This is a genomic window from Micromonospora marincola, from assembly GCF_056150385.1.
This window is the reverse complement of the sequence record NZ_JAXCFT010000028.1, coordinates 1-53,147: the sequence shown is the minus strand read 5'-3', so window position 1 is coordinate 53,147 and position 53,147 is coordinate 1. Positions and strand designations below refer to the sequence as shown.

Annotated in this window: 47 protein-coding genes and 2 pseudogenes; 17 read left to right on the top strand and 32 right to left on the bottom strand. The window is 73.6% G+C overall.

Annotation, left to right across the window (positions count from 1 at the left end):
• Window positions 1-249: 249 nt before the first annotated feature.
• Window positions 250-978: an ATP-binding protein gene (locus tag SM450_RS29945; RefSeq protein ID WP_474623138.1), complete on the top strand. Its 729-nt coding sequence runs from the start codon at window positions 250-252 to the stop codon at window positions 976-978.
• 88 nt (window positions 979-1,066) lie between these two features.
• Complete coding sequence (gene ctaD, locus SM450_RS29940; RefSeq protein ID WP_474623137.1) at window positions 1,067-3,034, top strand: aa3-type cytochrome oxidase subunit I; 1,968 nt, start codon at window positions 1,067-1,069, stop codon at window positions 3,032-3,034.
• An 87-nt stretch (window positions 3,035-3,121) separates the two neighbouring features.
• Here the strand turns inward: ctaD and SM450_RS29935 are convergent, their stop codons facing one another.
• The 4 genes from SM450_RS29935 to SM450_RS29920 all read right to left on the bottom strand — a co-directional run bounded on the left by SM450_RS29935 (window position 3,122) and on the right by SM450_RS29920 (window position 9,154).
• Window positions 3,122-4,255 carry a SigB/SigF/SigG family RNA polymerase sigma factor gene (locus tag SM450_RS29935; protein ID WP_474623136.1) on the bottom strand — a complete coding sequence of 378 codons (1,134 nt, stop codon included), beginning with the start codon at window positions 4,253-4,255 and terminating at the stop codon, window positions 3,122-3,124.
• Between the two features lie 233 nt (window positions 4,256-4,488).
• Entirely contained in the window at window positions 4,489-5,904 is a 1,416-nt protein-coding gene (locus SM450_RS29930) for a hypothetical protein (RefSeq protein ID WP_474623135.1), read from the bottom strand.
• A gap of 375 nt (window positions 5,905-6,279) precedes the next feature.
• Window positions 6,280-8,037, bottom strand: a complete 1,758-nt coding sequence (locus SM450_RS29925; protein ID WP_474623134.1) for a thiamine pyrophosphate-binding protein — start codon at window positions 8,035-8,037, stop codon at window positions 6,280-6,282.
• On the bottom strand, window positions 8,030-9,154 hold the full coding sequence (locus SM450_RS29920) for a baeRF2 domain-containing protein (RefSeq protein ID WP_474623133.1): 1,125 nt from the start codon (window positions 9,152-9,154) through the stop codon (window positions 8,030-8,032). The genes SM450_RS29925 and SM450_RS29920 overlap by 8 nt, the downstream gene beginning before the upstream one ends.
• A gap of 142 nt (window positions 9,155-9,296) precedes the next feature.
• On the opposite strand from SM450_RS29920, the gene SM450_RS29915 reads away from it, so the two are divergent.
• Window positions 9,297-9,845 carry a hypothetical protein gene (locus tag SM450_RS29915; protein WP_474623139.1) on the top strand — a complete coding sequence of 183 codons (549 nt, stop codon included), beginning with the start codon at window positions 9,297-9,299 and terminating at the stop codon, window positions 9,843-9,845.
• A 47-nt stretch (window positions 9,846-9,892) separates the two neighbouring features.
• Here the strand turns inward: SM450_RS29915 and SM450_RS29910 are convergent, their stop codons facing one another.
• Complete coding sequence (locus SM450_RS29910) at window positions 9,893-10,243, bottom strand: DUF3817 domain-containing protein (RefSeq protein ID WP_474623132.1); 351 nt, start codon at window positions 10,241-10,243, stop codon at window positions 9,893-9,895.
• Between the two features lie 223 nt (window positions 10,244-10,466).
• On the opposite strand from SM450_RS29910, the gene SM450_RS29905 reads away from it, so the two are divergent.
• Window positions 10,467-11,945 (top strand): glutamate-cysteine ligase family protein, encoded by a 1,479-nt coding sequence (locus tag SM450_RS29905; RefSeq protein WP_474623131.1) that lies wholly within the window; start codon window positions 10,467-10,469, stop codon window positions 11,943-11,945.
• Between the two features lie 55 nt (window positions 11,946-12,000).
• Here the strand turns inward: SM450_RS29905 and SM450_RS29900 are convergent, their stop codons facing one another.
• The 4 genes from SM450_RS29900 to SM450_RS29885 form a co-directional block, all read right to left on the bottom strand.
• Window positions 12,001-12,612: a DUF6518 family protein gene (locus tag SM450_RS29900; protein WP_474623130.1), complete on the bottom strand. Its 612-nt coding sequence runs from the start codon at window positions 12,610-12,612 to the stop codon at window positions 12,001-12,003.
• Window positions 12,613-12,668: 56 nt separating this feature from the next.
• A complete protein-coding gene (locus SM450_RS29895) occupies window positions 12,669-13,301 on the bottom strand; it encodes a maleylpyruvate isomerase family mycothiol-dependent enzyme (protein WP_474623129.1) in 633 nt (210 codons plus the stop codon).
• A gap of 133 nt (window positions 13,302-13,434) precedes the next feature.
• Window positions 13,435-14,553: a helix-turn-helix domain-containing protein gene (locus tag SM450_RS29890; RefSeq protein ID WP_474623128.1), complete on the bottom strand. Its 1,119-nt coding sequence runs from the start codon at window positions 14,551-14,553 to the stop codon at window positions 13,435-13,437.
• Complete coding sequence (locus SM450_RS29885; protein WP_474623127.1) at window positions 14,543-14,707, bottom strand: hypothetical protein; 165 nt, start codon at window positions 14,705-14,707, stop codon at window positions 14,543-14,545. Before SM450_RS29885 ends, SM450_RS29890 begins: the two co-directional genes overlap by 11 nt.
• 223 nt (window positions 14,708-14,930) lie before the next feature.
• Here SM450_RS29885 and SM450_RS29880 point away from each other — a divergent pair, with 223 nt between their 5' ends.
• The 3 genes from SM450_RS29880 (at window position 14,931) to SM450_RS29870 (ending at window position 16,833) form a co-directional block, all read left to right on the top strand.
• Window positions 14,931-15,257, top strand: coding sequence for a hypothetical protein (locus tag SM450_RS29880; RefSeq protein WP_474623126.1), 327 nt, complete (start codon window positions 14,931-14,933; stop codon window positions 15,255-15,257).
• Window positions 15,258-15,407: 150 nt separating this feature from the next.
• Window positions 15,408-16,286, top strand: a complete 879-nt coding sequence (locus SM450_RS29875) for a hypothetical protein (protein WP_474623125.1) — start codon at window positions 15,408-15,410, stop codon at window positions 16,284-16,286.
• Between the two features lie 40 nt (window positions 16,287-16,326).
• Window positions 16,327-16,833 (top strand): NUDIX domain-containing protein, encoded by a 507-nt coding sequence (locus SM450_RS29870; protein WP_474623124.1) that lies wholly within the window; start codon window positions 16,327-16,329, stop codon window positions 16,831-16,833.
• An 86-nt stretch (window positions 16,834-16,919) separates the two neighbouring features.
• Here the strand turns inward: SM450_RS29870 and SM450_RS29865 are convergent, their stop codons facing one another.
• From SM450_RS29865 to glgX, 6 genes are all read right to left on the bottom strand, one after another.
• A complete protein-coding gene (locus SM450_RS29865) occupies window positions 16,920-17,723 on the bottom strand; it encodes a metallophosphoesterase (protein WP_474623123.1) in 804 nt (267 codons plus the stop codon).
• An 83-nt stretch (window positions 17,724-17,806) separates the two neighbouring features.
• Entirely contained in the window at window positions 17,807-18,754 is a 948-nt protein-coding gene (locus SM450_RS29860) for a TIGR03619 family F420-dependent LLM class oxidoreductase (RefSeq protein ID WP_474623122.1), read from the bottom strand.
• Window positions 18,751-19,008, bottom strand: a complete 258-nt coding sequence (locus tag SM450_RS29855; protein ID WP_474623121.1) for a MerR family DNA-binding transcriptional regulator — start codon at window positions 19,006-19,008, stop codon at window positions 18,751-18,753. The genes SM450_RS29860 and SM450_RS29855 overlap by 4 nt, the downstream gene beginning before the upstream one ends.
• Before the next feature lie 53 nt (window positions 19,009-19,061).
• Window positions 19,062-20,795: a malto-oligosyltrehalose trehalohydrolase gene (gene treZ, locus SM450_RS29850; protein ID WP_474623120.1), complete on the bottom strand. Its 1,734-nt coding sequence runs from the start codon at window positions 20,793-20,795 to the stop codon at window positions 19,062-19,064.
• Window positions 20,792-23,092, bottom strand: a complete 2,301-nt coding sequence (treY, locus tag SM450_RS29845) for a malto-oligosyltrehalose synthase (RefSeq protein WP_474623119.1) — start codon at window positions 23,090-23,092, stop codon at window positions 20,792-20,794. Before treY ends, treZ begins: the two co-directional genes overlap by 4 nt.
• A 2-nt stretch (window positions 23,093-23,094) precedes the next feature.
• Window positions 23,095-25,215 (bottom strand): glycogen debranching protein GlgX, encoded by a 2,121-nt coding sequence (gene glgX, locus SM450_RS29840; RefSeq protein ID WP_474623118.1) that lies wholly within the window; start codon window positions 25,213-25,215, stop codon window positions 23,095-23,097.
• A 293-nt stretch (window positions 25,216-25,508) separates the two neighbouring features.
• On the opposite strand from glgX, the gene SM450_RS29835 reads away from it, so the two are divergent.
• Entirely contained in the window at window positions 25,509-26,846 is a 1,338-nt protein-coding gene (locus tag SM450_RS29835) for a glycosyltransferase family 4 protein (protein ID WP_474623117.1), read from the top strand.
• Window positions 26,847-27,028: 182 nt separating this feature from the next.
• Here SM450_RS29835 and SM450_RS29830 read toward each other — a convergent pair whose 3' ends face one another.
• From SM450_RS29830 to SM450_RS29815, 4 genes are all read right to left on the bottom strand, one after another.
• Window positions 27,029-28,312, bottom strand: a complete 1,284-nt coding sequence (locus SM450_RS29830; RefSeq protein ID WP_474623116.1) for a citrate synthase — start codon at window positions 28,310-28,312, stop codon at window positions 27,029-27,031.
• 195 nt (window positions 28,313-28,507) lie between these two features.
• The gene (locus SM450_RS29825; RefSeq protein ID WP_474623115.1) at window positions 28,508-30,550 is read right to left on the bottom strand and encodes a sulfatase-like hydrolase/transferase; all 2,043 of its coding nucleotides are present in this window, start codon (window positions 30,548-30,550) and stop codon (window positions 28,508-28,510) included.
• A complete protein-coding gene (locus SM450_RS29820) occupies window positions 30,543-31,958 on the bottom strand; it encodes a methyltransferase domain-containing protein (RefSeq protein ID WP_474623114.1) in 1,416 nt (471 codons plus the stop codon). The genes SM450_RS29825 and SM450_RS29820 overlap by 8 nt, the downstream gene beginning before the upstream one ends.
• A gap of 4 nt (window positions 31,959-31,962) precedes the next feature.
• Window positions 31,963-32,112, bottom strand: a complete 150-nt coding sequence (locus SM450_RS29815) for a hypothetical protein (RefSeq protein ID WP_343441732.1) — start codon at window positions 32,110-32,112, stop codon at window positions 31,963-31,965.
• A 182-nt stretch (window positions 32,113-32,294) separates the two neighbouring features.
• On the opposite strand from SM450_RS29815, the pseudogene SM450_RS29810 reads away from it, so the two are divergent.
• Window positions 32,295-32,684: pseudogene (locus tag SM450_RS29810) on the top strand (VOC family protein); the annotation flags it as partial.
• Between the two features lie 35 nt (window positions 32,685-32,719).
• On the opposite strand, the gene SM450_RS29805 reads toward SM450_RS29810, so the two are convergent.
• The 5 genes from SM450_RS29805 to SM450_RS29785 form a co-directional block, all read right to left on the bottom strand.
• Window positions 32,720-33,406, bottom strand: coding sequence for a helix-turn-helix domain-containing protein (locus tag SM450_RS29805; protein ID WP_474623113.1), 687 nt, complete (start codon window positions 33,404-33,406; stop codon window positions 32,720-32,722).
• A gap of 156 nt (window positions 33,407-33,562) precedes the next feature.
• Entirely contained in the window at window positions 33,563-34,786 is a 1,224-nt protein-coding gene (locus tag SM450_RS29800) for a bifunctional glycosyltransferase family 2/GtrA family protein (RefSeq protein ID WP_474623112.1), read from the bottom strand.
• Window positions 34,787-34,789: 3 nt separating this feature from the next.
• Window positions 34,790-37,183, bottom strand: coding sequence for a mannosyltransferase YkcB-related protein (locus tag SM450_RS29795; RefSeq protein ID WP_474623111.1), 2,394 nt, complete (start codon window positions 37,181-37,183; stop codon window positions 34,790-34,792).
• Window positions 37,184-37,228: 45 nt separating this feature from the next.
• Window positions 37,229-38,764, bottom strand: coding sequence for a sensor histidine kinase (locus SM450_RS29790; RefSeq protein ID WP_474623110.1), 1,536 nt, complete (start codon window positions 38,762-38,764; stop codon window positions 37,229-37,231).
• Window positions 38,742-39,482, bottom strand: a complete 741-nt coding sequence (locus SM450_RS29785) for a response regulator transcription factor (protein WP_474623109.1) — start codon at window positions 39,480-39,482, stop codon at window positions 38,742-38,744. The genes SM450_RS29790 and SM450_RS29785 overlap by 23 nt, the downstream gene beginning before the upstream one ends.
• Before the next feature lie 182 nt (window positions 39,483-39,664).
• Here SM450_RS29785 and SM450_RS29780 point away from each other — a divergent pair, with 182 nt between their 5' ends.
• Together SM450_RS29780 and SM450_RS29775 are read left to right on the top strand one after the other, a co-directional pair.
• Entirely contained in the window at window positions 39,665-40,612 is a 948-nt protein-coding gene (locus tag SM450_RS29780) for a serine/threonine-protein kinase (RefSeq protein WP_474623108.1), read from the top strand.
• Between the two features lie 76 nt (window positions 40,613-40,688).
• Complete coding sequence (locus tag SM450_RS29775; RefSeq protein ID WP_474623107.1) at window positions 40,689-41,117, top strand: OsmC family protein; 429 nt, start codon at window positions 40,689-40,691, stop codon at window positions 41,115-41,117.
• 9 nt (window positions 41,118-41,126) lie between these two features.
• Here the strand turns inward: SM450_RS29775 and SM450_RS29770 are convergent, their stop codons facing one another.
• On the bottom strand, window positions 41,127-42,077 hold the full coding sequence (locus SM450_RS29770; RefSeq protein ID WP_474623106.1) for an endonuclease/exonuclease/phosphatase family protein: 951 nt from the start codon (window positions 42,075-42,077) through the stop codon (window positions 41,127-41,129).
• Window positions 42,078-42,362: 285 nt separating this feature from the next.
• On the opposite strand from SM450_RS29770, the pseudogene SM450_RS29765 reads away from it, so the two are divergent.
• Window positions 42,363-42,698 (top strand): annotated as a pseudogene (locus tag SM450_RS29765) (hypothetical protein); the annotation flags it as partial.
• 13 nt (window positions 42,699-42,711) lie between these two features.
• Here the strand turns inward: SM450_RS29765 and SM450_RS29760 are convergent.
• From SM450_RS29760 to SM450_RS29745, 4 genes are all read right to left on the bottom strand, one after another.
• The gene (locus tag SM450_RS29760; protein ID WP_474623105.1) at window positions 42,712-43,158 is read right to left on the bottom strand and encodes a response regulator; all 447 of its coding nucleotides are present in this window, start codon (window positions 43,156-43,158) and stop codon (window positions 42,712-42,714) included.
• A 70-nt stretch (window positions 43,159-43,228) separates the two neighbouring features.
• Window positions 43,229-43,576, bottom strand: coding sequence for an STAS domain-containing protein (locus SM450_RS29755; RefSeq protein WP_474623104.1), 348 nt, complete (start codon window positions 43,574-43,576; stop codon window positions 43,229-43,231).
• Between the two features lie 76 nt (window positions 43,577-43,652).
• Entirely contained in the window at window positions 43,653-44,705 is a 1,053-nt protein-coding gene (locus SM450_RS29750) for a cobalamin B12-binding domain-containing protein (protein ID WP_474623103.1), read from the bottom strand.
• The gene (locus tag SM450_RS29745) at window positions 44,702-46,462 is read right to left on the bottom strand and encodes a PP2C family protein-serine/threonine phosphatase (RefSeq protein ID WP_474623102.1); all 1,761 of its coding nucleotides are present in this window, start codon (window positions 46,460-46,462) and stop codon (window positions 44,702-44,704) included. The genes SM450_RS29750 and SM450_RS29745 overlap by 4 nt, the downstream gene beginning before the upstream one ends.
• Before the next feature lie 199 nt (window positions 46,463-46,661).
• Between SM450_RS29745 and SM450_RS29740 the strand changes: the two genes are divergently transcribed.
• Window positions 46,662-47,042 carry an STAS domain-containing protein gene (locus SM450_RS29740; protein ID WP_474623101.1) on the top strand — a complete coding sequence of 127 codons (381 nt, stop codon included), beginning with the start codon at window positions 46,662-46,664 and terminating at the stop codon, window positions 47,040-47,042.
• Between the two features lie 44 nt (window positions 47,043-47,086).
• Window positions 47,087-47,464 carry an STAS domain-containing protein gene (locus tag SM450_RS29735; RefSeq protein ID WP_474623100.1) on the top strand — a complete coding sequence of 126 codons (378 nt, stop codon included), beginning with the start codon at window positions 47,087-47,089 and terminating at the stop codon, window positions 47,462-47,464.
• A 66-nt stretch (window positions 47,465-47,530) separates the two neighbouring features.
• On the opposite strand, the gene SM450_RS29730 is transcribed toward SM450_RS29735, so the two are convergent.
• Window positions 47,531-47,842, bottom strand: a complete 312-nt coding sequence (locus SM450_RS29730; protein ID WP_474623099.1) for a hypothetical protein — start codon at window positions 47,840-47,842, stop codon at window positions 47,531-47,533.
• Between the two features lie 183 nt (window positions 47,843-48,025).
• On the opposite strand from SM450_RS29730, the gene SM450_RS29725 reads away from it, so the two are divergent.
• The 3 genes from SM450_RS29725 (at window position 48,026) to SM450_RS29715 (ending at window position 50,984) form a co-directional block, all read left to right on the top strand.
• Window positions 48,026-48,979 (top strand): DUF2267 domain-containing protein, encoded by a 954-nt coding sequence (locus SM450_RS29725; RefSeq protein WP_474623098.1) that lies wholly within the window; start codon window positions 48,026-48,028, stop codon window positions 48,977-48,979.
• 85 nt (window positions 48,980-49,064) lie between these two features.
• Window positions 49,065-49,850: a spermidine synthase gene (locus SM450_RS29720; protein WP_474623097.1), complete on the top strand. Its 786-nt coding sequence runs from the start codon at window positions 49,065-49,067 to the stop codon at window positions 49,848-49,850.
• A 39-nt stretch (window positions 49,851-49,889) separates the two neighbouring features.
• Complete coding sequence (locus tag SM450_RS29715) at window positions 49,890-50,984, top strand: AI-2E family transporter (RefSeq protein ID WP_474623096.1); 1,095 nt, start codon at window positions 49,890-49,892, stop codon at window positions 50,982-50,984.
• A gap of 7 nt (window positions 50,985-50,991) precedes the next feature.
• On the opposite strand, the gene SM450_RS29710 is transcribed toward SM450_RS29715, so the two are convergent.
• Entirely contained in the window at window positions 50,992-52,293 is a 1,302-nt protein-coding gene (locus SM450_RS29710; RefSeq protein ID WP_474623095.1) for an NAD(P)/FAD-dependent oxidoreductase, read from the bottom strand.
• 117 nt (window positions 52,294-52,410) lie between these two features.
• Complete coding sequence (locus SM450_RS29705) at window positions 52,411-52,941, bottom strand: GNAT family N-acetyltransferase (protein ID WP_474623094.1); 531 nt, start codon at window positions 52,939-52,941, stop codon at window positions 52,411-52,413.
• Between the last annotated feature and the right edge of the window lie 206 nt (window positions 52,942-53,147).

Here is a 53,147-nt window from a genome sequence, read left to right as displayed (position 1 = left end):
CATCCGCTGCCTCAAGCGCTACATCATCCGCGAGGTCCACACCGCCCTCCTCGCCGACTACACCGCCCTCACCACCCCTTGACATCCATAGGAGCATCCCGCGCACCGCAGCCGTCGGCCCGGTCGCCCTCGCGCGGCCGGGCCGGCGCTGCTGCTGACCTGCGGCGGAGGACTCCGAGGTGCCCTGTTTCGGTGGTCCGGGGCGCGGGTACGTCCGTAGTCCTCCGACGAGTTGGAAACGAGGGCCCGATGTCGACCCGGATCAGGTGCGAGGTCCGCGACGAGTCCCCGGTCACGGTCGTGCGGCTGGCCGGTGCGCTCGACCTGGGCACGACGCGTTCCGTGCACGAGGTGCTGGACCGCTGCCTCTCCGCGCAGCCGGACGCGCTCGTGGTCGACCTGGAGAGACTCGACGTCCTCGACCCGCTGGCGTTGTCCGTCTTCGCCGCGGCCTGCCGGCGGGCCGCCGACTGGCCGGCCGTACCGCTGGTGCTCTCCGCCCCGCCGTCGGCGGCGGCCCGGTTGAACGAGACGATCGCCTGCCGGGTGGTGCCGGTCCGCCGGGACTGCACCGAGGCGACCGCGCTGGCCGGCACGACCGCGTCGCCGCGGCTGCGGGCCCGGTTCGAGCCGGTCGCCGGGGCCTGCCGGCGGGCCCGGGAGCTGGTCACCGAGGCGTGCGGCAGATGGAACGTGCCGGAGCTGGCCGGGCCGACCTCGCTTGTGCTCAGCGAACTGGTCGGCAACGTGGTCCGGCACGCCGGCACGCCCATGCGGGTCACGCTCACGCTGCGCCGGCCGTACCTGCGGGTGGCGGTGATGGACGGCAGCCCGGCCGCCGCGCGGGCGGCGACCGGCCACGACCTGGCGGCCGAGGGGGGCCGCGGATTGATGCTGGTGCGGGAGCTGACCCAGCGGTGGGGCAGCACGCCTGTCGGCACCGGCAAGGTCGTCTGGGCCATGCTCCCGGCGAACTGACCGAATTCTCCGCTCTCGCCTGGTTTCATGGGCAGAGGGGTCGGGTACGCGCGCCCGTCCTGTCTGTCGTCACACGGGGTGAGATGCCATGCCCAAGCGGGTAGTCACGGATCCGGTACGAGACTCAGGGCCCGCGATCCTCGCGCCGGCCCGGTTCGGGGGGTATCCCGGCCCGGTCCGGGAGGCGACGAGGGGCAACTCGCTGTGGCGGTTGCTGCGGACCACTGACGCCAAGCTGATCGGCCTGCTCTACCTGGGCACGTCGTTCCTGTTCTTCCTGGTCGGCGGCGTGCTGGCGCTTGTGCTCCGGGCCGAGCTGGCGCGGCCCGGAATGCAGTTCCTCTCGCCGGAGCAGTACAACCAGATGTTCACCATGCACGGCACGATCATGCTGCTGCTGTTCGCCACCCCCCTGGTCTTCGCGTTCGGCAACTACATCGTGCCGTTGCAGATCGGGGCGCCGGACGTGGCGTTCCCCCGGCTCAACGCGTTCGCCTACTGGCTCTACCTGTTCGGCGGCACGATGGTGGTGGCCGCCTTCGTCACCCCCCAGGGCGCGGCGGACTTCGGCTGGACGGCCTACACCCCGTTGAGCACCGCCCAGCACAGTCCGGGCGTCGGCGCCAACATGTGGGTGGTCGGCCTGGCCCTCTCCGGGCTGGGCACCATCCTCGGCGCGGTCAACCTGATCACCACGGTCCTGACCCTGCGCGCGCCCGGCATGACACTGTTCCGGATGCCGATCTTCACGTGGAACCTGCTGCTCACCAGCCTCCTGGTGATCTTCGTGTTCCCGCTGCTGGCCGCCGCGCTGTTCGCGCTCGCCTCGGACCGGATCCTGCACTCGCACGTCTACGACCCGACGACCGGCGGGCCGATGCTGTGGCAGCACCTGTTCTGGTTCTTCGGGCACCCCGAGGTCTACATCGTGGCGCTGCCGTTCTTCGGCATCATCACCGAGATCATCCCGGTCTTCTCCCGCAAGCCGATCTTCGGCTACACCGGGCTGGTGCTTGCCACGCTCGCCATCACGGTGCTGTCGATGGCCGTCTGGGCGCACCACATGTTCGCCACCGGCCAGGTGCTGCTGCCGTTCTTCAGCATCCTCAGCTATCTGATCGCGGTGCCGACCGGCGTCAAGTTCTTCAACTGGATCGGCACCATGTGGAAGGGGCAGCTCACGTTCGAGACGCCGATGCTGTTCGCGGTCGGTTTCCTGGTCACGTTCCTGCTCGGCGGCCTGACCGGGGTGCTGCTGGCCAGCCCGCCTGTCGACTTCCACGTCACCGACTCGTACTTCGTGGTCGCGCACTTCCACTACGTGCTCTTCGGCACCATCGTGTTCGCGGCGTTCGGCGGGGTGTACTTCTGGTTCCCGAAGATGACCGGCCGGCTGCTCGACGAGCGGCTGGGCAAGATGCACTTCTGGACCATGTTCGTCGGCTTCCACGCCACCTTCCTGGTGCAGCACTGGCTCGGCGCCGAGGGCATGCCCCGCCGGTACGCGGACTACCTGCCAAGCGACGGTTTCACCGGGCTGAACGAGATCTCCAGCATCGGCTCGTTCGTGCTCGGCGCGTCCACGCTGTTCTTCATCTACAACGTGTGGCGGTCGTGGCGCTACGGCGCGCTTGTCACCGTGGACGACCCCTGGGGCTTCGGCAACTCGCTGGAATGGGCCACCACCTGCCCGCCGCCGCTGCGCAACTTCGACCGGATGCCACGGATCCGGTCCGAGCGCCCGGCGTTCGATGCCAAGTACGGCCCGCTCGTCGCCGATCTCGGCCGCGACCTGCCGCAACGCACCACCAAGCCGCCGCAGCGCCTCAGCGAGGAGTTCCACCACGTCACGCAGGAGCCGGAGTCGCCGGCCGCCGAGGGCGCGCACGGCGCCCGCGAGGCGGTCGACTACCAGCCCGCGCCGCAGTCCGGCGCCCGGCCGGTGGAGGTGCCGGAACCGGAGGAGGTGCGCCGCGCCAGCTTCGAGGAGACCGACGAGCCCGAGGAGCGACCCAACGACCGCTGGCGCCACCCGCGCGGACACGGCGACACCTGAAAGGAGGGGCCCCCGGTTAACGCCTCCGGTAGAGGAGGGGGCCCCGCTTAACACCGACGCCGAGGCGGCGGAAGCGCGGCGGACCGCTCAGTCGGCGGCCGGCAGGCCCGCTGCGGTGAGCGAGCGGCGCACCGCCGGCTGCACCCGGGTCAGCCGCAGCGGCACCCCGGTCCGGGCGGCGGCGTCCCGGCCGGCCATCAGCGCGGCGATCCCGCCGGCGTCGAAGCCGCCGGCGCCCACCAGGTCGACCACCACCTCGCGGGGCTGGCCGGTGACCGCCTCCAGCATCGCCCGGCGCAACTGGTCCGCTCCGGCCCGGTCGACCTCCCCGCCGACCTCGACGACCACCCGGTCGCCGTTCTGCTTCACCGAGATCCGGGCCTTGGCCGGCTCGGTCTCGGCGGCGCCGTTCTGCCACGGCGGCGGCGCGTCGGCGAGCATCGCCTGGCGCAGCCAGGTCAGCGCCCGGGACAGCAGGCGGGAGACGTGCATCTGCGAGATGCCGAACCGGGCCGCGATCTCCGCTTGGGTCTGGTTGCCGTAGAAGCGCATGGCGAGGATCCGCCGCTCCCGCCACGGCAGCCGGTGCAGCAGGCCGCTGATCGTCACCCGGTCGTCGACGGACTCCAGCGCGTTGTCGGACTCGCCCACCAGGTCACCGAACTCGGCCGAGCTCTCCCCGCCCACCGGCGCGTTCAGCGAGGCCGGGCTGTAGCCGGCGGCCGACTCCAGCGCGGCGAGGATCTCCTCCTCCGGTGTCTCCAGCCGCGCGGCCAGCTCGGCGACCGAGGGGGCCCGGGACAGCTCGCTGGTGAGCGTCGCCGTCGCCTGGCCCACCTCGAGGATCAGGTCGCGCAGCCGGCGCGGCACGTGCACGCCCCAGGTGCGGTCGCGGAAGTGCCGCTTGATCTCGCCGACGATGGTGATCGCCGCGTACGCGGTGAACGAGCCGCGCTCCGGGTCGTACCTGTCGACGGCGTTGACCAGGCCGAGGCGGGCCACCTGCTCCAGGTCCTCAAGCGGTTCCCCGCGGCCCCGGTAGCGGCGGGCCAGCCGGCCGGCGAACGGCAACGCGAAGCGGACCAGGTCGTCCCGCGCCTCCTGCCGCCGCTCGGGTGGCAGGCCCGCGATCCGGGCCGCGTACGCGAGCGCCGCCGCGTCCAGGTCCTCCAGTCCCCGCTCGGTGGTCGGTGGGGTGGGTGTGGTGGTCTGGCCGAACATCCGCGCCTCCCTCGCCGAAGTCCCCCGCCCGGTCGGAACCGGTGACGCGCGTGGTCGGACCACGCACCGGGTGAGGAAGTTGGGTTACGTGACGGAATACGTCGGAAGCGGTGGCTGCCCGCCGCGCGGCGTCGTGGGCCGTTTCGCGGCGAGCGGTCTTCCCGCTCCGTAGGTACTCAATCACGGTCCGGCGGATCGCGAGGATGTTTCGCCAGGTTGCCCGGCCGTCCGGGTCAGCAGACCAGCAGCCCCTGGTGGGCGCCCGCGTCGCGGAGCGCGGCCAGCGCCTCGGCCATCCGCAGCGGGGGCGGTACGGGCAGGTCGCAGGGCTGGTTGCGCAACACCTCCGTGACACGTCGGGTCGGTACCGAGGTGACCGGGTAACCGCGTGCCGCGCCCCGGTCCAGCGCCCGCCGCCGGCGCCCGAATCCGGCCACGGCCAGCCACTGGGGCAGGCCGGCGAGCGCCGGCGAGCGCAGCCCGGGCGGTTCGGGCAGCACGTCCACCGAACTGAACGGCTCGCTGCCGGCCAGCCACCACTCGGCCCCCTCCACCCGGCGGCGGGTGGCGTTCTCGCACCAGTAGGGCACCAGGCCGGCGCGAAGCACCTGCCCCGGGTCGAGTAGCCGGCCGCACTCCACCACCAGCCGGTTTCCGGTTTTGCCGGCCCGGCGCAGCCAACGCCGGTAGAGGTCGGCGGTGGCCGCGCTCAGCGCGTCCGGCTGCGGGACGACCACCCGGTGCAGGGGATGCCCGTGCTCGTCACCCCACTCCCGCGCGCCGTGCTCGAAACCGGACTCCACGCCGTGCTCGGCGAACGCCGCCGACACCGTGACCTCGGGCGACGTCCAGCGCGTCTCGTCGCCGCCGGCCGCGCGCAGCACGTGGCGCAGCGCGCGGGCGTCCGGGTGGAAGTCGACCGGGTCGAGGCCGCTGGCCGGGCAGCCGGCCTGGAAGCTGTGCCCGGCGCCGTCGTCCCGCACCGGCCACGTGCGCGCGTCGTGCAGCAGCAGCACCGGCGCCGCCGGCTCCAGCCGGTCGGCCAGGAACCGCGCGTACGCCCCGGGCAGAGCCCGCCAGCGCGCCGCGAGGGTCACCGTGGCGCCTGCCGCCACGCCCCGGCTGGCCGGGCAGTGCACCTGCCGTACGTGCACCCGGGGGTTGCCGGCGAGCAGCCGGCCGGCGAGCGCCGCCCCGTGGTCGAGCGCGGCGTCCGGGCGGTCCACCGCGCCCCGGCCCCACTGCGCGGTGAGTTCGAAGGCCGCGGGCAGCCAGGGCATGCCGAGCGCCACCGCGAGGTGGGCCGCCGCGCCGTGCGGAGAGCCGAGCACCGCTCCGGGCCAGTGGCGCTCCGGATACTGGCCGACGAACCATTCGGCCACCCGCTCGGCGTCGACGCGGGCGACCTGGGCGGCGGTGAGCGCGGCCCGGCCGGCGGCGCGGGCGGTGGCGGCGCGGCGCACCGGCTCGGGCGTACCGGCGAGGCGGGCCAACGGGCCCGGGTGGCCGAGGTCTCCGCAGTCGTCACCGCGCAGCGCCCGGGCGGTCGCGGCGACCAGGATCCGGGCGGCGCTGCCCGCCGTCACCACCCGTTCGCCGGGCAGTCCGGCGTCGACCGCCGGCGCTCGCTTGCCTCGTTCGCTCACCACGCGGCCCGGCTTCCCGTCCCTCTGGGGTCTAAACGGGGCATCTCCCCACGGCGCGGACCAATGCCTGGTCGGGTGTTGTCGCGCCGCTGAACCGCCGTCGCGGGCGCAACGGCACGGCGGTGCGGGTTCGGGTCGGGGCGGGACGGGCCGCTGTGCCGGTGCGCGCAGTTAAGGAGGGGCCCCCGCTTAACGCTCTCGGTAGAGGAAGGGGCCCCGCTTAACACCTCAGGCGGCGAGGATGCGCTCGGGCGGGCGCAGCGAGGACCCGCCGGCGGACCAGGCGGACAGCACGTGGGTGGCGAAGCGGCGATCGGTGGTGGACAAATCGGGACCCCCGGGACGGACGCCTGGTCGCAGTGCCCCGTCCGGGTCCGGCTAGACGAGGTCCTCCGCCGCGATGGCCTCGGTCTGACTCACCCGCTCCCGCACCCGGCGGGCCGCCTCCCCGTCGACCATCAGGCCGCGCAGGTCGGCCAGGGCCGGCTCGGGCACCTCAAGCGGCACGGTCGGATCCACCACCGCCTCCAGCACGCTGGGCCGGTCGGCCGCGAGCGCCTCGTCCCAGGCCGCGCCGATGAGGTCCGGCCGGTCCACCCGGACGCCGTGCAGCCCGAGCAGCCGGGCCCACCCGGCGTACGGCACATCGGGCCGCCGGTCGACAGGCAGGCCGGGCGGGCGCCCGTCGCCCACGCCGGACTGGTCCCGGTTGTTCAGCACCAGCACGACCAGCCGGGGATCGGGCCACCTGGTCCAGTGGTGCGCCACGGTGATCAGCTCGGTCAGGCCGTTGAGCTGCATCGCCCCGTCGCCGAGCAGCGCGAGCACCGGCTGGTCCGGCTCGGCCAGCTTGGCGGCCACCGCGTACGGCAGGGCGCAGCCCATCGAGCCGAGCGTGCCGCAGAGCCGGGCCTGCACGCCGGGCGGCAGCTCCAGGTGCCGGGCGTACCAGTAGACGACCGAGCCGATGTCGACGGCGACCGCGGCGCGCGCGGGCAGCCGGGCGGACAACTCGCGGAGCACCAGTTGCGGGTTGAGTGGCTCGGCCGGCGCGGCGACGCGGTCGGCGGCGACGGTCCGCCACCTGTCCACCGCGTCCTCCACCACGCGGCGCCACCTGGCGTTGGGCCGGTCCGGCACCCGGGCCAGCAGCGCCCGCAGCGTCTCGGCGGCGTCGCCGACAAGCGGCACGTCCACCGGGTAGCGGGCGCCGATCCGCCGGCCGTCGACGTCGATCTGGATGGTGCGCACCTGCCCCGGCATCGGGAACCAGTCCGTCCAGGGGTCGTTGGTGCCGACCAGCAGCAGGGTGTCGCAGCCGCCCATGAGCTGCGCGGCGGCCGGGGTGCCGACCTCGCCGAGCACGCCGGTGTGGAACGGCAGCCGCTCGTCAAGCACCGGCTTGCCGAGCAGCGACGTGGCGACGCCCGCGCCGAGCCGGTCGGCGAGCGCCACGATCTCCCCGGCCGCGCCGTGCGCGCCCTGCCCGACAAGCATGGCCACCCGCTGTCCGCCGCCGAGCAACGAGGCGGCGGCGTCCAGGTCGGCGTCGTGCGGCAGCACCCGGGCCAGCGGCTCGCCGGGCGTGGCGGTGACCACGCCCGCGGTCTGCGGCAGCAGGTCGGGCACGGGCATCACCTGCAACGCCCGCGGCAGCACCACACAGGTCGGGCTGCGGGTCGCCACCGCGGTGCGGAACGCCTGGTCCAGCAGCGCCGGCACCTGGTCCGGGCGGCGACCGTAGCGGAGGAACTGGTTGCACACGTCGCCGAAGAGCCGGCTCAGCCCGATCTCCTCGTGCGCCCCGCCGAGCGGCCCGTCGATGTCCTCGCCGATGATCGCCACCACCGGCTTGCTGTCCAGCTTGGCGTCGTAGAGGCCGTTGAGCAGGTGCACCGCGCTGGGACCCTGCGTGGCCAGGCACACCCCGACGCCGCCGGTGAACTTGGCGTGCCCGGTGGCCATGAAGGCGGCGGTCTCCTCGTGCCGGGCCGGCACGAACGCCGGATCGCCGCCCGCGTCGACGAGCGCGGACACAAGCGGGGCGAGCGCCGCGCCGGGGTAGCCGAAGGCCCGCGGCACCCGCCAGGCCCGCAGCCGCTCGACCACCAGGTCGGCGACGGTACGGTCAGCCATCGTCCCGCCCCGGGGTGCCGGCGTCGACGTAGCGCAGCACCGCGCCCACCCCGTCGGTCAGCTCCGGCGCCTCCTCCGGCGCGAGCACGGTCAGGTCCGCGTCGGTGCCGATCAGCGCGCGCAGCAGCGCCGCGTCGGCGCGTACCCGCTGGGGGTCGGCCACCGACATGTCCGCCAGTTGCGTCCGGTCGGTGGCGATCTCGGTCGGCTCGGGGCCGACCCACAGCTCGCCGTCGGCGGACGGGGCGTCGACGAGCAGCATGGTGTCGACCTGGTTGCGTTGCAGCGCGGCGACCACCGCGTCGAGCCCGGCGCCGACGTCCTCCTGCACGCCGAACCGGTCCAGCGCGGCGGCGACGCGCCGGTCGGCGACCTCGGCCACGGTCTGCACGGTGAGGTCGTCCATCAGGGTGTCCTCCGCGCCGCCGGCCCGGGAGCCGGCGTCGGTGCGGACCAGCACGTCCTGCCAGCGTTCCGGCAACTGGGCGGCGATCATGCCGGTGGCCCGGATGTCGCCGGCCACCACGACCACGTCGGCGCCGACCCGCTCGGCCAGGTCGGCGGTGGCCGCGGCGGCGTCGCCGGCGTTCTGGTGCCACGCCTCCATGGCGGCGCGCTGGTAGCGCGACTGGGACCAGCCGCCAGGCTGCACCCGGCGCAGCCGGCGGCTCTGCCGGCCCTTCACCGTGGCCCGCCGGGGCACCCCGCCGGCGCTGACCGCCATCGCGTCCGCGCCGGCCCGGTCGGCAAGCACCCGCACCCAGGCCACCTGCTCACCGCGCTGGGCGACGAGCGGCATGGTGTGCGGCAGCGCCGCCCAGGTGCCCAGGTCACGCAGCGGCGGCGCGGAGAGGTACTCGGTCAGCACCACCCGGCCCCGGCTGGCGAAGACCGCGATGCCGTAGTCGCCGGGCATCGGCTCGTGCCGGCGGACCACCTCCTCCACCGCCTCCACGGTGACCTGGTCGGCGCCCTGGGCCAGCAGGTCACCCTTCAGTGCCCGCCAACGCAGGTCGACCTGCGGTCGGGAGTCGTGGGTGTCACGGGAGGCGTCCAGGTAGACCGAGCACCAGGGCCCGGGACGGTCGTAGAGCGGGCGCAGGAAGGACAGCTGCATGCTCGACCCCTTTCCAGCTCGGCCGCACGCATACCCGCGCCCCGGCCGATGTCACCTTCCGCGCGCCGGGGCGTGACCGCCGTTCATTCACGTCGTTCAACCCGAAGGATCGATACCATCTGTGCACGGAACGGAACTCTCGGTGGTGAACATGGACACGGAGCTACAGGCCCGGCGCGTCGCCCGTCCGACGGAACGCATCGTCACCGGGCGCCTGGTCCGGCTGATGGAGGGCTACGCCCGGGAGGTACGCGTGGGCCAGCCCGTGCTGGTCGCGGTGCTGACCGCCGCCGGTGTGGTGGGGCTGCTGCTGCGGGTGGTCCGCGCGTTGCTCAGCAGCGGCGGCGGGGGCGCGAAGCGCAGCTTCAAGGAGTTGAAGAAGGGGCCCGAGTTCCTGGTGACCCCGGTGCGGGTGCGCGACACCGTCGACCGGCTGGTCGAGGTGGAGCTGCACGGCCACCTGCCGCAGAGCGCCCTGCACCCGGGCGACCACGTCCAGCTCACGCTGCGGGCGCAGCGCGACCCGGACCTGCCGCCCCGGATCGAGCGGATCGTGAACCTGACCACCGGGCAGTTGCTCACCCCGCGCACCGCGACCCTCTGGTCGCACCTGGGCCCGGCGCTGCTGCTCCAGGCGATGCTGGGCGCCGTCCTGCTGCTCGCCGTCGCCGCCTGCTCCGCGTTGACGTGAAAGGCGGGGCCCCCTTTTAACGCTTTCGGTAGAGGCGGGGCCCCCGCTTAACAACCACCGACGCCGGTGAGCGCGCGCTCGGCGGGGGCGGCTACGGGGGTGGCGAGCAGGCCGCGGCGGCGGGCCCAGCGCTCGAAGACCACCGTGGCGAACGGCGGCACCGCGCTTACCAACGCCAGCCCGGTCTGCGCCAGCGACCACCGGCACCGCCGCGCCACCACGAGGACCAGCAGCCCGTACGCCACGAAGAGCGCGCCGTGGATCGGGCCGAACACCTGCACGCCGATCTCGTTGCGCGGCGGGCCGTACTTGACCGCCATGCCGGCAAGCAGCGCCGCCCAGGAGCATGCCTCGGCGATCGCCGCCGCCACGAACGCCCGAATCCACCCGTCGCGCATCAACCACTCCCCGTACGCCGTCGGCGGCCATGGTAGCCGGCCGGTCGCCGGCCAGGTGTTAAAAGGGGGCCCCGCCTATGCCGGAGGCGTTAAGCGGGGGCCCCTCCTTACGCCGCAGGCGTTGGCTGGGGTGGGACGGGGTACAGGAAAGGTCCTTCGGACCTTTTCCCGGCCGGCCGCTCCGTGCGAGGTTGGGGGAACCAACGGTGACAGGGCGGTGACCATGGGCGAGGACGTCGGCGTACGCACCTTCAGCCGGGAGGATCGGGTCCGCTACCGGGAGAAGGTACGGCGGTGCCTGGACGTCTTCGCCGAGATGCTGCGGGAGTCCCGGTTCGACGTGGAGCGGCCGATGACCGGCCTGGAGATCGAGCTGAACCTGGTCGACGACAGTTTCGACCCGGCCATGCGCAACGCCGACGCGCTTGAGGCGATCGCCGACGAGGCGTTCCAGACCGAGCTGGGCCGGTTCAACGTGGAGATCAACGTCGCGCCGCGCCGGCTGGCCGGCACCGGCACGGCCCAGTTCGAGGAGCACGTCCGGGCCAGTCTGAACGCGGCCGAGGCCAAGGCCCGTACGGTGGGCGCGCACATGGTGATGATCGGCATCCTGCCGACGTTGCGCCCGGAGCACCTGACCGCCGCCACGCTCTCCACCAACCCCCGGTACGCGCTGCTCAACGAGCAGATCCTCGCCGCCCGTGGTGAGGATCTGCCGATCTCGATCAGCGGGGTGGAGCGGCTGGCGACCACCGCCGACTCGATCACGCCGGAGGCCGCCTGCACCAGCACCCAGTTCCACCTCCAGGTCTCCCCGCCGCAGTTCGCCGACTACTGGAACGCGGCCCAGGCGGTCGCCGGGATCCAGGTGGCGCTCGGCGCGAACGCGCCGCTGTTCTTCGGCCGGGAGCTGTGGCGGGAGACCCGCGTGCCGCTGTTCCAGCAGGCCACCGACACCCGGGCGGAGGAGATCAAGGCCCAGGGGGTACGCCCGCGGGTGTGGTTCGGGGAGCGCTGGATCACGTCGGTGTTCGACCTCTTCGAGGAGAACGTCCGCTACTTCCCGGCGCTGCTGCCGGTGTGCGACCCGGAGGATCCGGCGGCGACGCTCGCGAGCGGCGGCGTGCCGAAGCTCGCTGAGTTGCGCCTGCACAACGGCACCATCTACCGCTGGAACCGGCCGGTCTACGACGTGCTGCGCGGCCGGCCGCACCTGCGGGTGGAGAACCGGGTGCTGCCGGCGGGTCCGACCGTGCTGGACACGGTGGCGAACGGCGCGTTCTATTTCGGCCTGGTCCGGGCGCTCGCCGAGTCGGACCGTCCGCTGTGGTCGCAGATGTCGTTCAGCGCCGCCGAGGAGAACTTCAACGTGTGCGCCAGGCACGGCATCGACGCCCAGGTGTTCTGGCCCGGGTTGGGCTACCTGCCGGTGACCGAGCTGGTGCTGCGCCGGTTGCTGCCGATGGCCCATCAGGGGCTGGACCGGTGGGGCGTGGACCCGGCCGAGCGGGACCGGCTGCTCGGCGTCATCGAGCAGCGCTGCCTGACCGGCCGCAACGGCGCGACCTGGCAGGTGGAGACGCTGCACCGGTTGGAATCCGCCGACCACCTGGACCGGCCGGCCGCGCTGCGCGAGGTGGTCCACCACTACGTCGATCTGATGCACAGCAACCGCCCGGTGCACGAGTGGCCGATTCCCTGAGCGGGCCGCCCTTCCGTATCCGAAATAACCGGCATATCACCCGCACCGCGGAGGGTCAACCGCCGACAGCGCCGAACACCACAACGCCCAGGGCGGCAAGCGGGAGCGCCACCGCCGCCGCCTGCACCCGCACCCGGGCGGAGCGGCCGACCAGCACCAGCAGCAGCGCGGCGAGCCCAAGGTCGATGGCGACGTTCCACCACGCCCCGGGGTAGTAGCCGGTGCGGGCCCGGTCGGCGAAGCGCAGCGCCTCCTCGACGAACACCGCCGCCGGCAACGCGATCGCCACCACCCGCCGCCACCCGGTTGACCGCGCCCAGACGCCGGCGACGCCGAACACCACGCCCGCGAGCACGCCGAACGCCATCCAGACAAGCGAACTGGGCGCCCAGATCACGGCCAGGTCGTCGCCCTGGAGGAGCGTCGCGGCCAGGTAGTAGCTGGGCACGGCGACGACCAGCAGGACCACGCCCGCCACGGCCGCCCGCAGCGCGCCCGCCCGGACCCACAAGCCGAGCGCGAACGCGGCGACCGCCCAGGTGGCGGTGGAGTTGCCGAGTTCGGCGAACGGGTACGGCACCCGCGTGATCCAGACGAAGTCGAGGAAGCCGAGCAGGAAACCGGCGACGGGGGCGACGAGCGCCAGGACGCGACGTGCGGGCGGCATGACGGCGAGCATACTCAGTATGCGGTCCCGCGCGTCAACGGACCCCGACGGCACGGTCAAGCCGGCGCGCAGCGCTCCCGCAGGATGGACACGCCGGGCCCGGTGAGGTCGTCGCAGTACGCGGCCCGCCCGGCCATCGCCATGGTCAACGCCAGCGTGGTGCCGCTGACAAGCGGGCCGGTCCCGGCGTGGAACGGCCCGTCGGTCGCCTCCACCCGCAGTCCCGCCACGGCGGTGCGCCCGGCCACCGTGAAGTCCCGCGCCGCGAAGAGGCGGGCGACAGGCGTGACGGCCTCGACCGGCGGCGTACGGTCGAGGCCGAGTGGCCGCCGGATGTCCTGCGCGTGCACGACCACCTCACCGAGCCACGCCTCGGTCGGGCCGAACGTCGACGTGGTGCTGCGCACGATCCGGCGGAACCGGGCCAGGGTCTCCCCCGGGTCGGCGCCCCGGTGCTCGGCCAGGCGGCGGTCGTTGTGCCTGTCGAAGTCGAACCGTGCGCCCAGCACGCTTGCGAGCCAGCGGGCCCGGCCGAGGCTCGCCGCCGCCGTCAGGTGCGCGACCACGTCCTCCACCGTCCACCGGCCGCACAGCGAGCGCCGCGCCCACTGGGCCGCGTCGAGTCCGGCCAGGTCGTCGGCGAGGGCGGCCCGCTCAGCGTGCGCGAACCCCCACAGTTCCTCGGACATGCACCCTCCAGATATTCGAGCCGTCCCCCCAAAGACCACCCCAACCCCACAAACTCATCGCCCCCGGCCCACACCCTCAATGCCGTGATCATGAAGTTGACGGCGATGTTGATCTCCGCCGTTGCCGCCAACTTCATGATCGGCGCCGGGGAGCGGGGTTGGGGGTGGGGGTGGGTGGGCCACGTCGGGGGGCGCGGGCGATCTCGGCGACGACGGTACGCGCCACCGGCCGTAGCCGAATCTCGGCCGGCGCGATCCCGTCCGCCTCCACCACCGCCCGGCCGGCCCCGCGCAGGTCACCCGCCTGGAGGTACGCCCGCGCGGCATCCAGCAGGTAGGCGGCCCGAAGTTCGGCCGGCAGCCGCCGCCACGCCTCCCGTCGGAGCATCCGCTCATGTCGGTACACCGCCTCCTCCACCTCGCCCGCCTGTGCCGCCGCCACCACCCGCGCCAGCTCGACGGCCATCGACCCGAAGCCCGCCCGCTGCGACTCGTCCCCGAACGTTCGCCGCGCGGCCACCTCGGCGGCCCGATCCAGCAACTCGCCCGCGCGACGGGACTCGCCACAACCGGCGGCGGCGAGCGCGGCCTGGATCAGCACCGGTCCGCACGTCCCATCCACCGACACGGCGGAGACCGTCACGGCGAGCGCCAGCCGATCCCGGCCGAGCGCCCGCAGCGCCTCCCCCACCGACGCGACGGCGGTCGCCACCAGCACCGGATCGCCGCCCGCCCCGGCCACCGCCCGGTCGGCGGCCAGCCAGCCCAGGTCCGCCTCCCCCAACTTGACCAGCACCGATGAGGCGGCCCGATACGCCTGCACCAGCAGCTCCGGCCCGGCGCCACGTAGACCCCGCGCGGCGTCGAGCAACCCCGGCAGCAGGAGCACCGCCTGCGCGTAGTGGGCGTGCTGGTAGGTGAGCCACGCGTACGTCACCTGCCGCCGCATCTCGGCGGGCGTCAGCACGTGCCGGCCGACGTCGTAGCGGGCGAGCGCCGCCCAGATCCCGTCCACCCCGACCGACGCACCCGCCGACGGAGGGGCGGCCTCGCCGAGCAGGACCGACGGCTCGACCCGCAGCACGTCGGCGATCTGCCGGATCATCGAGTACCGGTCCAGCCGACGTATTCCCCGCTCCACCTTGTCCACCCAGCTCTTCGACCTGCCCAGCCGGTCGGCAAGCATCTGCTGGGTCAACCGGCGGCGCACCCGCCACCGGGCGACCCGCCTGCCGATCGGTTCACCGGCCACGCCGCCACCGCCGGTCCGGCACCGCCCGCGTGGTGTCGTCGACGGGTACGCGCTCCGCCTCGGCCTGTTCCAGCAGCCGCCGCCGCGCCGCCTCCCGCTCGGCCGCCTCAATCTGCTCGCCCCGGCTCGCCGGTTCATCGACCCGATCCCGCATACTCACCTCCGTCGACAGGCGACGGAGACCTCACACGAATGGGTCGCCATCGCATCCGACCCCAGCGAAGTCGCCTACGGAAAGCCAGAACAGCCGGTGGCACAGGTGCGGCATTGCCTGCCCGACCACAAGGTTGCGCAGGGTTGCGCAGGACCAACGATGACGGTGCCATCTCATAGGCTTGCCGCTAACGGCATTGGTTCGATATCCGGAGGTAGAAACCATGGCGCGGCCTGTCACCAATGCAGCACTCGACAGGCTGCTGCATGCCGCGAACTACGGCCATGCTCACGCAGCCTTCGCGCGCCAACTCAATCACGCCGGCAGCCGGTACGGTGCCTGGCGTTACGACGCCGCGAGCGTCTACTGGTGGTTGCGTGGCCGACGTCCCGCCGACCACGTCCAAGTGACCATGGCCAGCGTGATCGCCCGGAAGGTCGGCCGTCCCGTGGCCTTGACGGAGTTGGGATTCAACGACGCCTCTCTCGCCGTGAGCACCACGTACCCCACGTCCGCTGAATCCGCGATCGATTCCGTCCAACGGCTGTAGGCAGTCCTCGCCATTCGATCCGAATCCCCATCCGGCGAAGGCTTCGAAGGTGGTGCCGCTCTCCAAGCGGCGCTCGCCTGGCGATACGACCTGCCGGACGAAATCGTCGTCGGCACCGGCCAACAGCCGGTCACCGCGGCCGATATCCAGATGCTGCACGTTCTTGCCGACCACTTTCTCGATCTCGACCGCCGTAACGGCGGCGGCTCCGGCCATGCCCGAGCGCTCATGGCCGATCTTCTCGTGCGCCAGGTCACCCCTATGTTGCGCGGTACGTACACCGACGCAGTCGGTCGCGACTTCATGCGTGCAGTGGCGACGCTCTCCGGGCAACTCGCATTCATGTGTTACGACGCGGGCGATCACGGCGTTGCCCAGCACCATCTGACCCTCGCTCTACGGCTCGCCAAGACCACCAACGATCGGCTGTTCGGTGCCCACCTGCTGGCCAACCTCGCCACTCAGGCCGTTTATCTCGGACACGCACGGGACGCGGCCCGGCTCGCCGAGGCGGCAATCGATGGCGCAGGCCGCGCCCCTGCCTCCGTCCGTGCCCGGCTCTACAGCACCGCTGCGAGCGCTTACGGCGGGTCGGGAGAGAAGCGTGCGTGTCAGAACGCGCTCGCCAAGGCTGCACGCGCCATCGATCGCTCGGGCTCAGCGGGGGAGCCTCGTTGGGTCGGTTACTTCACCCCGGCCCATTTCGCCGGCACCGCGCTCCGGTGCCTGAGCGACCTCCGCCTCTATCGCCAGGCGTTGCGGCATGCCCCGGACGCGATAGCCCTCGCCGCGCCAAACGCTCGCACCCGCGCCCTGCACGCCGCGCTCATCGCCACCACCCATGCCCGCGCAGGAGATCTGGACGCGGCCTGCGACTGGGGCCGAGAACTGGCCCAGCACGCCCAAGGCGTTCAGTCGGCACGTGTCGCGCGTCGCGTCAGTGAACTCACGCATGCGCTCAGCCAGCACCGGGCAAGCCACGAAGTCACACAGCTTCTACTGACTCTGAGGGCTTCCTCGCCCAACTAGCGCCCCGTCACATCGAGACACCTCCGCTACGGTCATTGGCGTGACCTGGACGGACCCCGCCACCTGGTACGCGACTCTGCCCGCATTTCACGCCGCCGCAGCCGCCCTCATCACCGATCCTGTGGGCAGAATTCTCCTCGTCAAGCCCACCTACCGCGACCACTGGGTCTTCCCGGGGGGCTACGTGGAGGAGGGCGAGTATCCGCACCACGCATGCGCACGCGAGGTGCGGGAAGAGCTGGGCCTCTCTGTCCTCGTGGGCGATCTGCTCGTCCTGGACTGGGCACCTCCCAGCGGAAGCCGGCCACGAGCGATCATCAGCTTCACCTTCGACTGCGGTGACATAACCGGCACGGACGACATCACCCTTGCCAGCCAGGAGTTGGAAGATGTCGCCTTCGTTTCTCCCGACGAGGCCGAGCAGCGCCTGCCCACCAACGTCGCTCCCCGAGTCGCAGCGGCCAGGACCGCCCGCACTCGGCACACCCTGGCCTACCTCGCCGACGGTGCCCCACCGCGGCAGCGGGAGAACTCCGCGGACGATTGACCACCCTCAGGGATTCGTCGCCGCACGGTCGGACTCGCGCGGAGCGCGCAGAAACCGCCGGACCTCACGCGGTTCGCGGGTGGGCGTCAGGCGAGCCGGGTGAGCAGGATGCGGCCTCCCTCGAACACCCCGCCGTCGATGGCGACGACCCGACCGTCGGCATAGCGCAGCGCCTCCCGGACATCCGACGGCGCCACCCCGAAATGCTTGGTGAGCGTGCTGTGCCCGTGCACGAGCACGTCGCCGCCGAGCGCGCGCAGCATCGCCGACACCGCGTCGTCCGGCCGCGCCGGCTCGGCCCCACGAAACGCGCCCCGATCGCTCATCCGCCCGCAGAACTCCCGCCACTCTGCGCTGTCGGAGGAGGTCATGGACACCGCCACGGCCGCGTTGATGGCCTCGACGTCCGACCCGAACTCCAGGTAGCGCGCGGTGTCGGAGTGGACGAGCACGTAGCCGTCGACGACCGCGACGGCGGGCAGGCTCATGATCCAGTCGACGTGCTGCGGGGTAAGCCTGGCGAGGTCGTCCTCGCGTCCGCCGAACCGCGCCCAGCCACCCCGGAAACCTCCGGGCTGGTCCCAGCCGCTGACCGGCGCGGCGCCGAACCGGTGCGCGGCGAGCAGTTGCGCCTCGTGGTTGCCCAACAGCGCCCGAACCTCGCCGCCGGCCGTTGCGGCGGCGGCGATCAGCCGCCGCACGTCGTCGATCACGCCGATGCCGTCCGGGCCGCGATCGACGTAGTCGCCCAGGAACCACAGTCGGGCCGGCCCCGCGGACCACTGCCCGGCACGGTCGACGAGCCCTTCGTCGCGGAGCGCGCTGCGCAGCTCGGACCGGTGCCCGTGGACGTCCGCGACCACGTACAGCGGAGTCTTCGATGGCGGCATCGGCCAACCCTATCCGCGGGGCTGCCCGCCCGGTGCCCCGTGAACTCGCCGCGCTCGCACGGTTTCTGGCCCGAGCCGCGCCGTCACTGACGGGCACGCCCTCCCGTTGCTGGCGGACCAGCCGACGGTAGGGCCGGACCGGCCGTGGCGCCCACCCGGGGCAGAACCTCGTGGGCCAGCCACTCCGACACCTCGCCCATCAGGCGACCGTCGACGGGAATCCACAGCGAGCACATCGACACGCCGGCCTCGGCCAGTTCGCACAGGTCGTCGACGATGGCGTCGGCGGTGGCGTCGGGTCCGCCGAGCAGCCGGCCCGGCGCGGGCCGGACCGCCGGCATTCCGGGTGGCACCAGGAACCCGACCGTGCTGATCTCGATCGTCGCCGGGTCACGACCCGCGCCGGCCGCCACTTCCTCGATCCGGCGCCGGACCCCACGCGCCTCGTCGTGGCTGATTCCGGAGCCGTGCCAGCCGTCGCCGAACCGCACCGCACGCCGCAGGGCCGCGTCGCTGTGTCCGCCGACCCAGACCCGGGGGCCGCCGGGTCGGTACGGCGAGACGCCAAGGGTCACGTCACGGAGAGCGGCGAACCTGTCGTCCAGCTCCGTGGAGGCACCGGACCAGAGTGCCTTCATGATCTCAAGGCTCTCGTCGGTCCGCCGGCCCCGCAGCCGGATCGGCACCCCCAGCGCGTCGAACTCCCGTGGGTTCCACCCGGTGCCGACAGCCACCGCCAGCCGACCCGCCGACAGGACGTCAAGCGTCGCGAGTTGGCTGGCCAGCACGACGGGCTGGTAGTACGGCAGGACCAGCACGCTCGTCGCGATGCCGATCCGGGTCGTCGCGCCGGCGACCGCCGCCAGCAGCACCACCGGATCGAAGCCGGCGCCGTTCGGGTTCGCCAGGACGTGGTTGGCCATGAGCACGTGGTCCAGGCCGATCCGTTCGGCGTCACGCGCCACGCTGAGCATGGCGGCGCCGGCGGCGCGCGGCCACGACTGCGGTTCGAGGGAGAGCCCGAATCTCATGACCCCGCACCGCCGTCCGCCATCGCCGTCCGGGTCGCCTCGACCTGTCGGACGAGCCGCCTCCGCAACTCCTGCAAGGCGGCGATCCGCCGGTCGAGGGGGACCGCCATCGACTCGTCGTACTCCCGATAGCCGTTGACGGCACGACGCGCGGCGATGAGGCCCCGCTGTTCGTAGTAGCGCACGGCGCGGGCGCTGACGCCGCACCTGCGAGCCAGTTCGCCGACGCGCATCTCGCTCATTCCTTCACGCACGGGGTGAGGCTAGAACGTTGACACCTACGTCAACGTCAACCCGGCGGGCTCGGTCAGAGTGAGACGATCGCCGCGCTCTCGGCCGGCAGTTGGAGGCCGTCGCGCATCACCGTGACCCCCTCGGAGGTGGCGAGCAGCACCCGGCGCACCACCCCGGGCAGGTTGACCCGTTGCGGCCGGTCGGCCAGGTTGGCCACCACGAGCGTGTCGCCGCGCCGCATCACCAGGAACTGGTCGCCGTGGCGCACCTCGACCCGGTGCAGCCGGGGGTCGGACAGGTCGGGTCGGGACTTGCGCAGCGCGATCAGCCGCCGGTGGAACTCGTACATCTCGCGGTGTTCGGGTTTGTCCAGCTCGGCCCAGTCGAGCCGGGACCGCGCGAACGTCTGCGGGTCCTGCGGGTCGGGCACGTCGTCGGTGGCCCACCCGTGCGCGGCGAACTCACGCCGGCGGCCGGTGGCCACCGCGACCGCCAGCTCCGGCTCGGGGTGGCTGGTGAAGAACTGCCACGGCGTGGTCGCGGCCCACTCCTCCCCCATGAACAGCATCGGGGTGAACGGCGCGGTCATCAGCAGCGTGGCGCCGACCCGCAGCATCCCGGCCGAGAGGGTGGCGGAGATCCGGTCGCCGGTGGCCCGGTTGCCGATCTGGTCGTGGTTCTGGAGGTAGGCGACGAACCGGTGGCCGGGCGTGCGCTGCCGGTCGACCGGGCGGCCGTGGCTGCGGTGGCGGAAGCTGGACCAGGTGCCGGCGTGGAAGAACGCGCCGGTCAGCACGTCGGTGAGGCATTCCAGCGAGCCGAAGTCGGCGTAGTAGCCCTGCCGCTCGCCGGTCAGCAGCGTGTGCAGCGCGTGGTGGGCGTCGTCGTTCCACTGGGCGTGCAGGCCGTAGCCGCCGGCCTCGCGCGGGGTGATGAGCGTCGGGTCGTTCAGGTCGGACTCGGCGATCAGCGACAGCGGCCGACCCAGGGCGGTGGACAGCGACTCGACCTCGGCGGCCACCTCCGCCAGCCAGTGGGTGGCGCGGCCGTCGGGCATCGCGTGCACGGCGTCCAGCCGCAGCCCGTCGATGTGGTAGTCGCGCAGCCACATGAGCACGCTGTCGACGATGTAGCGGCGCACGCCGTCGGAGTGCGGGCCGTCCAGGTTGACCGTGCGGCCCCAGGTGTTGCTCTGCTCGGCGAGGTAGGGCGCGAACCGTGGCGCGTAGGCCCCGGAGGGCCCGAAATGGTTGTAGACGACGTCGAGGATCACCCCCAGGCCCTTGGCGTGGGCGGCGTCCACGAACCGTTTCAGCCCGTCCGGCCCGCCGTAGGGCTCGTGCGGCGCATACCAGCAGACCCCGTCGTAGCCCCAGTTGTGCTCGCCGTTGAACGCGTTGACCGGCAGCAGCTCGACCAGGTCGACACCGAGGTCGACCAGGTGGTCGAGCTTGGCGACGGCGGCGTCGAACGTGCCCTCCTGAGTGAACGTGCCGACGTGCAGCTCGTAGAGGACACTGCCGGGCAGTTGCCGGCCGGTCCAGGCGCGGTCGGTCCAGGCGAACGCCGACTGGTCGTACACCCGGCTGGGGCCGTGCACGCCGGCCGGCTGCCAGGCCGACCGGGGGTCGGGCAGCGCCTGCTCGTCGTCGTCGAGCAGGAACGCGTAGTCGGTGCCCGGCCCGGCGTCCGGCGCCTCGACCCGCCACCAGCCGTCGCGCCCGGGACGCATGTCGTGGTCGGCGGCGCCGGGCCGGCGCAGCCGCACCCGGGCGGCCTCGGGCGCCCACACCGTGAATTCGGTCATGCGGCGACCTCCGCTGGGTCGGTGGGTGCGAGGAGGGCGACGGGACAGGTGCTCAGCAGATCATCCAGGAGCAGCTCAGCACCACTGTAGACCCGACCGGTGAACACGTCTGTCACACCGTGAACGGGAAGTGACAGGGCCGTGTCCCGCCAGCCGCCGGCGCGGGCCAGCCGCAGCGGCAGCCGGGTCGCCACCGCGATCGCGCCGCCCCGGTCGAAGGCCACCGCGTGCGCGGCGGCCGGGCCGCGCGCCGGCGCCGGCCGGTAGCCGGTGAACAGCTCCGGGTGGTCGCGGCGCAGCCGCAGCGTGCGGGAGACCACGAGCAGCTTGGCCGCGCCGTCGGCGGCCACCGCCGGCTGCCAGCCGGCGTCGAGCCGGGCCAGCATGTCCCGGCGTACGGCGAAGTCGACCGGGCGGCGGTTGTCCGGGTCGACGAGCGAGTTCTCCCACAGTTCGGTGCCCTGGTAGGTGTCCGGCACGCCGGGCATGGCGAGCTGCACAAGCTTCTGCCCGAGCGCGTTGGACCAGCCGGCCGGGGTGATCTCGGCGGCGAACGCGGTGATCTGGGCGTGCAGCTCCGGGTCGTCGTACATCCGGTCGACCAGGGCGTGCATCTCGTGCTCGAAGGCCGGGTCGGGGTCGGCCCAGCTCGTGCTCACCGACGCCTCCCGGGCGGCCTTCTCGGCGTACCCGTGCAGGCGGTCCCGCTCGATCGGCCAGGCCCCGACGGCGGTCTGCCAGAGCAGGTGGGCCAGCGCCGGGTCGGCAAGTGGCGCCCGGGACATCCAGTCGGCGACCCGCTCGGCCCAGCGGCCGGGCATCTCGCTCAGCACCGCCAGCCGGGCGCGGACGTCCTCGCCGCGTTTGGTGTCGTGGGTGGAGAGCGTGGTCATGCTCGCCGGCCAGCGCACCTGGCGGGCGGTGGCGAAGCGGTGCAGCTCGGCCGGGGGCACGCCGAAGTGGGCGGGGCTGCCGCCCACCTCGTTGAGCGCCACGAACCGGCTCCACCGGTAGTAGGCGGTGTCCTCCACCCCCTTGGCCATCACCGCACCGGTGAGCTGCGGGAACCGGGCGGCCAGCTCGTGGCCGGGGTCGCGGAGCCGGGCGGTGACCTGGTCCAGCACGCCGGTCAGGTCGGGGCGGCGGCGGCCGGCCTCGCTGCGGGCGGCGGCGAGATGCCGGGCGCCCTCGGGCGGATAGCCGCGGTAGACCGGGAAGCAGGCGGCCAGCTCGGCCAGGGCGGCGCGGACCTGCTCGGCGGGCAGCTCGGGCACGAGCGCGGCGAGGCGGGTCAGCTCGGCGGCGAGCAGCCGGGTGGCGGCTTCGAGCTTGGTGGCGTGGGTCAGGTCCTCCCAGGAGGTGTGCCGGCCGGTGAGCCGACCGTCGAGCGTGGTGAAGTCCGGTTCGGCGGCCGGGTCGACGAAGAGCCCGCTGACGGCGGCCAGCGCGTCGTAGCCGGTCGTGCCGTCGACCGGCCAGTCCGGCAGGTCCTCGCCGTACTCCAGGATCTTCTCCACCACAAGCCAGTGGTCCGGCGCGGCGGCGCGCACCCAGGCCAGGTAGCCGGCGGGGTCGCGCAACCCGTCCGGGTGGTCCACCCGGATGCCGTCGACGTCCCCGGCGTCGACCCAGCGCAGGATCTCCGCGTGGGTGGCGTCGAAGACGCCCCGGTCCTCCACCCGCAGCCCGGCCAGGTCGGAGACGGCGAAGAACCGGCGGTACGTCAGCTCGGTGTCGCCGCGCCGCCAGTTCACCAGCTCGTAGCGCTGCCGGTCGTGCACCTCGCGGGGCGTGCCGTCACCGGTGCCGTCGGCGACCGGGAAGCGGTGCTCGTGGTAGCGCAGTTCCCCGTCGACGAGTTTGAGGTCGTCCAGGGCGTCGGGTGCGTCGGCGAGGACCGGCAGCAGCAGCCGGCCCCGGTCCCAGTCGACGTCGAACCAGTCCGCGTACGCCGAGTCGCGCCCCCGCCGCAGCACGTCCCACCAGGCCGGGTTGGCCGCCGGCCGGGCCACCCCGGCGTGGTTGGGCACGATGTCCACGACCAGCCCCAGCCCGGCCGCGCGCAGCGCCCGGACAAGCCGCTGCCGGCCGGCCTCGCCGCCCAGCTCCGGGTTGACCGCGCGGTGGTCGACCACGTCGTAGCCGTGCGGCGAGCCGGGGGTGGCGGTGAGCAGGGGCGCGGTGTAGAGGTGGGTGACGCCGAGCGCGGCCAGGTAGTCGGACAGGTCGGCGGTGTCGTCCAGGTCGAAGCCGGGGCGCACCTGCACCCGGTAGGTCGAGCGGGGGGTTTCGGGCATGGTCAGGGCGTCCTCTCCAGGACCAGCAGCGAACGGTCCGGTACGCAGACCGTGCCGGCCGCCTCCACCACTGTCGTCTTCTCCGGATCCGGTTCCGCGGTGCTGATCACCAGCTCCCACCCGGGGCCGAACTCCGCGCCGGGCAGCGTGAAGTCCAGCGGCGCGTCGTGCGCGTTGAACAGCAGCAGGAAGGAGCTGTCCCGGTGGCGCTGGCCGTACTGGCCGCGCTCCGGGATGCCGTCGCCGTTGACGAACAGGGCCACCGAGCGGCCGAAGTCGTTGCCCCAGTCCTCGCCTGTCATCTCCCGGCCGTCCGGGGTGTACCAGGCCAGGTCGGGCAGGCCGGAGTCGGCGGCCCGACCGCCGACCGGCAGCCCGGTGAAGAACCGGCGGCGGCGGAACACCTGGTGCCGGTTGCGGAAGTCGGTGAGCCGCCGCACGAACCCGAGCAGTTCGTCGTCGGCCCGTTCCCAGTCCACCCAGGCCAGCTCGCTGTCCTGGCAGTAGGCGTTGTTGTTGCCGCCCTGGGTGCGGCCCAGCTCGTCGCCGTGCCCGAGCATCGGCACGCCCTGGGACAGGATCAGGGTGGCCAGGAAGTTGCGCCGCTGCCGGGCCCGCAACGCCCGCACGCCCGGGTCGTCGGTGTCGCCCTCGACGCCGCAGTTCCAGGAGCGGTTGTGGCTCTCCCCGTCCCGGTTCTCCTCGCCGTTGGCCTCGTTGTGCTTGTCGTTGTACGACACGAGGTCGGCGAGCGTGAAGCCGTCGTGGCAGGTGACGAAGTTGATGCTGTGGAACGGGCGGCGACCGTCGTCCTGGTAGAGGTCGGCGGAGCCGGAGATGCGGGACGCGAACTCGGCGAGCGTGGCCGGCTCGCCGCGCCAGAAGTCGCGTACAGTGTCGCGGTACTTGCCGTTCCACTCGGTCCACTGCGGCGGGAAGTTGCCCACCTGGTAGCCGCCGGGCCCGATGTCCCACGGTTCGGCGATCAGCTTCACCCGGCCGACCACCGGGTCCTGCTGCACCACCTCGAAGAAGGTGGAGAGGCGGTCCACCTCGTAGAACTCGCGCGCGAGGGTGGCCGCCAGGTCGAACCGGAAGCCGTCGACGTGCATCTCGGTGACCCAGTATCGCAACGAGTCCATGATCAGTTGGAGCGAGTGCGGGCTGCGCACGTTGAGGCTGTTGCCGGTGCCGGTGTAGTCGACGAAGTACCGCCGGTCCTCCTCCGACAACCGGTAGTAGCTCGGGGTGTCGATGCCCTTGAAACTCAGCGACGGCCCGAGGTGGTTGCCCTCGGCGGTGTGGTTGTAGACCACGTCGAGGATGACCTCGATGCCGGCGGCGTGCAGCGCCTTGACCATGCCGCGGAACTCCTGCACCTGCTGACCGAGCCGGCCCAGCGCCGAGTAGCCGTGGTGCGGGGCGAAGAAGCCGATCGTGTTGTAGCCCCAGTAGTTGCGCAGTCCCAGGTCGACGAGGCGGTGGTCGTGCACGAACTCGTGCACCGGCATCAACTCGACCGCGGTCACCCCGAGCCGCTGGAAGTGCTCGATCATCACCGGCGAGGCGATCGCCGCGTACGTGCCGCGCATCTCCTCCGGGATGTCCGGGTGCCGCATGGTCAGCCCGCGCACGTGCGCCTCGTAGATCACCGAGTGGTGGTATGGCGTGCGCGGCGGCTTGTCGTTGCCCCAGTCGAAGTACGGGTTCACCACCACCGACTTCGGCATGTGCGGCGCCGAGTCGGCGGTGTTCATCAGGTCCGGGTCGCCGCCCACCTCGTAGTCGTAGACCGCCGGGTCCCAGGAGACCTCACCGTCGACCGCCTTCGCGTACGGGTCGAGCAGCAGCTTGTGCGGGTTGCACCGCAGCCCGTTGGCGGGATCCCACGGCCCGTGCACCCGGTAGCCGTAGCGCTGGCCGGGCTCGATGCCCGGAATGTAGGCGTGCCACACGTACGCGTCGACCTCACGCAGCTCGACCCGACGCTCGGTGCCGATGTCCCACTCGTCGAACAGGCACAGCTCGACCTTCTGCGCCACCTCGGAGAAGATCGCGAAGTTGGTGCCCATCCCGTCGTAGGTGGCGCCGAGGGGGTAACTCTCGCCCGGCCAGACCTGCATGTCGCTCCTTCGGGCCATGATCATGAGCGCACCGGACGGGCGGCCGGCACGCACGCCGATGATGCCCCGCCGTACCCGCCACCAATCCACCCGTTCGGACGGTAAACCGAAACGCCCCGGCTGTCGTCCGTCACGATCGTCGGATTCGAGATGCGCCCGCGCGCCCGATGCACTTTCCTGAAGCGCGGACCCGCGCCCGCGCGGGACCGCCCCCGGCCGTTCGGCCACCCTCACCGCTGTCCCCCGCCGTCACCGACGCCGGCGTGTCCCCCCATGCATGGACGGAGATCGAAGTGACCTCTCTGCGGGCCGGCGCGCAGACCGCCACCGCGACGGACCGGCGCCACCGGCCCACCCTCACCTCCCGCCCGACCGCGCCGCCGCACCCCGGCGTCGCGCCCCGGGCCCGGCGCATCCTGATGCTGTCGTGGGAGTACCCGCCGGTGCTGGTCGGTGGCCTCGGCCGCCACGTGCACGCGCTCTCCGTCGCCCTGGCCGCCGCCGGGCACGAGGTCACCGTCGTCACCAGGCACGCCGAGGGCGCACCCCTGGAGGAGTACGCCGACGGCGTCCGGATCGTCCGCGCCGCCGAGGATCCGGTGCGCTTCCCCCTCGCCACCGACTCCCTGCTCGCCTGGACCATGGCGTTCAACCACAGCCTCACCCGCGCCGCCCTGCGCGCCGCCCAGTCCGGCGCGTACGACGTGATCCACGCCCACGACTGGCTCGTCGCGCACACCGCGATGACGCTGCGCGAGCACCTGGACGTGCCGCTCGTCACCACCATCCACGCCACCGAGGCCGGGCGGCACCAGGGCTGGCTGCCGGCGGAGATGAACCGCACCATCCACGGCGTCGAGCACTGGCTGACCGGCGAGTCCGGCCGGGTGATCGTCTGCTCCGGCCACATGCGCGACGAGGTCGGCGCGTTGTTCGGCGTGGACCCGTCCCGGGTCGACGTGGTCCCCAACGGCGTGGACGCGCACCGCTGGCGGGCGCCCGCCTCGGCCGTCGCCGCCGCCCGGGCCCGCTTCGCCGCCGACGGCCCACTTGTCACCTTCGCCGGCCGGCTCGTCTACGAGAAGGGCGTGCAGCACCTGCTGGCCGCGCTGCCCCGGCTGCGGGACCGGCACCCCGGGCTGCGCGCCGTGATCGTCGGCGACGGCCCGTACCGGGCGGAGCTGGAGGCCGAGGTGCGCCGGCTCGGGCTGGGCGACACGGTGAGCATGCCCGGGTTCCTCGGCGGCACCGACCTGCCCGCGGTGATGGCCGCCTCGGACTGCTTCGCGGTGCCCAGCATCTACGAGCCGTTCGGCATGGTCGCACTGGAGGGCGCCGCCGCGGGCGCTCCGCTTGCGGTGTCGCGCACCGGCGGGCTGGCCGAGATCGTCGAGCCGGGCGTCACCGGGATGACGTTCGACCCGCAGGACCCGGATGCGCTCGGCGAGGCGGTGCACGCGGTGCTCGCCGACACCGACCGGGCCCGCGCGCTGGCCCGTCGCGCCCGCGCCGTGGTGCACGAGCGCTACGGCTGGTCGGCCATCGCGTCCCGCACGGCCGCCGCGTACGCCGCCGCGGACCCGACCCGCACCGCCACCCGCGCCAAACAGCGCATCGCCGGCCTGAGGTGAAAGGCGGGGGCCCCGCTTAACGCATTCGGTAGAGGCGGGGGCCCCGCTTAACGCCCCGTACCCCGGAGCACGGGAAAGGCCGCCGACCCCTGCACAGGGTCGGCGGCCTCACTCGTCGGCGGTGGTTAAGAAGGGGCCCCGCCTATACCGAATGCGTTAAGCGGGGCCCCCGCCTTACACCCTCAGCGGTTGGCGGCGGGGAGGTACTGCCGCTCGGGGGCTCCGGTGTAGAGCTGCCGCGGACGGCCGATCTTGGTCTCCGGGTCGTTGATCATCTCGCGCCACTGCGCGATCCAGCCGGGGAGCCGGCCCAGGGCGAACAGCACCGTGAACATCTTCGTCGGGAAGCCCATGGCCTTGTAGATCAGGCCGGTGTAGAAGTCCACGTTCGGGTAGAGCCGCCGGGAGACGAAGAAGTCGTCGTCGAGCGCGATCTCCTCCAACTGCATCGCGAGGTCCAGCAGCGGGTCCGGCTTGGCCATCCGGTCGAGCACGTCCTGGGCGGCCTTCTTCACGATCGCGGCGCGCGGGTCGTAGTTCTTGTAGACCCGGTGCCCGAAGCCCATCAGCTTCACGCCGTCCTGCTTGTCCTTCACCTTCTGCACGAAGGAGCGGACGTCGCCGCCGTCGGCCTGGATCTTCTGGAGCATCTCCAGCACGGCCTGGTTGGCGCCGCCGTGCAGCGGGCCGAACAGCGCGTTCACGCCGGCCGAGACCGAGGCGAACAGGTTGGCGTTGCTGGAGCCGACCAGCCGCACGGTCGAGGTGGAGCAGTTCTGCTCGTGGTCGGCGTGCAGGATGAACAGCATGTCCAGCGCCCGGGCGACCACCGGGTCGACCTCGTACTCCTCGGCCGGCACGCCGAACGTCATCCGCAGGAAGTTCTCGACGTAGCCGAGGGAGTTGTCCGGGTAGAGCAGCGGCTGGCCGATCGCCTTCTTGTAGGCGTACGAGGCGATGGTGGGCACCTTCGCCATCAGCCGCACCGTCGACATCTCCACGTGCTCGGAGTCGAACGGGTCCAGGCTGTCCTGGTAGAAGGTCGAGATGGCGCTGACGGCCGAGGAGAGCACGGCCATCGGGTGCGCCTCGCGGGGGAAACCGTCGAAGAAGCGGCGCATCTCCTCGTGCAGCAGCGAGTGCCGCCGGATCCGCTCACTGAACTCGGTGAGCTGCGTCTGGGTCGGCAGTTCGCCGTAGATCAGCAGGTAGGAGACCTCCAGGAAGGAGGACTTCTCGGCCAGTTGGTCGATCGGGTAGCCGCGGTACCGCAGGATCCCCGCGTCACCGTCGATGTAGGTGATCGCGGACGAGCAGGACGCGGTGTTGACGAAACCGGGGTCGTACGTGGTCATCCCGGTTTCCTTGAGCAGCTTGCTCACCCCGATGCCGGCGGGGCCTTCGACCGCGGACTGCACCGGCATCGACAACTGCCCACCGGGGTGGTCGAGCTTGACTTCCGTCATCTGTTCCTCGCTTCGCCGGCAAGATCTTCGTTGAATTGCCTTCGCTTCTACCGTAATCACGGTGCGGGGGACAACGCCCGGCGTGGTTTCGGGGTGAGGTATGCGTCACCTCATTCCCGACTTGCCGGGTCGGAAACCGGTGCGGGCCGGGTCGGAAACCGGTGTGGGCCGGGTCGGGAACCGGTGGGGACGCGGTCAGGAGAGCGTGAGCCGGCGCAGCGCGCCCCCGGCGTCGACCCGGTAGAGGTCGAGGCGGTTGGCGCCGGCGGCGAAGAGCCGGTCGTCGGGGAGGAACGCGGCGAACCGCCGCCCGCCGACGTCAGGTGGCACCACCGGCACCACCGCGCCGACCGTCCCGTTGACCGCGACCGCGAGCCGGGTGCCGTCCGGCACCGAGTCGGGCACGGTGCCCCAGACCAGCGCGGGCAGCCCGCGCGACGGGTCGACCGTGTCGAACGCGGCGCGGTTCGCCACGGTGGCGGATCCGCCGGCCGGCGCGGTCCCGACCCGCCTGCCGACAAGCGGGTCGGCGGGGGGCAGCGGCACCGGCGCGGGCACGCCGCCGGTGATCGTCACCGGCTGCCCGGGGCGGTCGTAGAAGCGTTTGTCGGCCCGCTGGCGCGGGGCGGCCTTGGCCGAGACGCCGTCCATCCGCCAGGGCACCCGGATGTGGGTCTCGTCGGCGATGGTGGGCAGCAGGTCGACGTGCTCCCAGTTGCGGTCGTCCACCCGGCCGGCGCGCTGGCCGGGCTCCTTGACGAACATCGGCACCCAGGCCACCTCGTTCGCGGCGTGGTCGATGGCGCCCATCCCGCGTCCCTGCCAGTCCCGGCGGAAGCTGACCCCGTGGTCGGCGGTGACCATCACCAGCGCCTGGTCGTAGAGGCCGGTGGCGCGCAGCGTGCGCAGCGTCTCGCCGATCAGCCGGTCGGTGTAGCCGAGTTGGGCCAGGTGCCGGGCCCGGGCCAGGTCGTCCCAGCCGGCGCCGTCGTTGGGCAGGTCCTCCGGCGCGTCGTAGTGCGCCCCCGACGGCAGGTACGCCCACGGCGAGTGCGGCATCAGCAGGTGCAGGAAGTGCAGCGTGGGCTGGTCGGCGGGGCGCAGCCCGGCGAGGAACGAGGTGAACCGGGCGGGCTGGTTGTCGTCGAGGGTGTCCCAGCGGAACTTCGGGTCGTCGGGCACGGGCTCGGCGGCGTCCAGCCCGGCCTCGGCGGCGGTCTGTTCCCGGTAGGAGTCCTCCGGGTCGACCCGGCTGTCCACCGGCGCGGCGAGTTGGCGCAGCAGGTTGCCGCTCTCCCGGGCCAGCACCCCGAATCCCTGTGGCGGGCTGGTCGGCTGCTCGCATCGGCTGGGCGGGCAGAGCCGGGTGATGCTCTCCTCGGCCTTGATCCGGTAGAGGCCGCCGAGCGCGGTGAACAGGTTGTCCGGGTACTGCGAGTAGTGCGGTGCCACGCCCCGTTCCGGGTACCGGCCGCTGAGCATCGCCGGCAGCGCGTATGGCGTCCAGCCACTGACCCCGGTGGCGTTGCGGTACCAGGTCGATCCGCCGGCCAGCGCGGCGAAGTTCGGATAGCGGGTGGCGTCGATCCGGCCGTCCGGGCCGAGCAGCGACACCAGCGGCAGTTCGTCCAGCACGATCATGACCACCGGCGGGTGGGCGCCCGCTCCGGCCACGCCGGCCGCGCCGCCGTCGCCCCTCGGGAGGACGACCGCGGAGGCCGGCGACGCGAACAGGAACAGCCCGACGAAGACCGCCGGGCCGACCGCGGCCACCCGCAGCACCCGGCGCAGCGTCCGCCACCGCCGGTGTGCGACAGTCGCGGCGGCGCCCGCGCCGCCGGCCACGAGCAGCAGCGGTACGCCCCGGAGCGGCGTGAGGTGCCGGCCGACCTGGACCGCGAGCGCGGCGAGCAGCAGTCCGACGAGCACGGTGTGCGCCGCGGTCCGGGTGGCCCGGCCGCCGAGCAGGGACAGCGCGCCGAGCGCCGCGACCGGAAGCGTGGGCGCCACCGCGATCAGGGCGACCAGGAGCAGCACGTCGGCCCGGGAGGCCCGGTGGAACAGGAAGAAGTCGGGGCTGCGGCCAAGGACGTCCAGCAGCGGCTGGGTGACCACCAGGCCGATAAGCGCCGCCACCTCCGCCAGCCGCGCCGCCTCGGCCCGCCAGGCGGCCCGCCGCCGGGGCGCGTCGGTGCCGGCCGGGCGCTCCCGTGGCGGTGCGAGGGTGTCCTCAGCCACCCACCACCACCTGGTAGAGGGTGCGGGTGCCGGACGGCAGCCCGGCGCGGGCCACCACCCGTCCGTGCCGGGCCAGCAGCGCCTCGAACACCTCCCGCCGGTAGTCCGGGAAGAGTCCGTCCGGCTTGTTGGCTAGCAGCCGGCGGGCCATCGGGTCGTCGGGGTGGACGAACTCCACCACCAGACTGCCGCCGGTCTCGGTGAGCGCGGCGAGGTGATCCAGCACCTCGGGCAGCGGCACGTTCCGGCCGATCGCCAGGTGGTGCGTCACGGCCAGGGCGAGCACCATGTCCGCGCGGGCCCGGTCGGCGAACGCGGCCCGTTCGACGCCGCGCCAGCCGCCGCCCGGCGACGGGTCGGCCAGGTCCATCACCAGCGGCAGGATCCGCTGCTCCCCCTCGTCGCGCAGGGCGCGGTAGAGGGTGTCGACCACGGCCGGGTCCTGCTCGACGGCGACCACGTGCGCGGCGTGCCGGGCGGCGATCCGGGCGTACCGGCCGTCGTTGGCGCCCAGGTCCAGGGCCGAGCCGGGCGCGGTGGCGGCCACCGCCCGGTCGACGAACGCCTCCTTGACCTGCCGGTCCGGCACCGAGTACGCGCAGGTGCGCTGGTAGTCCGACCAGTGGCTGTCGCCGGGCCGGTGGTCGAGCCGGCGGATCAGCCGGATCAGCCCGCGTACCGTGGCCAGGGCCAACTCCCGGGAGAACCCGGCGGCGCGCAACTGGGCGCGGACGTCGCTGGTGCTGGCGCGCGAGTTGCGGGCCTGCATGGCGCCGTGCAGGTGCACGTGGGTGGGCACACCGGCGCGCCAGCGGCGGGCCCCGGCGAAGAGCCGGCGCATCTGGTCCGGCTCGACGCCGTCGATCCGGGCCCGCAGGAACGGCTGGAAGTCCAGCCCGAGGTGGGCCTGGATGAGCAGCGGGTAGAGCAGGCTCTGGCAGAACTGCCGGTAGCCGGCCCAGGGCTCGCCGTCGCGGTGCGCCTCGAACGAGCCGACGTCGATGAAGACCGGTCGGGCGCCGCGCCACTGCACGTTGTAGGCCGACCCGTCCTTGGTGGTGAAGCCGGCGTCCAGGGCGGCGCCCAGCACGTCCAGGTGCAGCAGCGCCGCGTCGCGCAGCATCGCGTACGACCATTCGTAGGGGTGCGAGACGAACGGGATCCGGTCGTGTCGCAGCACCGCGGCCCAGGGCGTGTCGACCGGGGTCGGCGTCAGCTCCTCGGTGCCGACGACGTGGCCGGCGGCGGTGAGGTCGCGGTAGAAGTCGGTGGCGGAGAGCGCCCGCCACTCGCGGGCGGACCGCTCGTCGAGCCCGCGCAGCACGTCCGCGCCCCGGTGGAAGACCTGGTTGCCGGGGTCGCGGAACGAGCCGGGGTCGACGCGGACGCCGGTGTCGGGGACCGTCACGCCGTCAGCCCTGGTCGGTGGGCTGGCGACGGAACCGGGTCACCAGGCGCCGCCAGTAGAGCTTGGCGGCCACGGCCACTCCGGCCACCCCGCCGACCACCGCCTGCACGATGAGACTGCCGGATCCCGCGTCCAGGTAGGCCAGGTGCGTCACGGCTACTTTCCCTTCCCTCGCCGGTTCATCGCTGTGCGCCCGGTATGCGAGCTTCATTCCTCAAAGCCGGACTCATCCCCTACCGTACGCGGTCGACCGAATACGCGCGGGCACACCGGGCACACCTCGCCCGTCCGATCCGTTCAAGACGGCCGGCGCCGTGTGGACCTAACGTGGCGGGCATGACACCGCAGTTCGATCTCGTCGGGACGGTCGTCACCGACATGGCCCGCTCTCTCGACTTCTATCGCCGACTGGGGCTGCCGGTGCCGGCCGGCGCCGAGGCGGACCCGCACGTGGAGATCACCCTTCCCAACGGCGTCCGGCTGGCCTGGGACACCGTCGAGACGATCCGGAGTTTCCATCCCGGCTTCACCGCGCCCGCCGGCAGCCCCCGGATGAGCCTCGCGTTCCGCTGCGCCGACCCGGCCGAGGTGGACCGCTGGTACGCCGACCTGACCGCCGCCGGCCACCACGGGGAGTTGCCGCCGTGGGACGCCGTCTGGGGACAGCGGTACGCGGTCCTGCACGACCCGGACGGCAACGGCGTCGACCTGTTCGCGCCACTCCCCACCGACATGAGCCGGGGGCCGGGAGGCCGCACCTGTCAGTCGACGGGCGGGGCGAGCAGGTGGGTCGGCGGCACCCCGGCCAACTCCCGCACCTCGCGGGCGAGGTGGGCCTGGTCGGCGTACCCGGCCCGCGCGGCGACCTCGGCGAGCGGCACGCCGGCACGGGCCAGGTCCAGCGCGCGGCCCATCCGCAGGATCCGGGCGAGCGTCTTCGGGCCGTACCCGAAGAGGATCTGGCTGCGCCGGTGCAGGGCGCGCGGGCCGAGGCCGACCTCGGCGGCGGTCGCGGCGACCGTCGCCCCGGCGGCCAGCCGGGCGGCCACCCGGGCGCCGAGCGGGTCCGGCCCACCGGCGGCCCGCAGCCGCGCGCCCGCCACCTCCTCCAGGATCGCGGCACCGGCCGCCGACCAACCCGCCACGGTCAGCGCGGCAGCCGGAGCACTCGGGTCAGCCGCCGCCTCGTCGACCCGTTCGGCCAGGTCGGAGGCGGCGCGGCCCCACAGGTCGGCAAGCGGGACGCGGCGATCCCGCAACTCCTCGGCGGGCAGCCCGAACACGGCCGGCCCGACCCCCGGGGGCAGGCGCAACCCGATCCACCGCTCCCCCGGCACCGAACAGCCCACCTGCGCGGTGCGGTCCGGTCCCGCCACGAGCAACCCCACCCGGCTGGACCAGAGCAGGTCCAGGCAGCCGTCCGGCAGCACCCGCACCGCCCCGCCCACGGACGCGACGCTCGCCCATCGCACGGCCCGTCGGACCCCTGCCGCCTCCCGTTCCCGGTACACCCCACCCACCCTGCCACTCACCGTCGATCATGAGGTTGGCGGCACGACACGCCGTGGCGCATGCCGCAAACCTCATGATCGACAAATGCGGTGTCAGCGGCGGTGGTGCATGGCCAGGCGGAGCAGGAGGAAGCGCAGGGCGGTGGCGGTCAGGTTGGCCGTCACCAGAACGGCCAGTTCGGCGGCCCGGGGTGGGGTCGTGGTCGCGTGCAGGACGGCCAGGGCGCCGGAGGTCAGGGCCAGGCCGAGTGCGAACGCGAGCATCCCCTGGAGGTGGTGCCGCCCGGCGTGCCGGCGACCGGTGACGCCGAATGTGAGCCGCCGGTTGGCCGCCGTGTTCGCCACCGCGGTCAGCAGCAGCGCCAGCAGGTTCGCCGGTTGCGCCCCGAGCGGGCCGCGGGCCGCCACGAAGAGCAGGAGGTACGCGAGCGTGCTCGCCACCCCCACGGCGGCGAAGCGGGCGAGCTGACCGGGCAGCCCGACCGGCACCTGCGCCGGTGGCGCCGGAAGCGGCGCACGGCCGAGCTGGGAGCGCAGCCGGGCCAGCGGCAACGCGCCGGTGAGCAGCGCCCGGCCCAGCCGTCCGATGCCGCGCAGGTCGGCCAGGGCGGTGGCGACGATGTCGACCCGGCTGTCCGGGTCGTCCACCCAGTCGACCGGCACCTCATGGATCCGCAACCCGGCCCGCTGCGCCAGGACCAGCAGCTCGGTGTCGAAGAACCAGCCGGTGTCCTGGACCAGCGGCAGCAGCTCCGCCGCCACGTCGGCGCGGATCGCCTTGAAGCCGCACTGCGCGTCGGAGAAACGCGCCGCGAGCGCACCGCGCAGCAGCAGGTTGTAGCCCCGCGAGATCACCTCCCGCTTGGTGCCCCGGACCACCCGGCTGGCCCGCGCCAGCCGGGTGCCGATGGCCAGGTCGGAGTGGCCGGACAGGAGCGGGGCGACGAGCGGCAGCAGCGCGGCCAGATCGGTGGAGAGGTCCACGTCCAGGTACGCGAGCACCGGCGCGGGCGACGCGGACCAGGCCGCCCGCAGCGCCCGGCCGCGCCCCTTCTCCGCCAGGTGCAGCACCCCCACCTCGGGCAGCTCGGCGGCGAGCGCCTCGGCCACCGCCCGGGTGCCGTCGACGCTGGCGTTGTCGGCCACCGTGATCCGGAACGGGTACGGGAAGTGCGCGGTCAGGTGCGCGTGCAGCCGCCGCACGCAGGGGCCGAGGTCGACCTCCTCGTTGTAGACCGGGACCACCACATCCAGCACGGCGGTGGCGGCGGTGGGCCGGGCGTGCACCGCGGCCCGGGGCTCGGGCGTCCGGGTCATGGCTCAGCCCTCGCTGCTCAGGTCGTAGACGGTGGCCCCGTCGACGGTGGTCGCGGTGAAGTTCTCGGCCACCCAGGCGGCGATCTCGGCGGAGGCGCTGCTGCCGCCGTTGGCCCGGAACCCGCCACCCCCGATGAAGTAGTGGATCTTCCCGGCGGCTACGTACCGCTGGAACTGTTCGAGCGTCGGCGACGGGTCGCTGCCGTTGAAGCCGCCGATCGGCATCACCGGTTCGCCGGTGGCGAGCTGGTAGCCGGACGCGTTGTTGGAACCGACAGTGGCCGCCACCCAGGTGTAGTCCGTCGCGTCGGCCTTGAGCAGCGCCGTCATCTCGGCGCTCGGCTCGCGGGCGTCCAGCAGCCCACCCATGCCACCGCCGCGCGACAGGCGACCCCCGTCCTGACCCGCGCCGTCGCCGTCCTGACCCGCGCCGCCGGGGACACCCGGAGCCTGGCCGCCGCCCGGAAAGCCCGGAACCCCGCCGTTCTGACCGCCGCCGTCCTGGCCGCCGCCGTCCTGGCCGCCGCCGTCCTTGCCGCCGCCGTTCTGGCCGCCGCCGTTCTGACCGGCGGGGAAACCGGGGAACGCACCGTTGCCGCCGCCGGGGAACCGCGGAAACTCCCCGCCGCCCGCGTTCCGCCCACCGGGGAAGCCGCCCCGCCCGGCGGGACCGAAGCCGCCCGCCGCGAAGGGCCCCGCGCTGGGGATCGAACCGGTGTGCGGGGTAGCAGCGGTCTGCCACGCGTACGCCGCCGGCCCGGCCAGCGCCACTGCCACCCCTACCCCCGCAACCCCGGCGACCGCCCACCGCGTCCACCGCCGCCGCCCGGCGCGGCGCGGGGTGTGCAGGGAGTTCGCGTCGCCGTGCGACTCTCTTCCCGGCGCGAACTCCCTGGTCACCGGAAGGGGCCGAGGGGTGCGGAGGGTGCGGAGGGCTGGGGCGTCGAGAAGGGCCAGGAGGGCGGCGGTGGTGAGGGCGGTGGCCAGGACTGTGGGGCGCAGCCACGGGTGCCAGTCGGCGGTGCGGCCGAGCAGGCGCCACGACCACCAGGCGGTGATCGCGAGCGTGACCGCCAGGACCAGCGTGGCGGCGTATCCGCGCCACCTGCCGGACGCGGTCCGGGCCCGCCAGAGCAGGGTGACCCCGATGCCGACGAGCGCGCCGACCGCGGGCGCGAGGGCGACCGTGTAGTACGCGTGGAAGATGCCGGACATGAAGCTGAAGATCAGCCCGGTGACCAGCAGCCAGCCGCCCCAGAGCAGCAGGCCGGCCCGTTGCCGGTCGGTACGCGCCGCCCGCCCGGCCAGCCACAGGCCGGCCACCAGCAGGATCAGCGCGGCCGGCAGCAGCCAGGAGATCTGCCCGCCGACCTCGGTGTCGAACATCCGCAGCGGGCCGGCCTGCCCGGAGAACGGTCCCCCGCCTCCGCCGCCCGGCCGGCCGCCCCCGCCGACGCTGCCCACCTCGTCACCGGTGATCCGGCCCAGGCCGTTGTAGCCGAGCGTCAGCTCCAGGATGCTGTTGTGCTGCGAGCCGCCGATGTACGGGCGGGCGCTCGCCGGCACCAGCTCCACGATCGCCACCCACCAGCCGGCGGAGACCAGCACGCCCAGACCGGCCAGCAGCAACTGGCGGATCCGTCGTCCGAGGCCGGTCGGCGCGGCCAGCAGGTAGACCCCGGCGAGGACCGGGATCACCAGGAACGCCTGGAGCATCTTGGTGAGGAAGCCGAAGCCGACAAGCACGCCGGCCAGCGCGATCCACCTGGTGCTCGCCGTCTCGACCGCGCGGACCGTCGCGTACGCGGCGGCCACCAGCAGGAACACCAGCAGCGCGTCGGGGTTGTTGAACCGGAACATCAGCGTCGCCACCGGGGTGAGCGCGAGGATCGCACCGGCGAGCAGTCCGGCGGCCGGGCCGTACCAGCGGCGCACCGAGGCGTACAGCACGCCCACCGACGCGACGCCGAGCAGCGCCTGCGGCACCAGGATCGACCAGGCGCTCAGCCCGAAGACGCGCACCGACAGGGCCATCAGCCAGAGCGACGCCGGCGTCTTGTCCACGGTGATCGAGTTGGCCGCGTCCGAGGAGCCGTAGAGGAACGCCGTCCAGCTCTCCGAACCGGCCTGCGCGGCGGCGGAGTAGAACGCGTTGCCCCACCCCGAGGCGCCCAGGCCCCACAGGTAGAGCAGCCCGGTGCCCACCAGCAGGGCGAGCAGGGCCGGGCGGGCCCAGCGCGGGTCACGGCCGGGCGGTCCGGCCGGCGGGTCCGCCGCGGTCGGCGTCGGCTGGGGTACGGGGTGGGCCGCCGGATCGGTCGCGGGCGGACCGGTCTCGGGGGCGGTCGCGGGCGGGCCGCCCGGGCCACCGGTCAGCAGGCTCTCGGTTCTGTCCATGCCGGCAAGCTTCGGAGAGCCCGCTGGCCCGCTACCGTGAGCGACCTATGCGTCGGCTGTGGATCGCGGCAGCCATACGGTGAACGCGGTGCGGCCGGCACGGCTGGCCACCTCGACCCGGCCGTGGTGCGCCTCCACCACCGCCGCCACGATGGAAAGGCCCAGGCCGGTGCTGCCGTGCGCCCGCGAGCGGGAGCTGTCACCGCGGGCGAACCGCTCGAACACCTCAGCCTGCAACCCGGCCGGGATGCCGGGCCCGTCGTCGGTGACGCGGAGTTCGACGCCGTCCGGGACCGCCGCGAGGCGGGTGGTCACGGCGGTGCCGGCCGGGGTGTGCACCCGCGCGTTGGCAAGCAGGTTCGCCAACACCTGGTGCAGCCGGTGGGGGTCGCCGGTGACGGTGAGCGGCTCGTCGGGCAGCTCGATCTGCCAGCGGTGCTCCGGTCCGGCCACGTGCGCGTCGCTCACCGCGTTCACCACCATCGCGGTGAGGTCGACCGGCTCGGCGGTGAGCGGACGCCCGGAGTCCAGTCGGGCGAGCAGCAGCAGGTCGTCGACGAGGCTTGTCATCCGGGTGCTCTCCGACTCGACCCGGCGCAGCGCGTGCGCCACGTCCGGCGGCACTTCCTGCCGTCCGCGCCGGGCCACCTCGGCGTAGCCCCGGATGGCCGCCAGCGGCGTGCGCAGCTCGTGGCTGGCGTCGGCGACGAACTGGCGTACCCGGGTCTCGCTCGCCTGCCGGGCGGCGAGCGCGGCGGCGACGTGGCCGAGCATCCGGTTGAGCGCGCCGCCGACCTGCCCGACCTCGGTGCGCGGGTCGGTGTCGGCGGCCGGCACCCGGACCGACAGGGCCACCTCGCCCCGGTCCAGGGGCAGCTCGGTGACCCGGGCGGCGGTCGCGGCGACCCGGTTCAGCGGGCGCAGCGTGCCCCGGACGATCAGCGCGCCGAGGCCGCCGGCGATGACCAGGCCGGCGCCGATGACCCCGGCCTGGGCCACGAGCATCCACATCACGGTGTCGTCGACCTGGGCCATCGGGATCGCCAGGACCAGCACGTCGCCGTCACCGCGCGGGGAGGTCACCGCGATCGCCCGGAAGTCTCCCCGGTCCCCGACGTCGACGGTGCGGGGACGGTCGTCGGGGGTCACCGTGGCCAGGTCGGCCAGGTCGGCCGCGGACACCGACTCGGTGGCGCCGCTCTCGGTCCGGACCTGCCCGGAGCGAGCACCGGTGGGCGGCACCCGGGCCGCGATCGAGCCCGGCGGGAAGCCTCCCGGCGGGGCCGGCGCCACCTCGCCCGCGGGTGGGACGGACGGGCCCACCTGGTTGGTCCGGGTCGGGTCGCCGCCACGGCGGGCCCAGCGTTCCAGGTCGGCCGGCCGGCGGTCGCCGAAGGTGAGCTGGTTGTCGATCTGGCCGATCAGGAAGTGCCGCAGCGCGACCGTGGTCAGGCCGCCGATGCCGACGCTCACAAGCGCCAGCAGCGCCACCACGGAGAGGACCAGGCGGCGGCGCAGTGACCAGCCGGCCAGCCGCCCGCGCAGCCGTCCGGCGACGTCACTGTGCGGGCTTGAGGACATAGCCCGCGCCACGCAGCGTGTGGATCATGGGCGTCCGGCCCGCGTCGATCTTCTTGCGCAGGTACGAGATGTAAAGCTCGACCACGTTCGCCTGGCCGCCGAAGTCGTAGTTCCACACCCGGTCGAGGATCTGCGCCTTGCTGAGCACCCGACGGGGGTTGCGCATCAGGTAGCGCAGCAGCTCGAACTCGGTGGCGGTGAGCGTGATCAGGTCGTCGCCGCGGCGTACCTCGTGGCTGTCCTCGTCGAGGCTGAGGTCACCCACGGTGAGCACCGCCTCCTCCCGGGCGGCGACCGCGAACCCGGAGCGGCGCAGCAGGGCGCGCAGCCGGGCGATCACCTCCTCCAGGCTGAACGGCTTGGTCACGTAGTCGTCGCCGCCGACGGTGAGCCCGGCGATGCGCTCCTCCACCGCGTCCCGGGCGGTCAGGAAGAGCACCGGCACGCTCGGCGACTGCTCGCGCAGGCGGCGCAGCACCTGGAAGCCGTCCAGGTCCGGCAGCATCACGTCGAGCACGACGGCGTCCGGCCGGAACTGGCGGGCCGCGCTGATCGCCGCCATCCCGTTGCCGGCGGCGGCCACCTGCCAGCCCTCGTACCGCAGGGCCATCGAGAGCAGGTCGGTGAGCGTCGGCTCGTCGTCCACCACAAGCACCCGCACCGGCTCGCCGTCCGGTCGGCGCAGCTCGATGCGGCCCTGTGCGGCCTGCCCGTTCATGACCATGCTCCCCATCGTGGGCGCACCCGCTGTACCGGCGCTGTCCCGATCCTGTGTACCAGCTGTGCCCGCGGCGCGCGGCGGATCCGGGCGGGTCGGTCGCCGTACACCCCTTGCGGTTTGCACAGCTCGGGGCGTGGGTAGCGGATGCGGGGGGATCGGACGAGGCAGGGAGTGGGTCGATGAGGACGCTGGGCGGGCGGTACGAGCTCGAACAGCGAGCCGCACTTGGTGGCATGTCCGAGGTATGGCGGGCACACGACCGGGTGTTGGACCGCACGGTCGCGATCAAGCTGATCTCGCCCGGCCTGGACGGCGACGCCGGTTCGGTGGAGCGGATCCAGGCCGAGGCCCGCTCGGCGGCGCGGCTGGTGCACCCGAACGTCGCTAGCGTGCACGACTTCGGCACCGCCATGCTGCCGGACGGGCGGCCGGTCCCGTACATCGTGATGGAACTGGCCGAGGGTGAGACGCTCGCCGCGCACCTGCGCGCCGGCCCGCTGGACTGGGGCATCGCGGTGCGGGTCTGCGCCGAGGTGTGCGCCGCGCTGGCCGCCGCGCACGGCCACGGCATCGTGCACCGGGACGTGAAGCCGGCGAACGTGATCCTCACGCCGTCCGGCGTCAAGGTGCTCGACTTCGGCATCGCCACCCCGGCCGGCGCGCCCGACCGCACGCCGGAGGGGATCGTCGTGGGCACCCCGGCCTACCTGGCCCCGGAGCAGCTCGACCGGCAACCGGCGACCCCGGCGGCCGACATGTACGCCCTGGGCGTGCTGCTCTACTACTGCCTGACCGGCCGCCTGCCCTACGACGCCGACAGCACCACCCAGTTGCTCGGGGTACGCCGCCGCCGGCCACCCCGGCCGCTGCCGGAGGTCCCCGGGCTGCCGTCGGAGGTGGCGGAGCTGTGCGAGCGCTGCCTCGACTCCGATCCGACCACCCGCCCGACGAGCGCGATGGCCGCGCTGCTGCTGGCCGAGGCGGTCGACGCCCGCATCTACGTGCCGATGACCGTGGTGCTCCCCCGACAACGCGCCCCGGAGGTGTCGCCGTGGACCCGCCGGGCCGCCGCCGAGGCGACCGAGGCGATGGCCCTGGAGGCGGCCACAAGCGGTCGGGTGCGCTGAGCATACTCCCTGATCGGCTGCGGTTTCGCCGGTCGGCGGCCGGGAACGCCTGCCGGTGAGTGACGGGAGGAACGCGATGCCGGATCCGAGTTCCTGGCTGGCCGAGACGGCCACGGCGACCGCGGCGGGCGGTCACGTACGCACCGACGACGGCGGTCTCTCCTCCGCCCTGGCGTCCCCGCTGGCGCCGCACTGCACCGGTCTGACGCCGGAACAGCTCCTGGCCGCCGCGTTCGCCTCCTGCCTGCACCACGCCGCGGTGGAGGCGGCCGGCAAGATCACCGACGAGGCGCACACCGTGCAGGTGACCGCCGAGGCGAGGCTGGGCCGCGACGACGACGGCCGCTACCGGGCCGACGTGCACGCCGAGATCTCCTCGGCCGGGCTCAGCCGCGAGCAGTTGGCCGACCTGGTCGCGAACGCCGATCGGCTCTGGCCGTTCTCCAGCGGCGACCCGAGCCGCCATCGGCTCACGGTCACCCCGGCCGAGAACGGGCGGCACTGAGCGGGCGGCTCACCAGCGGAAGCCGGCGGTCACCGCGCGATGGTCGGTGTCCGGCGTGTGCACCACGCCGGCCCGGGTCGGGGTGAGCCCCCGGTAGAGGACGTGGTCCGGGCGGGTCACCGGCACCTCCGCCGGCCAGGTGAAGCCGAAGCCCTGCCCGGCCTCGGCCTGCGCGTCGCCGAGCAGCCGGGTCAGCGGGTCGAAGGCCCGGTCGGTGGTCGCTGTGTTGAGGTCGCCGAGCACCACCAGCCGGTCGGCCGGGTCGGCGCGGACGGTGCCGGCCAGCGCCGCGACGGTCTCGTCCCGGGTGGTCGTGTGGCCGGCCCGGGCGGAGCCCAGGTGGACGACGTACACCGTCAGGTCGCCCTCGGGTGCCGCCACCACGGCGCGCAGGGCCCGGTCCCAGCCCAGCCCGGTGTCCACGCCGTGGGCCTCACGGATCGGCCAGCGACTCCACAGCGCGACCGTGGAGACCGCCGTCCGGTGCGGGTAGCGACCGGCCAGCGCGGGCGTCACCCGCGCGTCGTCGTCGACCTCCTGCAACCCGATCAGGTCCGGCGCGTCGCCGGCCAGCGCGCCGAGGGTGGCGGCCGGGTCGGGATTGCCGGCCCGCAGGTTCTGGCTGGCCACCCGGACCGAGGTGGCGTCCGCGACGGCCGGCGGGGGCAGCCAGGCGCGGCCGTAGAGGCCGGCCCAGACCAGCGCCGGCAGCAGCACGACGAGCAGCGCCCGGCGGGAGCGGCGCAGCAGCGCCGCGAGCCCGAGCAGGGGTACGCCGAGACCGAGCAGCGGGATGGCGCTGTCGACCAGGCTGCCCAGGCCGTGCACGTTCGGCACCGCCCGGTGCCCGACGAGGAGCACGGTGAGCAGCAGGGCGCAGGCGATGATGACCGTTCCCCGCCGGCCCCGGCGGCCGGCGGGCTCTCCGTCGACCCGTTCGTCGGCCATCTGCCCCGTCACCGTCCGAATCGTATCGAGCGGTCGGGGAGTCGGTGGACGCGATTCCGGTACGCGGACGGGTCCGCCGCAACTCCGCCGGTTGCGGACCGTGCGACCGGCGCGACCTCGGCCGAACGGACGATGCCTCCGATCGGGGCGGCACCCCCGAACTCACGCCCGTTTTACCACGCCCAATCCGACATGGTTGTCTTTACGGACACACGAGGATCGCCCTTTTCGACCACGCCTGACGGTAATGCGGGGGCTGATTCCGGCAAATTGTGGCGCATGCCACCAAGTAGCCCGATGGCAAACGCCCGCAAGATCTCTAGCCTCGGCGGGTGCAACCTGGCCAGCGACGTGGTGCCCGAGTCCTTCGACCACCCGCACCAGGGCAGCGGCTCCGACCACGACTCGGTCGGGCTGTTCCAGCAGCGCCCCAGCAGCGGCTGGGGCACGGTCGCCGAACTGATGCGGCCGGCGTACGCCGCCCGGGCGTTCCTCGCCGCGCTCGTCAAGGTGCGCGGCTGGGAGGACATGAGTGTCACAGGCGCGGCCCAGGCCGTGCAGGTCTCCGCCTTCCCCGGCGCGTACGCCAAGCACGAGAGGCGGGCCGCCACGGTGGTGGCGGCCCTGGCCTGACGCGGACGTCCCGTCAGGCGTGCTTCGGGAGCACGACCACCCGGCCGAAGAACTCGTCGATGCGGCGCACCACGTCGTTGAAGTCGTCCAGGTCGATCGGCTTGGTCACGTACGCGTTGGCCTGGAGCGTGTAACTGCTCACCACGTCGGTGTCGGCGTTGGAGGTGGTCAGCACCACGATCGGGATGCTCCGCAGGTTCTCGTCCCGCTTGACCTCGCCGAGCACCTGCCGCCCGTCCATCCGGGGCATGTTGAGGTCGAGCAGGATGACGTCCGGCCGCCGCGCCTCGGCGTGCCGGCCCTCGCGACGGAGGAACTCCATCGCCTCCTGGCCGTCGGCGACCACGTCGATGACCTTCTCGACGTCTGACTCCTCGAGCGCTTCCTCGATCATCAGGACGTCACCCGGGTCGTCGTCCACCACCAGGATACGAACGGGGTTCGGGCTGGGCTGACCCATCGGGCTACCTGCTTCGTCTCGAGGAGGGCGCCGGCCGCACGGCCGGCCGCTGGCGGGGAAATCTATCCGATCAGGCGCTTGCCGACCGCGTCGGGTCGATCGTGTCGCGGTCGTGGCGCAACACCTCGGCCAGGCCGGTCACCTGAAGCACCCGGGCCACCCGGCCGGTCGCCCCGGTGAGCCGCAGCCAGCCGCCGTCGGCGGCGACGAGGTTGTCCCCCCGGACGAAGGCCGCGATGCCTGTGGAGTCGCAGAAGGTCAACTCGGTGAGATCGAGCAGCAGCTCACGGCGACCCTCGGCGGCCAGCCGGTCGATCGCCGCGCTCAGCGTCCCGGCCGTGCTCAGGTCGAGTTCGCCGGCGAGCCGAAGGCACGCGACGCCCTCGCCGTCCTGGGCGTGCGTGACGGTGAACGTCACCGTGGCCCCTCTCGCTCCGACCGCAGGCGAACCCTTGCAGTGCAGCAAGTATAGGGGGTGTCCGGCGTCGCGCGACTCAGCGGCCCGCTGCCGCCGCCGACCGGCCGCCCACCACGGCGCGCCCCCGGCCGAGGAAACCGGCGGCGCGGGGGAAGTCGCGCAGTTCGTGTTCATAGTGGTCCAGGGTGAGCCCGACCGCCGCCGCCGGCACGCCGCGGCTGACGAGAATCTCCACCAGCCACTCGACGAACTCCGCGAACAGCGTCCCGTCGTCGACGTAGAGCGCGGCGGCCAGGAAGTCCACGATGTAACCGAGGTCGCCCACTGTCGAGTCGAGCTGCGCCGGGCTGTAGTCGGCCACCGCCGGCACCCGCTCACGCAGGTCGGCGAGCGCGCTGTCGATCAGCTCACCACGCCGCTTGACCAGGCTGGCGTACTCGTCGTCGGCGAGGTGGTCCAGTCGCGCGGGCGGCGTCGCGCGCAGCGCCCGGTCGTCGGCGACCAGATCGGCCGCGGCCGGGGCGTCCGGCGCCCACGCCACCCCGAGCACGCGCGCCCAGCGGCCGTCCGCGCCGAACCCACGCCCACCCACCACCACCGGCACGTCGGAGCGGCGGCACGCCTCGACCATCCGGTGGGCATGCGGCAGCCGCATCGGCAGGGCACACGCCAGGGCCACCGCGTCGGCGTCGTACCGGTGCAGGTAGGACACCAGATGCGCGGCCGGCACGCTGGCGCCGAGGAAGATGACCTGCCAGCCCCGCAGCCGCAACACCTCGGCGACCAGGCGGGCCGGCAACGCGTGCCACTCACCGTCCATGCAGGCCATCACGATCCGGCCGCGGGTCGGCCGGGGATCGGCGTACGCGGCCACCGCGGCCACCACCCGCTCGCTGATGTGGGTGGCGGCATGCTCCTGGGCCACGCTCCACTCGTTGCGCGCCCACCGCTCCCCCACCTCGGCCTGGGCCGGGGCGACCAGGTCGAGCAGCAGCCGCTCGGCCGGCACACCCGCCTCCAACAGCTCCCGGGCCACCGCCACGGCACCCTGCTCGTCGGCCTCGGCCAGGCACTCCAGATAGCCGGGGAAGGCACGCACCGGGTCGGCCCCGGCGGTCGTCGCGGTCACGCGGGCAGCTCCCTCGGTCGGTCGGCGCTCGTCGGACCGGGCACCGCGTGCAGGTGCCGGGACACGCGGCCGGCCGGACCGGTCGCCCGCAGCGCGAGCACCGCGATGTCGTCGTGGTCGCCGTGGTCCAGCCAGTCGCAGGTCAGCTGCTCGACCCGCTCGGCTAACGCCGCCGCGGGCATCCGGTGGCAGCCCGTCACGGCGGCCAGCAGCCGGTCGGCGCCGAACTGCTCGTCGCCGCGCCGCCCACCCCGCGCCTCGGTCACGCCGTCGCTGTAGAGCAGGCACGTCTCCCCCGGCGCCAGGTGCACTGTCACCTCGCCGATCCGCGGGTCCGGCACCACGCCGATCAGCATGCCGCTCAACGGCACCACCTCGACCTCGCCGGACTCGCGCAGCACAAGCGGAGGAAGGTGACCGCCGCCGGCCAGGGTCAGGGTCAGCCCGCCGTCGCGGTGCGGCCGGGTCACGCCGAGCACCATGGTCGCGAAGCGGCCCTGCCCGTGGGCCTGGGTCGTCTCCAGCAGCGCGTCGTTGAGCAGCTTCAGCAACCGGCCCGGCTGCGACTCGACGCGGTGCAGCGCGTGCAGGCACTGGCGGAGCTGGCCGGTGAAGACCGCCGCCTCCACGCCCTTGCCCGACACGTCACCGAGGAAGAAGACCGATCCGCCGTCGGCGAGCCGGTGGGAACCGTAGAAGTCGCCGCCGATCCGCAGCCCGGCCTGCGACGGCCGGTACGCCGTGCCCCACTGCCCGCCCGAGGCCGCCGCCGGCTCGACCGGCAGCAGGCTGGCCTGCAGCGTGTCGGCGACCTCGGCCTGCTCGCGGTAGAGCATCGCGGTGGTCAACGCCGCGCCGGCCCGGGCCGCGAACGCCCGGATCAGGTCGACGTCGGCCTCGTCGTACCAGCGACCGGCCCGCCGGGCCACCAGCAGCACGCCGACCGGTGACTCGCGGCCGGGCAGCGGCACCACCCGGGCGGTCGCGCCGGGCACGTCGAGGCCGGGCAGCCAACCCGCCTCGGCGGCCTGCTCGGCCAGCCAGTCCAACGCGTGCGGCTCGGTGCCGGCGAGACCGGTCTCGATCGCCGTGGGCAGCGCCGCGGCGGGCAGCACGCCGGTGTCCACGGTGGGGGCGTCGTCGTCCGCGCGTACCGCCCGCCACCAGCGGGCCCGGCCGGCACGCGGGGCCAGCACCAGCACCGCCACGTCGGCCACCGCGGGCACCGCGAGCCGCGCCACGGCAGCCGCGGCCCGGTCGGGGTGCAGCGGGTTGCCGAGCTTCTCGCCCACCACGGCGAGGAACAGCGAACGAGCCCGCTCGGCGAGCAGCGCGTCGGCCCGGCTGACGCTCTCGGTGACGTCCTCGACGTACCAACAGCGCCGGCCGTGGGAGAGCGGCACCGGGCGCAGCCGTAGCCGCCGCTGATGGTGGGTGAACTCGGCCGGAGCGTCGCCGCGCAGGGGCGCCACCGCGGCAGCGGCGAGCACCTCGCCGGGCACCGCCTCGGGGACGAGACGTTCCGCGACCGGGCTCACCTGACGCACCACGCCGTCGGCGTCGCAGACGATGAGGCCCTCGCGGAAGTGCTCCACCACCTCGGACCACCCGGGCACCGTCGCGGGGTCGGGATCGGGGGCCAGCGGTGGGAGGTCGGACGTGGTCGCGGCGGCGGACCACGCCGGAAACCGTGCGGCACTCGTCGTGGAGATCCGTCCGTCGCCCGGGTCGGAGCCCCTGACGTCGGAAGCAGTCACCAGCTGAGCCCCACTCTCCTCGTCGCCATTCCCCGGAGCCGAAACCGGCACCTGTGGTCACATCTCGACCCCACCCTACGCCGGTCCGGCCGCGACGCCACCCGAGCGCGCCGCCGGGTGGCGGACGCGCGCCGAGCGGTCCGGTTACCGGGTTGTTACGATCCGGGCGAACGGCAGCCTGCGGAAAGGCGTGATGGTGGTGGCCCAACGGAGAAAGCCCGACGCGACGCCGCTGAGCCTCACCGTGGACGGGTCCGATCCCGCCGCCCCGGTGGTGCGCGTCGGGGGTGACCTGGCCTACACCACCGCCGCGCCGCTGCGGGCCGAGGTGGACCGCCTGCTCGCCGCGCGTCCGGCCACGCTGGTGCTGGACTTCGGCGGCCTGGTCTTCCTCGACAGCACCGGCCTGTCCGTGATCGTGCACGCCTGGCGGGAGGGGCAGCAGGCCGGCACCGTGATCGAACTCCTTGCGGTCCCGCGTTTCCTGGAGACCATCCTCGACCTGACAGGCGTCACCGCTCTGCTGGAGCGCCCCGCGGGGGGCGGCCGGCAGGTCCCCGGCTCGATCGCGTCCGCGTGACCTCGGGGGTGGCCCCGAGCGCGGGCGGCTGGGACCATGAGGCCGTGCGCGCACCACTGCTTTCCATCGAGGTGGACCGGATCGACCCCGTCCGCGCCCGGCTGCGGCTCGCCGGCGAGCTGGACTTCGACACCGCGCCGGACCTCGTCGAGGCCGCCGCCGAGCTGCGCCGCGACGGTCACCAGGAGCTGTGGCTCGACTTCACCGGCGTGACGCTCTGCGACTCGTCCGGCCTGGGCGCGCTCGTGGTCGTCCACCGCGGCGGCGCCGGCGCGGTGCGCCTGCTCGACGTGAATCCGCGGATCCAACGGCTGCTCGACCGCACCGGCCTGGCGGAGGTGCTGGCCGTCGCCCCTCGCTCCGTGGCCGGCGACGCCCATGACGTGGCCACCTCGCGGGCGGCGGCCGGCGAGGTGGGCTGAGGCCATCCCCCGGACAGGGGTGGCCCCCGACCCTGGGACCAGGGGTCGGGGGCCGGGAGGGGTGGCTCAGGCGGCGGGCACCGCCGCGACGCGCGGCCCGGTGTCGGGGGTCTGCCCCGCCGAGGGCGGTTCGGCGTCCTCCGGCGTACCGGAATCGGGTGTCTGAAACAGATAGCGGACGAAGTCCGCGGTCCCGTCGTCGTCCGCGCCGGGCCACTGGCCCACGCAGTCGACGCCGACCACCTCGCGTCCGCTGCCGTCGTGGCGCTCCAGCAGCGCCCAGAGGGTCACCGGATAGCACCGGGTGGCGTCCGGGCCGAGGCGCCACCGGGCATACCAACCGGGACGAGCGGGGACGATCTCCACGATCCGTTTCATCACGACCTACCCTTCCGCGTGCGTCGGAAGTTGTCCGGTCCGCCCCGATCCTGCGGCGCGACCGGGTGACCGTTCCTCACCCCCAGCGGATGAAGCGCCCCGCCCCGAAGCCGCCGTTAGCTTCCCGCCTGCGCCGGGAACGCGACCGGCGCAGGCGCAACCGACCAGGAACGAGGTGCGACGATGCGCAAGCAGATGGAGGGCGACAACCAGCGCCGCCGGGCCCTCGCCCGACAGGCCCGCGAGCAGGGGCGGCGGCCCAGTCAGACCGGCGCCACCCTGAGCGCGTCCAAGCAGGTCACCTCGCTGGACCGGAACAACCGGTCCGGCCCGCCGCCGGCCGGCCGGCACAAGCCGGACAGCACGCGCGGCGGCCCCGCGCCGCCCGCGGTCGGGGTGGCCGAGCGGTCACGCCCGCTGCCGGATCCGCCCGCCGACCAGGCCACCACGATGGGCTACCGGGATCTCGTCGACGACGTGAGCCGACGCGCCGGCGTCGACTTCACCGAGGCGAAAATCGCGGCGGAGGCGACGGTGCTCGCTCTGGCCTGGGCGCTCGACGAGAGCGAACGGGAACGGCTGCTCGACGCGGTGCCGGTGAAGCTGCACGACGTGGTGCCGGTGGACGGCATCGAGCGGCGGCACGACCTGCCGGGCTTCCTGGCCGAGGTCGGGCGACGCAGCCGGCTCACCCCGGAACAGGCGCGTTACCAGGCCGAGGCTACCCTGGCCGCGCTCGCCGACGCCGACGCCGAGCTGGTCGGCTCGTTGCGCGTACCCGACGGGTTGCGGGACCTGCTCGCGCCTGCCGACTACGGCGGCGGCCTGGTGGGCGCGTCCTCGGCCACCCCGCCGCTTACCGAGCCGGAGCTGCGGGACGCGCTGGCGTCGCTGCCCTACTGGTCCAGCGACAGGCGGTCGCTTGTGCGCACCATCGAGCTGCCCGGCGGCGACCTGGACCGGATGCTGGACCGGCTGGACCGGCTCCGGGCCGAGGGCGGGCGTGGTCCGCAGATCGGCCGCCCCGATCCGGACAACGCCGTGCTCACCGTCCGGACCCAGCACGCCGACGGCGTGACCGCGGCGGACGTCGAGTTGGCCCACCAAGTCGACGCCACCATCGACACCGCCGCCTGAGGTGCAAGGAGGGGCCCCCGCTTAACGCCTCCGGTATAGGCGGGGGCCCCGCCTATACCGCGCCCGCGGCGGTAGCGTTGCCGCGGTGGAGAGCGACGCCGAGGCGCTGGAGATCGTCGTGGACCCGGCCCGGCCCACCGGGCGCACGCTGCTCGCCGACGGGGTGGAGCAGTCCTACGTGGACGTGGCCGACGCCCGCCACCTGCACTTCGAGTACGTACGGCGGATCGCCACGGTGATCGACCTGAGCGCGCCGGCCGGTCACCCGCTGGCCGCCCTGCACCTGGGCGGCGGCGCGCTCACCCTGCCCCGCTGGCTGGCCGCCACCCGCCCCGGCTCGGCCCAGCGGGTGGTCGAGCGCCATCCCGGCGTGGTCGACCTCGTCCGCCGGAAACTGCCGCCGCTGCCGCCGGAGGTGGTGGTGACGCTCGGCGACGCCCGGGACGCGGTCACCGGGACGCCGGACGGGACGTACGACCTGGTGGTGGGCGACGTCTACCGGGCGGCCCGGATGCCCGGGCACGTGGCGGCCGTCGAGTTCGCCGCCGAGGTGGCCCGGGTGCTCCGCCCGGACGGTGTGTACCTGGTCAATCTCACCGACCTGCCGCCCCTGGCGCACACCCGCGCGCAGGTGGCCACGCTGCGCGCGGTCTTCGCCGACGTCTGCCTCGTCACCGACCGGCGGATGCTGCGTGGCCGGCGGTACGGCAACGTGGTGCTCGCCGGCGCGGCGCGCGCCGGGCGGCTGCCGGTGCGCCGCCTCGCCGCCCGGGCCGCCGGCGACCCGGTGCCCGGCACCGTGCTGCACGGGGCGGCGCTCGACGCGTTCGCCGCCGACGCCTGGCCGGTCACCGACGCCGACCTGGGCTGAGCCCGGGTTTTCCGGCCGGCAGGGCGGGTAGCCGCGCGGATGAGCGTCGCCGACGACCGGACCACCGCCCGCCGGACGTTGATCGTGATCTCGCTGGTGCTGGCCACCGTGGTCGGCTTGACGCTGATCTGGGCGACCCGGCGGGTGCTTGTCTGGGGGCTGGTCGCGGCGTTCCTCGCGGTAGCCCTCAAGCCGCTCGTGGACCGGTTGGAGCGACGGGTACGGCGGCGGGCGCTCGCCACCCTGCTCGTCTTCCTGGCCACGTTCGTGCTGGTGGCCGCGCTGGGAGCGTTGATCGTCCTGCCGCTCGTGGACGAGTTGGGCCGGCTCGCCGACCGGGCGCCGCGCGTGGTGCACGAGGCCCAGGCCGGGCGGGGGCCGATCGGCCAGTTGCTGGACCGCCTGCACCTGCTCCGGTACGCCGAGCCGGGCCATCTGCGCCGGTACGGGTCCCAGCTCGGCGAGCCGACCGTCGGACTGGTCCGGAGCGTGGCGCAGGCCGTCGCCGCGCTTGTCACGGTGGTCGTGCTGGCGTACCTGATGGTCCTGGAGGCCCCCCGGATCGTGGCGGCCACGTTGCGGCTGGTCGGCGACGGCCCGGCGGAGCGGTTGCGGCGCATCGGCCGCGACTCGTCCCGGATCGTCACCGGTTACCTGAGCGGCAACCTGGTGATCAGCCTGATCTGCGGCGGTCTGACCTTCGCCGTGCTGCTCCTCCTCGGTGTGCCGTTCGCCGCGGTGATCGCCCTGGTGGTCGCCGTGGTGGACCTGATCCCGCTGGTCGGCGCCACGCTGGGGGCGATCGTCGCGGCCGGCGCGGGTTTCGCGCGTTCCCCCACCGCCGGCATCGTGGTGCTTGTCTTCTTCGTGGTCTACCAACAGGTGGAGAACCATCTGCTCCAGCCGGTCATCATGGCCCGCGCGGTCCGGCTGAACCCGTTGACGGTGTTGTTCAGCGTACTGCTGGCGGCCGAGCTGGCGGGCCTGGTCGGCGCGCTGCTGGCGATCCCGGCGGCCGGCATCGTGCAGGTGCTGCTCCGCGAGTTCGTGCCCGCCGGCCGGACGGTCCTGGCCGCGCCGGCCGACGGGGAACGGAACGACGGTGCCGTGGACTCCCCGCCGGCCGGCGGGTGACTGTCGGTCAGGCGCCCCGGCGTACCAGCTCGGGCGACTCGCTCTCCAGCGGCACCGCGTTCGCCGGCACGAGGCCGAGCTGCACCGCGGGTCGGGGCAGGGCCGCGTCGAGCGCCCAGTCGGCGGCGACCCGCGGACGGTTGCCCGGCATGGCCAGCAGGTGGTAGCCACGGGTGACCGCCTTGGCCGGCAAGCCGGCCAGCGGCACCTTCAGCGGGTTGGCCGCCGCGTCCTTGCCGCCCAGGTCCACCACCCAACCCAGATCGTGATGCTTGTACGACTTGCGGGCGCCCTGCCCGTACGAGGCGGCGATGTTGTGCGCGGCAAGCTTTCCCTGCCGTTGCGCGTGCTGCGCGGTCATCGCGCACGCCTGGCCGGGACGGGTCGGGTCCGGGACGGCGGCGGCGTCGCCGCAGGCGAAGACCTCGGGGTAGCCGGGGACGTTGAGGTACTCGTCGACCACCAACCGCCCCTTCTCGGTGCGCAGCCCCAGGTCGGCCACGAACGGGTCGGGACGCACCCCGACGCACCAGATCAGGCTGCAGTTCGGCACGTACTCGCCGTCGGTGAGCATCACCCCGTCCGGGGTGGCCTCGGCGACCGAGGTGCCCATCCGCACGTCCACGCCGCGCCGGCGCAGCACCCGGTCGGCGGTGACGGACATCCGCCGGTCCAGCTCGGGCAGCACGCGCGGGGCGACGTCCAGCAGCATCCACCGCGGACGGATCTTGAGGTGTGGGCGCTGGGCCATCAGCCGGTCGGTGAAAAGCTGCCCGTGCGCGGCGACCTCGGTGCCGGTGTATCCGGCGCCGACCACCACGAACGTGGTGCGGGCCCGCTGCTCGGCCGGGTCGTCGGTGACCTCGGCCAGCTCGACCTGCCGGACCACGTGGTCGTGCAGGTAGAGCGCCTCGGGCAGGCCGCGGAAGCCGTGCGCGTACTCGGTCACGCCGGGGATGGGCAGCAGCTTGTTGACGCTGCCCACGGAGAGGATCAGCCGGTCGTACGCGAGCTGCCCGTGGTCACCCTCGGCGGAGCGGTAGCCGACCCAGCGGTTCTGCAGATCGACCCGGTCCGCCTCGCCGACGACCACCCGCACGCCGTCGAGCGTGCCGGCGAGCGGCACCGAGATCCGGGTCGGCTCGACCACGCCGGCCGCGACCTCGGGCAGCAGCGGCAGGTAGAGGAAGTAGTCGGTCGCGTTCAGCAGGACGATCTCGGCCCGGTCGCGGGCCAGTCGGCGCAATGTCTTGGCCGCGTGGTACCCGGCGAACCCGGCCCCCACGATCACCACACGTGGTTTCGTCATGTCTGCTCCCGTTCCCGGGCAGACCTGCGACAAACGTTTCGACCCACCGCCCACCGCCGCCGATCTGGACATTTCAGCCCGGTCGCGTTCCCAAAACCGGGCAACTGAGACGCCGGCTCAGCGCGTCGGCGGCGGGGCGGTGAGCGCCCAGCGCTCGTGGTCCCGCCACGCCCCGTCGACGAACAGGTAGTCGGGCGAGAAGCCCTCCAGCCGGAAGCCGAGGCGTGCGGCCAGCCGCTTCGACGGCTCGTTGCCCGGTTGGATGTTCGCCTCCAACCGGTGCAGCCCGAGCGCGTCGAACGCGTGCGCGACCACCAGCCGTACCCCGGCCGAGGCGTGGCCGGTGCCCGCGTAGGGGCGGAATGCCGCATAGCCGAGGTAGCCGCCACGCAGGGCGCCCAGCACGATGCCACCGATGTTCGCGTACCCGGCGATCTCACCTGTGACGCGGTCGCAGAAAAGGAAACCTTCGCTGTCCCACCGCCGCATCTTCCGCAGGTACGCCGCGTACCGCTCGTCGTCGTCCGGCGCGGACAGCCAGGGGTGGTGCAGGTCCCGGCTGCGCCGGGCGGCGGCGACAAACTCCGCCTCGTCGGCGGGTCGGGGCCGGCGGATTCCGACCCGCTCATCGCTACGCAGATATCGCACGAATCCCACTCTCGACCACCGCCCCCGCACGGCCCGAGCCGGGTGCCACCCGCGCCCGTCCAGCCCGTGAGTGGAACGTTCTGGGCGGTTGGGGGATGCGGTCGAGGCGGGTGTGTCCGGTTGTGGGCGGGTGGGGCGTGGTCGGTGCCACCGCCACGACGGAATCGCCGCCAGGGGTCAGGCGTTATACCCGGCAGACCGCGCGG

What these genes read in the sequence shown, in the direction of transcription:
- SM450_RS29945 (WP_474623138.1), top strand. Translation starts at nt 250, where the DNA reads ATGTCGACCCGGATCAGGTGCGAGGTCCGCGACGAGTCCCCGGTCACG.
- ctaD (WP_474623137.1), top strand. Translation starts at nt 1,067, where the DNA reads ATGCCCAAGCGGGTAGTCACGGATCCGGTACGAGACTCAGGGCCCGCG.
- SM450_RS29935 (WP_474623136.1), bottom strand. Translation starts at nt 4,255, where the DNA reads ATGTTCGGCCAGACCACCACACCCACCCCACCGACCACCGAGCGGGGA.
- SM450_RS29925 (WP_474623134.1), bottom strand. Translation starts at nt 8,037, where the DNA reads ATGGCTGACCGTACCGTCGCCGACCTGGTGGTCGAGCGGCTGCGGGCC.
- SM450_RS29920 (WP_474623133.1), bottom strand. Translation starts at nt 9,154, where the DNA reads ATGCAGCTGTCCTTCCTGCGCCCGCTCTACGACCGTCCCGGGCCCTGG.
- SM450_RS29910 (WP_474623132.1), bottom strand. Translation starts at nt 10,243, where the DNA reads ATGCGCGACGGGTGGATTCGGGCGTTCGTGGCGGCGGCGATCGCCGAG.
- SM450_RS29905 (WP_474623131.1), top strand. Translation starts at nt 10,467, where the DNA reads ATGGGCGAGGACGTCGGCGTACGCACCTTCAGCCGGGAGGATCGGGTC.
- SM450_RS29900 (WP_474623130.1), bottom strand. Translation starts at nt 12,612, where the DNA reads ATGCCGCCCGCACGTCGCGTCCTGGCGCTCGTCGCCCCCGTCGCCGGT.
- SM450_RS29895 (WP_474623129.1), bottom strand. Translation starts at nt 13,301, where the DNA reads ATGTCCGAGGAACTGTGGGGGTTCGCGCACGCTGAGCGGGCCGCCCTC.
- SM450_RS29885 (WP_474623127.1), bottom strand. Translation starts at nt 14,707, where the DNA reads ATGCGGGATCGGGTCGATGAACCGGCGAGCCGGGGCGAGCAGATTGAG.
- SM450_RS29880 (WP_474623126.1), top strand. Translation starts at nt 14,931, where the DNA reads ATGGCGCGGCCTGTCACCAATGCAGCACTCGACAGGCTGCTGCATGCC.
- SM450_RS29875 (WP_474623125.1), top strand. Translation starts at nt 15,408, where the DNA reads ATGCTGCACGTTCTTGCCGACCACTTTCTCGATCTCGACCGCCGTAAC.
- SM450_RS29865 (WP_474623123.1), bottom strand. Translation starts at nt 17,723, where the DNA reads ATGCCGCCATCGAAGACTCCGCTGTACGTGGTCGCGGACGTCCACGGG.
- SM450_RS29860 (WP_474623122.1), bottom strand. Translation starts at nt 18,754, where the DNA reads ATGAGATTCGGGCTCTCCCTCGAACCGCAGTCGTGGCCGCGCGCCGCC.
- treZ (WP_474623120.1), bottom strand. Translation starts at nt 20,795, where the DNA reads ATGACCGAATTCACGGTGTGGGCGCCCGAGGCCGCCCGGGTGCGGCTG.
- treY (WP_474623119.1), bottom strand. Translation starts at nt 23,092, where the DNA reads ATGCCCGAAACCCCCCGCTCGACCTACCGGGTGCAGGTGCGCCCCGGC.
- glgX (WP_474623118.1), bottom strand. Translation starts at nt 25,215, where the DNA reads ATGCAGGTCTGGCCGGGCGAGAGTTACCCCCTCGGCGCCACCTACGAC.
- SM450_RS29830 (WP_474623116.1), bottom strand. Translation starts at nt 28,312, where the DNA reads ATGACGGAAGTCAAGCTCGACCACCCCGGTGGGCAGTTGTCGATGCCG.
- SM450_RS29800 (WP_474623112.1), bottom strand. Translation starts at nt 34,786, where the DNA reads ATGACCCGGACGCCCGAGCCCCGGGCCGCGGTGCACGCCCGGCCCACC.
- SM450_RS29795 (WP_474623111.1), bottom strand. Translation starts at nt 37,183, where the DNA reads ATGGACAGAACCGAGAGCCTGCTGACCGGTGGCCCGGGCGGCCCGCCC.
- SM450_RS29790 (WP_474623110.1), bottom strand. Translation starts at nt 38,764, where the DNA reads ATGTCCTCAAGCCCGCACAGTGACGTCGCCGGACGGCTGCGCGGGCGG.
- SM450_RS29785 (WP_474623109.1), bottom strand. Translation starts at nt 39,482, where the DNA reads ATGAACGGGCAGGCCGCACAGGGCCGCATCGAGCTGCGCCGACCGGAC.
- SM450_RS29780 (WP_474623108.1), top strand. Translation starts at nt 39,665, where the DNA reads ATGAGGACGCTGGGCGGGCGGTACGAGCTCGAACAGCGAGCCGCACTT.
- SM450_RS29775 (WP_474623107.1), top strand. Translation starts at nt 40,689, where the DNA reads ATGCCGGATCCGAGTTCCTGGCTGGCCGAGACGGCCACGGCGACCGCG.
- SM450_RS29760 (WP_474623105.1), bottom strand. Translation starts at nt 43,158, where the DNA reads ATGGGTCAGCCCAGCCCGAACCCCGTTCGTATCCTGGTGGTGGACGAC.
- SM450_RS29730 (WP_474623099.1), bottom strand. Translation starts at nt 47,842, where the DNA reads ATGAAACGGATCGTGGAGATCGTCCCCGCTCGTCCCGGTTGGTATGCC.
- SM450_RS29725 (WP_474623098.1), top strand. Translation starts at nt 48,026, where the DNA reads ATGCGCAAGCAGATGGAGGGCGACAACCAGCGCCGCCGGGCCCTCGCC.
- SM450_RS29715 (WP_474623096.1), top strand. Translation starts at nt 49,890, where the DNA reads ATGAGCGTCGCCGACGACCGGACCACCGCCCGCCGGACGTTGATCGTG.
- SM450_RS29710 (WP_474623095.1), bottom strand. Translation starts at nt 52,293, where the DNA reads ATGACGAAACCACGTGTGGTGATCGTGGGGGCCGGGTTCGCCGGGTAC.